44 protein-coding genes (1 of these 44 running past the window's edge) are annotated in these 57671 nt (G+C 64.2%); 22 read left to right on the forward strand and 22 right to left on the reverse strand.

The genetic code is table 11. The annotated features are described in order from the left end of the window. Position 1: 1 nt before the first annotated feature. The gene (mltA, locus tag AC2CGW_RS16990) at positions 2 to 1153 is read right to left on the reverse strand and encodes a murein transglycosylase A (RefSeq protein WP_186708283.1); all 1152 of its coding nucleotides are present in this window, start codon (positions 1151 to 1153) and stop codon (positions 2 to 4) included. A gap of 119 nt (positions 1154 to 1272) precedes the next feature. Between mltA and AC2CGW_RS16995 the strand changes: the two genes are divergently transcribed. After that, on the forward strand, positions 1273 to 1719 hold the full coding sequence (locus AC2CGW_RS16995; RefSeq protein WP_186666110.1) for a c-type cytochrome: 447 nt from the start codon (positions 1273 to 1275) through the stop codon (positions 1717 to 1719). Between the two features lie 46 nt (positions 1720 to 1765). On the opposite strand, the gene AC2CGW_RS17000 is transcribed toward AC2CGW_RS16995, so the two are convergent. From AC2CGW_RS17000 to AC2CGW_RS17015, 4 genes are all read right to left on the reverse strand, one after another. Continuing rightward, positions 1766 to 2161, reverse strand: a complete 396-nt coding sequence (locus tag AC2CGW_RS17000; RefSeq protein ID WP_186708281.1) for a DUF1090 domain-containing protein — start codon at positions 2159 to 2161, stop codon at positions 1766 to 1768. Positions 2162 to 2217: 56 nt separating this feature from the next. After that, a complete protein-coding gene (gene ligB / locus AC2CGW_RS17005) occupies positions 2218 to 3891 on the reverse strand; it encodes an NAD-dependent DNA ligase LigB (RefSeq protein ID WP_288374069.1) in 1674 nt (557 codons plus the stop codon). 145 nt (positions 3892 to 4036) lie between these two features. Then, a complete protein-coding gene (gene metK / locus AC2CGW_RS17010) occupies positions 4037 to 5227 on the reverse strand; it encodes a methionine adenosyltransferase (RefSeq protein ID WP_186665837.1) in 1191 nt (396 codons plus the stop codon). A gap of 12 nt (positions 5228 to 5239) precedes the next feature. Further along, positions 5240 to 6238 (reverse strand): ArsR/SmtB family transcription factor, encoded by a 999-nt coding sequence (locus tag AC2CGW_RS17015; protein ID WP_186721316.1) that lies wholly within the window; start codon positions 6236 to 6238, stop codon positions 5240 to 5242. Between the two features lie 279 nt (positions 6239 to 6517). Here AC2CGW_RS17015 and tkt point away from each other — a divergent pair, with 279 nt between their 5' ends. The 8 genes from tkt to AC2CGW_RS17055 all read left to right on the forward strand — a co-directional run bounded on the left by tkt (position 6518) and on the right by AC2CGW_RS17055 (position 17906). Next, positions 6518 to 8515: a transketolase gene (tkt, locus tag AC2CGW_RS17020; protein ID WP_186665839.1), complete on the forward strand. Its 1998-nt coding sequence runs from the start codon at positions 6518 to 6520 to the stop codon at positions 8513 to 8515. 134 nt (positions 8516 to 8649) lie between these two features. Then, the gene (gene epd, locus AC2CGW_RS17025; protein ID WP_186708275.1) at positions 8650 to 9708 is read left to right on the forward strand and encodes an erythrose-4-phosphate dehydrogenase; all 1059 of its coding nucleotides are present in this window, start codon (positions 8650 to 8652) and stop codon (positions 9706 to 9708) included. Between the two features lie 12 nt (positions 9709 to 9720). Next, on the forward strand, positions 9721 to 10884 hold the full coding sequence (locus AC2CGW_RS17030) for a phosphoglycerate kinase (RefSeq protein WP_063546513.1): 1164 nt from the start codon (positions 9721 to 9723) through the stop codon (positions 10882 to 10884). A gap of 32 nt (positions 10885 to 10916) precedes the next feature. After that, entirely contained in the window at positions 10917 to 11135 is a 219-nt protein-coding gene (locus AC2CGW_RS17035; RefSeq protein ID WP_186665841.1) for a hypothetical protein, read from the forward strand. A gap of 81 nt (positions 11136 to 11216) precedes the next feature. After that, positions 11217 to 11546: an MliC family protein gene (locus tag AC2CGW_RS17040; protein WP_186665843.1), complete on the forward strand. Its 330-nt coding sequence runs from the start codon at positions 11217 to 11219 to the stop codon at positions 11544 to 11546. A gap of 100 nt (positions 11547 to 11646) precedes the next feature. Further along, positions 11647 to 12711, forward strand: coding sequence for a class II fructose-bisphosphate aldolase (gene fba / locus AC2CGW_RS17045; protein ID WP_009399343.1), 1065 nt, complete (start codon positions 11647 to 11649; stop codon positions 12709 to 12711). A 204-nt stretch (positions 12712 to 12915) separates the two neighbouring features. Further along, positions 12916 to 15057, forward strand: coding sequence for a putative bifunctional diguanylate cyclase/phosphodiesterase (locus tag AC2CGW_RS17050; protein WP_484574335.1), 2142 nt, complete (start codon positions 12916 to 12918; stop codon positions 15055 to 15057). 77 nt (positions 15058 to 15134) lie between these two features. Next, on the forward strand, positions 15135 to 17906 hold the full coding sequence (locus tag AC2CGW_RS17055; protein WP_484574336.1) for an RHS repeat-associated core domain-containing protein: 2772 nt from the start codon (positions 15135 to 15137) through the stop codon (positions 17904 to 17906). A 54-nt stretch (positions 17907 to 17960) separates the two neighbouring features. On the opposite strand, the gene AC2CGW_RS17060 is transcribed toward AC2CGW_RS17055, so the two are convergent. From AC2CGW_RS17060 to AC2CGW_RS17095, 8 genes are all read right to left on the reverse strand, one after another. Then, on the reverse strand, positions 17961 to 18893 hold the full coding sequence (locus AC2CGW_RS17060; protein WP_484574337.1) for a carbohydrate kinase family protein: 933 nt from the start codon (positions 18891 to 18893) through the stop codon (positions 17961 to 17963). Positions 18894 to 18934: 41 nt separating this feature from the next. Further along, a complete protein-coding gene (gene xylB, locus AC2CGW_RS17065) occupies positions 18935 to 20425 on the reverse strand; it encodes a xylulokinase (protein WP_484574400.1) in 1491 nt (496 codons plus the stop codon). 17 nt (positions 20426 to 20442) lie between these two features. Then, the gene (locus AC2CGW_RS17070) at positions 20443 to 21918 is read right to left on the reverse strand and encodes a mannitol dehydrogenase family protein (protein ID WP_484574338.1); all 1476 of its coding nucleotides are present in this window, start codon (positions 21916 to 21918) and stop codon (positions 20443 to 20445) included. Positions 21919 to 21939: 21 nt separating this feature from the next. After that, positions 21940 to 23052, reverse strand: a complete 1113-nt coding sequence (locus tag AC2CGW_RS17075; protein WP_484574339.1) for an ABC transporter ATP-binding protein — start codon at positions 23050 to 23052, stop codon at positions 21940 to 21942. Positions 23053 to 23208: 156 nt separating this feature from the next. Next, positions 23209 to 24042, reverse strand: a complete 834-nt coding sequence (locus AC2CGW_RS17080) for a carbohydrate ABC transporter permease (RefSeq protein WP_063546497.1) — start codon at positions 24040 to 24042, stop codon at positions 23209 to 23211. Positions 24043 to 24052: 10 nt separating this feature from the next. Beyond that, positions 24053 to 24976 (reverse strand): carbohydrate ABC transporter permease, encoded by a 924-nt coding sequence (locus AC2CGW_RS17085; protein ID WP_186665851.1) that lies wholly within the window; start codon positions 24974 to 24976, stop codon positions 24053 to 24055. Positions 24977 to 25057: 81 nt separating this feature from the next. Next, positions 25058 to 26368 carry an ABC transporter substrate-binding protein gene (locus tag AC2CGW_RS17090; RefSeq protein ID WP_484574340.1) on the reverse strand — a complete coding sequence of 437 codons (1311 nt, stop codon included), beginning with the start codon at positions 26366 to 26368 and terminating at the stop codon, positions 25058 to 25060. A gap of 176 nt (positions 26369 to 26544) precedes the next feature. After that, positions 26545 to 27447 carry an AraC family transcriptional regulator gene (locus AC2CGW_RS17095; RefSeq protein ID WP_186666114.1) on the reverse strand — a complete coding sequence of 301 codons (903 nt, stop codon included), beginning with the start codon at positions 27445 to 27447 and terminating at the stop codon, positions 26545 to 26547. A 131-nt stretch (positions 27448 to 27578) separates the two neighbouring features. On the opposite strand from AC2CGW_RS17095, the gene AC2CGW_RS17100 reads away from it, so the two are divergent. From AC2CGW_RS17100 to AC2CGW_RS17125, 6 genes are all read left to right on the forward strand, one after another. Continuing rightward, the gene (locus tag AC2CGW_RS17100) at positions 27579 to 28079 is read left to right on the forward strand and encodes a M48 metallopeptidase family protein (protein WP_054895460.1); all 501 of its coding nucleotides are present in this window, start codon (positions 27579 to 27581) and stop codon (positions 28077 to 28079) included. 13 nt (positions 28080 to 28092) lie between these two features. Beyond that, entirely contained in the window at positions 28093 to 28389 is a 297-nt protein-coding gene (locus AC2CGW_RS17105) for a winged helix-turn-helix domain-containing protein (RefSeq protein WP_186665854.1), read from the forward strand. After that, entirely contained in the window at positions 28386 to 29027 is a 642-nt protein-coding gene (locus AC2CGW_RS17110) for a helix-turn-helix transcriptional regulator (protein ID WP_484574341.1), read from the forward strand. Before AC2CGW_RS17105 ends, AC2CGW_RS17110 begins: the two co-directional genes overlap by 4 nt. Before the next feature lie 108 nt (positions 29028 to 29135). Then, a complete protein-coding gene (locus AC2CGW_RS17115) occupies positions 29136 to 30101 on the forward strand; it encodes a threonine/serine dehydratase (protein ID WP_484574342.1) in 966 nt (321 codons plus the stop codon). Then, a complete protein-coding gene (locus AC2CGW_RS17120; RefSeq protein WP_288374094.1) occupies positions 30098 to 31078 on the forward strand; it encodes an ornithine cyclodeaminase family protein in 981 nt (326 codons plus the stop codon). The genes AC2CGW_RS17115 and AC2CGW_RS17120 overlap by 4 nt, the downstream gene beginning before the upstream one ends. A 101-nt stretch (positions 31079 to 31179) precedes the next feature. After that, positions 31180 to 31917, forward strand: a complete 738-nt coding sequence (locus AC2CGW_RS17125; protein WP_186708261.1) for a substrate-binding periplasmic protein — start codon at positions 31180 to 31182, stop codon at positions 31915 to 31917. Positions 31918 to 31938: 21 nt separating this feature from the next. Here the strand turns inward: AC2CGW_RS17125 and yccS are convergent, their stop codons facing one another. From yccS to AC2CGW_RS17160, 7 genes are all read right to left on the reverse strand, one after another. Then, on the reverse strand, positions 31939 to 34122 hold the full coding sequence (gene yccS / locus AC2CGW_RS17130) for a YccS family putative transporter (protein WP_484574343.1): 2184 nt from the start codon (positions 34120 to 34122) through the stop codon (positions 31939 to 31941). 193 nt (positions 34123 to 34315) lie between these two features. Next, positions 34316 to 35497: a BaiN/RdsA family NAD(P)/FAD-dependent oxidoreductase gene (locus AC2CGW_RS17135; protein WP_186665858.1), complete on the reverse strand. Its 1182-nt coding sequence runs from the start codon at positions 35495 to 35497 to the stop codon at positions 34316 to 34318. A gap of 137 nt (positions 35498 to 35634) precedes the next feature. Then, positions 35635 to 36972 carry an ATP-dependent RNA helicase DbpA gene (gene dbpA, locus AC2CGW_RS17140; protein WP_288374157.1) on the reverse strand — a complete coding sequence of 446 codons (1338 nt, stop codon included), beginning with the start codon at positions 36970 to 36972 and terminating at the stop codon, positions 35635 to 35637. 112 nt (positions 36973 to 37084) lie between these two features. Then, positions 37085 to 38512, reverse strand: a complete 1428-nt coding sequence (gene mdtD / locus AC2CGW_RS17145; protein ID WP_186665860.1) for a multidrug transporter subunit MdtD — start codon at positions 38510 to 38512, stop codon at positions 37085 to 37087. A 70-nt stretch (positions 38513 to 38582) separates the two neighbouring features. Further along, positions 38583 to 39914 carry a TldD/PmbA family protein gene (locus AC2CGW_RS17150; RefSeq protein ID WP_484574344.1) on the reverse strand — a complete coding sequence of 444 codons (1332 nt, stop codon included), beginning with the start codon at positions 39912 to 39914 and terminating at the stop codon, positions 38583 to 38585. Next, on the reverse strand, positions 39914 to 41356 hold the full coding sequence (locus AC2CGW_RS17155; protein WP_186665863.1) for a TldD/PmbA family protein: 1443 nt from the start codon (positions 41354 to 41356) through the stop codon (positions 39914 to 39916). The genes AC2CGW_RS17150 and AC2CGW_RS17155 overlap by 1 nt, the downstream gene beginning before the upstream one ends. Positions 41357 to 41386: 30 nt before the next feature. Further along, the gene (locus tag AC2CGW_RS17160) at positions 41387 to 43189 is read right to left on the reverse strand and encodes an acyl-CoA dehydrogenase (RefSeq protein WP_484574345.1); all 1803 of its coding nucleotides are present in this window, start codon (positions 43187 to 43189) and stop codon (positions 41387 to 41389) included. Positions 43190 to 43462: 273 nt separating this feature from the next. Between AC2CGW_RS17160 and AC2CGW_RS17165 the strand changes: the two genes are divergently transcribed. Continuing rightward, positions 43463 to 46369, forward strand: coding sequence for an RHS repeat domain-containing protein (locus tag AC2CGW_RS17165; RefSeq protein ID WP_484574346.1), 2907 nt, complete (start codon positions 43463 to 43465; stop codon positions 46367 to 46369). A 73-nt stretch (positions 46370 to 46442) separates the two neighbouring features. Here the strand turns inward: AC2CGW_RS17165 and putA are convergent, their stop codons facing one another. Beyond that, positions 46443 to 50393: a trifunctional transcriptional regulator/proline dehydrogenase/L-glutamate gamma-semialdehyde dehydrogenase gene (gene putA, locus AC2CGW_RS17170; protein ID WP_484574347.1), complete on the reverse strand. Its 3951-nt coding sequence runs from the start codon at positions 50391 to 50393 to the stop codon at positions 46443 to 46445. 94 nt (positions 50394 to 50487) lie between these two features. Then, positions 50488 to 50676, reverse strand: a complete 189-nt coding sequence (locus AC2CGW_RS17175; protein ID WP_186721289.1) for a hypothetical protein — start codon at positions 50674 to 50676, stop codon at positions 50488 to 50490. A 74-nt stretch (positions 50677 to 50750) separates the two neighbouring features. Here AC2CGW_RS17175 and putP point away from each other — a divergent pair, with 74 nt between their 5' ends. From putP to AC2CGW_RS17205, 6 genes are all read left to right on the forward strand, one after another. After that, positions 50751 to 52229 carry a sodium/proline symporter PutP gene (gene putP, locus AC2CGW_RS17180; RefSeq protein WP_186665868.1) on the forward strand — a complete coding sequence of 493 codons (1479 nt, stop codon included), beginning with the start codon at positions 50751 to 50753 and terminating at the stop codon, positions 52227 to 52229. Between the two features lie 148 nt (positions 52230 to 52377). Next, on the forward strand, positions 52378 to 53214 hold the full coding sequence (locus tag AC2CGW_RS17185) for a 23S rRNA (adenine(2030)-N(6))-methyltransferase RlmJ (RefSeq protein WP_186665870.1): 837 nt from the start codon (positions 52378 to 52380) through the stop codon (positions 53212 to 53214). Positions 53215 to 53329: 115 nt separating this feature from the next. Continuing rightward, positions 53330 to 55087: a carbamoyltransferase family protein gene (locus AC2CGW_RS17190; RefSeq protein WP_186665871.1), complete on the forward strand. Its 1758-nt coding sequence runs from the start codon at positions 53330 to 53332 to the stop codon at positions 55085 to 55087. Further along, positions 55071 to 56201, forward strand: a complete 1131-nt coding sequence (locus AC2CGW_RS17195; RefSeq protein WP_484574348.1) for a glycosyltransferase — start codon at positions 55071 to 55073, stop codon at positions 56199 to 56201. Before AC2CGW_RS17190 ends, AC2CGW_RS17195 begins: the two co-directional genes overlap by 17 nt. Next, positions 56201 to 57097, forward strand: coding sequence for an antimicrobial resistance protein Mig-14 (locus AC2CGW_RS17200; RefSeq protein WP_484574349.1), 897 nt, complete (start codon positions 56201 to 56203; stop codon positions 57095 to 57097). The genes AC2CGW_RS17195 and AC2CGW_RS17200 overlap by 1 nt, the downstream gene beginning before the upstream one ends. Continuing rightward, positions 57094 to 57671 carry the start of a PIG-L deacetylase family protein gene (locus AC2CGW_RS17205; protein ID WP_186665877.1) on the forward strand. The gene runs 826 nt beyond the window's last position, so the window shows 578 of its 1404 coding nt (coding positions 1-578); its start codon is at positions 57094 to 57096; its stop codon lies off the right edge, out of view. Before AC2CGW_RS17200 ends, AC2CGW_RS17205 begins: the two co-directional genes overlap by 4 nt.

A 57671-nucleotide genomic window follows, 5' to 3' on the forward strand; every position in this document is an offset into this window, starting at 1 on the left:
ATCACGGCACCTTCGGCACTTCAGGCAGGGCAGCCCCCTTGGGCCACAGCATCCAGATCTGTCCTTGCTGCTTCATGTTGCCTGCCAGCTCGCCGGCCTCGGGGCCGGTGCCCCAGAACAAGTCGGCGCGCACTTCGCCGGTGATCGCGCCGCCGGTGTCCTGCGCACCCACAGGGCGCACCACCGGCGAGCCATCCGGCCGGGTGGTGGACAGCCACAGCAGGCTGCCCAGCGGAATCACCTTGCGGTCGATGGCCACGCTGTAGCCTGCGGTCAATGGCACGTTGAGCGAGCCGCGCGGGCCTTCGTTGCTGTCGGGGCCTGCGGCGAAGAACACATAGCTCGGGTTGCTCGCCAGCAGCTCCGGCACCCGCTGGGGGTTGGCCTGGGCCCAGGCGTGGATGCTGCCCATGGTCACGTCTTCTTTTTTCAATTGGCCCTGGTCCACCAGCCAGCGGCCAATCGGTCGGTAAGGGTGGCCGTTCTGGTCGGCATAGCCCAGGCGCAGTTGGCGACCGCTCTCCAGTTGCACGCGACCGGAACCCTGGATCTGCAGGAACTGCAGGTCCATCGGGTCGGTCAGCCAGGCCAGCACCGGCGCCTTCACACCCTGGCGGTTGATCACTTCGGCGGTGTCGTAGGGCTTGAGCACGCGACCTTCGAGACGACCGCGCAGGCGTTTGCCCTTGAGTTCGGGGTATACGCTGGCCAGGTCGACCACGATCATGTCGTCGGGCGGACCATAGACCGGGACACTGGCCTTTGCCGTACGTGTCAGGCTGCCGGGATAGACCGGTTCGTAGTAGCCGGTGATCAGGCCATTGGCGTTGTTTTCTGCAGAGCGCAGACCATAGACCTGCAGATTCTGTTGCAGGAAGGCGCGCACCTGGGCGGCGTCTGCCGGTACTCCGGCAGCGGCATTGCAGGTAGCGGCCCACACCGGATCACGCTTGAGTTTCTCGCAGCCGTTGCGCCAGGCCTGGAAGCCTGCGACCAGGTCGGTGTCAGTGACACTCGGCAAATCTTGCCAGGTGGCATCGGCATAGGTGGCGATGGCATGGGGCTCAGGTTTTGTACCCTCACCGCCGTTGCAGCCGGCCAGCAGGGCCAGGGCCGGGAGTGCCCAGGCGAGAGGGCGCAAAGCAGATTTCATAAGCAGGGTCCTGTTGCGGGCAGAGATGAAAAATCGCCCTTGTCTTCTGTGTGGCTATTGGTCTTTACCCGGCGGGCAGCGATACTGGCGACCCGTTCATGCAGGCCGAAGAGACCGTGATGTTCAAGCGATTGACCGTAGTGCTGCTCGCCACCCTGGCCCTGACCGCTTGCGAGCGTGTCGATCCGAACTCGCCATTGGGCCAGCGCAAGGCGATCTTCAAGGACATGCTCAAGACCAGCGAAGACCTGGGCGGCATGTTGCGCGGCCGCTTGCCGTTCGACGGGATGAGGTTCGCCGAGGGGGCGGTGAAGCTCGATACCCTGGCCCACGAACCCTGGCAGCACTTCCCGCAGGCGCGTGACGGGGGGGACAGCAGCGCCCGGCCTGAGGTCTGGGAGCGCCAGGCGCGGTTTCATGACCTGGCCCGCCAGCTCGAGGGGGTTACCGGCGAACTGGTCGGTGTGACCCGCAGCCAGCCACTGGATGCGGCTGGGCTGAAGGCGCCGATGGACCGCGTCGAGGCGGCGTGCAAGGCCTGTCATACCGAGTTTCGCAATCATTGATGATCTGCAGTGCCCTGTGTGGGAGCGGCCGCGCTTGCCGCTGGCCTCAGCGTTCGAGCTCGTCGACCGCTTCCTGCAGTTCTTTCTTCGCCTCGGCGAGCTTCTCCTTGCGCTTGTTGATCTTTTCCGCGTCACCTTTTTTCATGGCCTTGTCCAGGTCCTTGGTGCGCTGGTTCACCTCGTGGCGGGCATCGAGCACCTTCTGCTCGCGTTCCTTGCGCAGGCCCGCATCGGTGCAGTGTTCGGTGACTTCGCTCAGTGCCTTTTCCAGGCCCGCCTGCTGATCGGCGTTGCCGTGGGCGCGGGCTTGCTCGATCTGGGTGCTGATGGCCTGGCGCTTGGCGGCGCAGCCGGTCAGCTCCGGCTGCACCTCTGCGGCCAGGGCGCTGTTGGCGACCAGGCCCAGTGCGGAAGACAGAATGAAGGTCGAGAGCAGTTTCATGAAGGGCTCCAGTCGGGAGGCGGCAGAAACGGAAATGCTGCCCTGATCTGCGAAAATTAGAAACCCTCTATTGCATGCCGACGCAGTTCTCCGGCCACGGCCAGCACTTCCTCATGGGCGAAAAAGGCCCGCAACTGCCCGGCCCTGCCACGGCCAACCCCCGGTTCGGCAAGCCATTGCTCAATGTTTCGGCTGGCCAGTGTCTGCCAGTCCGGGCCCAGGCGCAGGTTACTTGGGGCCGGAACACCCAGGGCGCGCAGCCAGCGTTCGAACGGCTGTGTGCGGGCCGTCATGAAGGCCTGATGCAGTTTTTCGGCGCGTACGCTGCCAATCCCCGGGACCTGCAGCAGGTCATCCTGGCCAAGCTCCAGCCAGCGGGTCAGGGTGTCGCCCAGGCCTTGCTCGGTGAGTAACTGCCAGGTGCCGGGGCCCAGGCCTGGCATGTTCAACCCTTGCTTGCCCGAGAGCCACGTGAGGCGAGCAAGGTACTGTTGGCTGCAGTCGTCGCGAGGTGTCCAGCAACTGAGCGGGTGGTAGCGGCCTGGGTCGGGTACTGCGACGGGGACGCGCTGCAGACTGCGCAGCACCACACTTTCGAACCGCGGGATGGTGAGCCCGGCCAGGCTCACCGCCACCTGGTCTCCGGGGCGGATATCCAGTTGCTGCCAGCGCTGCAGCGAGCCGAGGCTGACCTGGCGAACGAGGCGGTCGTCCAGCTTTACAGGCTGAACCTCCAGCAGCGGGGTGATGCGGCCGCTGCGGCCGATGCGGAAGCTGACCTGGCGCACTTCGGTCAGCACCTGGCGGTAGGGGTATTTCCAGGCAGCGATCCAGTAAGGCGCCTGGGCCCGCCAGCGCGTGGCGGGCGGACGGCTGTCCTGGCGCAGAATCACGCCATCGGTGGCGAACGGCAGGGGTGAGCGGTACCAGTGTTGGCGCCAGTGGGCCGCTTGTTCGAGGTTGTCGATCGGCACGCTCAGGCGGCGGCTGTCAGCAAAGCCCAGTGCTTCCAGCTGGGCCAGGCGCTGCGCCTGGTTTTCGGGACCCTCGGGCCAGTCCCAGACGAACAGCCCGATCCCTGCGGCCTGGTCCGCAGGCAGTTGCTTGCGTGCCAGCAGGCCGGCGACGATGCCACGAGCGTTGACCGAACCTGCCTGTGCCTGCACATGGTCTTCGAGCTGCCAGTACAGCTCACCTTGGAGCACAAGGTCGTGCGGCCCGGATAGTTGCCGTATGTCGGCACGCAGGTGCGGGATATGCCGGCTCCAGTCGTGGCCGTGCACACCATCGCCGCGGCTGAGCAGCGTGCTCAGGCGTCCCTGTCGGTAGATCAGCGACACCGCGACGCCGTCGACCTTGGGCTGTATCCAGACAGCCTGCCGGCCCTGCAACCATTGGCCTACAGCGGCTTCGTCGGCCAGCTTGGCAACGCCGGTATGTGCCACCGGGTGGGCATGTGGACCTGCGGCCGTGGCCAGTGGCGAGTCGCGATGAGGTTGTCCGAAACAGCCTTGCAGGTGCTCCAGCCGATGCCGGCTCTGGTCGTAGAGCTCATCGGCCACTGTGGCAATGCCCTGGCGATGGTAGCGGTCGTCCCATTCGGCGAGGGTCTGGCGCAATTGTGCTATTTCATCGGTGGCGCGCCGTGGCGGCCAATCGGGACAGGGGGTGGCCAACGCTGCTGAGCTGAAGGCGATGAGTAGCAGTAGGGTGAGCAAGCGAATCGACATGGCCAGCATCCTTGCATGGCAGGAGGAAGGGCTCAGCCTAGGCGCCGATGTTCAGGTGTGCCGGGACAGGACTGTCAGGTGATGTGTCACAAAAAAGCCCCTGCTGATTGCTCGGCAGGGGCTTTCCGTTACTGCTGTAGGAGGCTTACAGGCCGGCGGCGTCGCGCAGGGCGGCGGCGCGGTCGGTGCGCTCCCAGGTGAAGGTGGTGAAGGTGTCGTCACCCACGGTCTTCTGCTGCGGCTCACGGCCGAAGTGACCGTAGGCGGCCGTCTCCTGGTACATCGGGTGCAGCAGGTCGAGCATGGTGGTGATCGCGTAGGGGCGCAGGTCGAAGCACTCGCGCACCAGCTGGATGATCTTGTCGTCGGACACCTTGCCGGTACCGAAGGTGTTGATCGAGATGGAGGTCGGCTGGGCTACGCCGATGGCGTAGGAAACCTGGATCTCGCAACGCTCGGCCAGGCCTGCGGCAACGATGTTCTTGGCCACGTAGCGACCGGCGTAGGCTGCGGAACGGTCGACCTTGGACGGGTCCTTGCCGGAGAACGCGCCACCACCGTGACGGGCCATGCCGCCGTAGGAGTCGACGATGATCTTGCGACCGGTCAGGCCGCAGTCGCCCACCGGGCCGCCGATGATGAAGTTGCCGGTCGGGTTGATGTGGTACTGGGTGTCCTTGTGCAGCAGTTCGGCCGGCAGGGTGTGCTTGACGATCAGTTCCATCACCGCTTCCTGCAGGTCTTTCTGCGACACTTCAGGGTTGTGCTGGGTCGACAGGACCACCGCGTCGATGCCGACCACCTTGCCGTTCTCGTAGCGGCAGGTGACCTGGGACTTGGCGTCCGGGCGCAGCCATGGCAGCAGCTTGGACTTGCGCGCTTCGGCCTGGCGCTCGACCAGGCGGTGCGAGAAGCAGATCGGCGCAGGCATCAGCACTTCGGTTTCGTTGCTGGCGTAGCCGAACATCAGGCCCTGGTCGCCTGCGCCCTGGTCTTCCGGCTTGGAGCGATCGACGCCCTGGGCGATGTCCACCGACTGCTTGCCGATGATGTTCATCACGGCGCAGGTGGCGCCGTCGAAGCCGACGTCGGAGCTGTTGTAGCCGATGTCGATGATGACCTTGCGCACCAGGTCTTCCAGATCGACCCAGGCCGAGGTGGTGACTTCGCCGGCGATGATGGCGACACCGGTCTTGACCAAGGTTTCACAGGCTACGCGGGCGTATTTGTCCTGGGCGATGATTGCGTCCAGGACCGCGTCGGAAATCTGGTCGGCGATCTTGTCCGGATGCCCTTCGGACACGGACTCGGAAGTGAAAAGGGAGTATTCGCTCATCTCGAGGGGTTCCTAAAATTTACCGATGTGTGTGTCGCCAGCGGCCCGCTGGAAATGACGGACCTGAATCTGGAAACCGTTACGCAAGCCAACATAGAGGCTGTCCCCGGGAGTCAGCCCCGCAGCATTGGCCCAGCGGGCCAGGTCGTCCTGCTCGAAGCCCAGCCAGAGGTCGCCGCAGGCGTCCCGCGCCCACCCCTGGTTATGGCTGCACAGCTCGGTGACCAGCAGGCTGCCGCCCGCTTTCACCCGTTTGGCCAGCAGGCGCAAGGCCAGGGCCGGGTCGCTGAAATGGTGCAGGACCATGTTCAGCACAACGCAGTCGGCTTCCACATCCGTTGCACCCAGTGCATCGGCCAACTGCAGGATTACATTATCCAGGCCTTCACGTTCGCAGACCTGGCGAGCCAGTTCGAGCATGGTCGGGCTGTTGTCCATCGCCGTGACCTGAGCGAAGCGCTGCGCCAGATCAGGCAGGAAGCCGCCATCGCCGGGGCCAACCTCCAGGGCGCTGGCGTCGCTGCCAAAGCTCAGCTTGTCGAGTAGGGCCAGCAGGCTTTCGCGGTATTGCGGTACACCGGCGATCAGGTCCTGCTGGGCACGGAATTTTTCTTCGACGCGCTGGAAAAAGTCCTGGCTGGTGGCCGCGCGGCGTTGTTGCACCTGAGCAATACGCGCCTGCACGTCGTCCGGCAGGGCCAGTTCGTCGATTTCCTCGAGCAGGGCCGCATGCAGGCGTCCGCCTTGGCGCAGGCTGTCGGGCAGGGCGCGGCGATAGAAGATCGCGTTGCCTTCGCGGCGCGTGGCCACCAGTTCCGCCTGGGCCAGCACCTTGAGGTGGTGGCTCATGCCGGACTGGCCGATGTCGAAGATCTGCGCCAGCTCCAGCACGCCGAACGAATCGCTGGCCAGGGCGCGCAGGACATTCAGGCGCAGCGCATCGCCACTGGCCTTGCACAGGGCGGCCAGTGTATCGCTTTGTTGGGGGATCGCTTGCGCACGCAGGTTCATGGTGCGGCAGTCTAGACACGCGTCGTTGTCCTGGCAAGCCAATATCAAAAAGTTTTGATATTGGCTGATGGGTGGCCGATGCCAGGCTTTGGAATCCGTGGGAGCGGGTTCACCCGCGAAAAGCACGAAGCCGATCTCGAGTTTTTTACCCGAAGTGCCCTCCAATCACAGGAAAAATCCCCGACTGCGACCATCCGTCATTGCCCCGGAGGCCCCCAGTGGGCGAAAATGGCCGCCTTTTTTCGTTTCACTACTTATTCAAGCCTCAGGAGATAAGCGATGCCCAGCCGTCGTGATCGTGCCAACGCCATTCGTGCCCTCAGCATGGATGCCGTGCAAAAGGCCAACAGCGGCCACCCAGGTGCCCCCATGGGCATGGCGGATATCGCCGAAGTGCTTTGGCGCGACTACCTCAAGCACAACCCGAGCAACCCGAATTTCGCCGACCGCGACCGCTTCGTGCTGTCCAACGGCCATGGTTCGATGCTCATCTATTCGCTGTTGCACCTGACCGGCTACGACCTGTCCATCGATGACCTGAAGGCGTTCCGCCAACTGCACAGCCGCACCCCGGGCCACCCGGAATACGGCTACACCCCGGGCGTCGAGACCACCACCGGCCCGCTCGGCCAGGGTATCGCCAACGCTGTCGGTTTCGCCCTCGCAGAGAAAGTGCTGGCGGCCCAGTTCAACCGTGAAGGCCACGACATCGTCGATCACAACACCTACGTGTTCCTGGGCGATGGCTGCATGATGGAAGGTATTTCCCACGAAGTCGCCTCGCTGGCCGGCACCCTGGGCCTGAACAAGCTGATCGCCTTCTACGACGACAACGGCATCTCCATCGACGGCGAAGTGCACGGCTGGTTCACCGACAACACCCCGGCGCGTTTCGAAGCCTACAACTGGCAGGTGATCCGCAACGTCAACGGCCACGACGCCGAAGAAATCAAGATGGCGATCGAGACCGCGCGCAAGAGCGACCGTCCGACCCTCATCTGCTGCAAGACCATCATCGGTTTCGGCTCGCCGAACAAGCAGGGCAAGGAAGACTGCCACGGCGCGCCGCTGGGCAACGACGAAATCGCCCTGGCCCGCAAGGAGCTGAACTGGAACCACGGCCCGTTCGAAATCCCGGCCGACATCTACGCCGAGTGGGACGCCAAGGAAGCCGGTGCCAAGGCCGAAGCCGAGTGGAACCAGCGCTTCGACGCCTACGCCAAGGCCTTCCCTGAACTCGCCGCCGAGTTCAAGCGCCGCGCTGCTGGCGACCTGCCGGCCGATTTTGCCGAGAAGGCCCAGGCCTACATCAATGAAGTCGCCGCCAAGGGCGAAACCATCGCCAGCCGCAAGGCCAGCCAGAACACCCTCAACGCCTTCGGCCCGCTGCTGCCCGAGTTCCTCGGTGGTTCGGCGGACCTGGCCGGTTCCAACCTGACCCTGTGGAAAGGTTGCAAGGGCGTCGAGGCCAATGACGCCAGCGGCAACTACGTGTTCTACGGCGTGCGCGAGTTCGGCATGACCGCCATAATGAACGGCGTGGCCCTGCACGGCGGTCTGGTGCCTTACGGCGCCACCTTCCTGATGTTCATGGAATATGCCCGCAACGCGGTGCGCATGTCGGCCCTGATGAAGCAGCGTGTCATCCACGTCTATACCCACGACTCCATCGGTCTGGGCGAAGACGGACCGACCCACCAGCCGATCGAGCAACTGACCAGCCTGCGCAGCACGCCGAACCTGGACACCTGGCGTCCGGGTGACGCGGTCGAGTCGGCCGTGGCCTGGAAAGCCGCCCTGGAGCGCAAGGACGGCCCTTCGGCGCTGATCTTCTCGCGCCAGAACCTGCAGCACCAGGAACGCAGCGCCCAGCAGATCGCCGACATCGCCCGTGGCGGCTATGTGCTCAAGGACTGCGCCGGCGAGCCTGAGCTGATCCTGATCGCCACCGGCTCCGAAGTGGGCCTGGCCGTTCAGGCGTTCGACAAGCTCAGCGAGCAGGGCCGCAAGGTCCGCGTCGTGTCGATGCCAAGCACCAGCGTGTTCGACGCCCAGGACGCTGCCTACAAGCAGTCGGTACTGCCGTTGGAAGTCGGTGCGCGTATCGCCATCGAAGCTGCCCATGCCGACTTCTGGTACAAGTACGTCGGCCTCGAAGGCCGCGTCATCGGCATGACCACCTACGGCGAATCGGCCCCGGCCGCCGCGCTGTTCGAGGAGTTCGGCTTCACCCTGGAGAACATCCTGGGTACCGCTGAAGAGCTGCTGGAAGACTGATGCATCAAGCCTGGGGGCAGTGATGCCTCCATCGATCGCGGGACAAGCCCGCTCCTACAGCGCATGTGTAGTGCTCTGTAGGAGCGGGCTTGTCCCGCGATGGCCGTTCAACGCACTAGCCACGTGAGTCCCGAATGCCCCAGCGTCCCTACAAAGTTGCACTCAACGGTTACGGCCGCATTGGCCGCTGTGTCCTGCGCGCACTGTTCGAGCGAGGGGCGAAGGCAGGTTTCGAGATCGTTGCGTTGAACGACCTGGCCGACCAGGCCAGCCTGGAGTACCTGACGCGCTTCGACTCCACCCACGGGCGTTTCCCCGGCGAGGTGAAGGTCGACGGCGACTGTCTGCATATCAATGGCGACTGCGTGAAAGTCATGCGCAGCGCCACCCCTGAAGGCATCGACTGGGCCGCCCTGGGCATCGACCTGGTGCTGGAGTGCTCCGGTGCCTACAACACCCGCGCCGATGGCCAGCGTTTTCTCGACGCCGGCGCGCCGCGCGTGCTGTTCTCGCAGCCGATGGCCAGCGAGGCGGACATCGATGCCACGGTGGTCTACGGTATCAACCAGGACCGCCTGACCGGTGACGAGCTGCTGGTCTCGAACGCGTCCTGCACCACCAACTGCGGCGTGCCGCTGTTGCGCGTGCTGGACCAGGCGTTCGGTATCGAGTACGTGCAGATCACCACCATCCACTCGGCGATGAACGACCAGCCGGTGATCGACGCCTACCACCACGAAGACCTGCGCCGTACCCGTTCGGCGTTCCAGTCGGTGATCCCGGTGTCCACTGGTCTGGCGCGCGGCATCGAGCGCCTGTTGCCGGAACTTGCCGGGCGAATCCAGGCCAAAGCGGTACGTGTGCCGACCGTCAACGTCTCGTGCCTGGACATCACCCTGCAGACTGCCCGTGACACTACGGCTGCCGAGGTCAACCGGGTGCTGCGCGAGGCGGCGCTGGACGGCCCGCTCAAAGGCCTGCTGGCCTACACCGAACTGCCCCATGCCAGCTGTGATTTCAACCATGACCCGCACTCGGCCATCGTCGATGCCAGCCAGACCCGCGTCTCAGGCCCCCGCCTGGTGAACCTGCTGGCCTGGTTCGACAACGAATGGGGGTTCGCCAACCGTATGCTCGACGTTGCCGAACATTATCTGCACGTCGTCCACCAAACCCGCAGCAAACAGCCCTGAAGGACTGCATTCATGACCGTGTTGAAGATGACCGACCTCGACCTGCAAGGTAAGCGCGTACTGATCCGCGAAGACCTCAACGTGCCTGTGAAGGACGGTGTGGTAACGAGCGATGCGCGTATCCTGGCAGCGCTGCCGACCATCAAGCTGGCCCTGGAAAAGGGTGCCGCGCTGATGGTCTGCTCGCACCTGGGCCGTCCGACCGAGGGCGAGTTCTCCCAGGAAAACAGCCTCAAGCCGGTCGCCGACTACCTGAGCAAGGCCCTGGGCCGCGCAGTACCGTTGGTCGCCGACTATCTCGACGGCGTCGAGGTCAAGGCCGGTGAGGTGGTGCTGTTCGAAAACGTACGTTTCAACAAGGGCGAGAAGAAGAACGCCGACGAGCTGGCGCAGAAGTACGCCGCCCTGTGCGACGTGTTCGTCATGGACGCCTTCGGCACCGCCCACCGCGCCGAGGGTTCCACCCACGGTGTGGCCAAGTTCGCCAAGGTCGCTGCCGCTGGCCCGCTGCTGGCGGCCGAGCTGGACGCCCTGGGCAAGGCCCTGAAGGCGCCGGCCAAACCCATGGCAGCCATCGTTGCCGGCTCCAAGGTCTCGACCAAGCTCGACGTGCTCAACAGCCTGTCGACCGTCTGCGACCAGCTGATCGTCGGTGGTGGTATCGCCAACACTTTCCTCGCCGCTGCCGGGCACCCGGTCGGCAAGTCGCTGTACGAGCCAGACCTGGTCGAGACCGCCAAGGCCATCGCCGCCAAGGTCAGCGTACCGCTGCCGGTCGATGTGGTCGTTGCCAAGGAATTCGCCGAGAGCGCCGAAGCCACCGTCAAGGCCATTGCTGACGTGGCCGCCGACGACATGATCCTGGATATCGGCCCGCAGACCGCCGCCAACTTCGCCGAGCTGCTGAAGTCGTCGAAGACCATCCTGTGGAACGGCCCGGTCGGTGTATTCGAGTTCGACCAGTTCGGCAACGGCACTAAAGTGCTGGCCAAGGCCATCGCCGAAAGCGCTGCGTTCTCCATCGCCGGTGGCGGCGACACCCTGGCGGCCATCGACAAGTATGGCGTCGGCGCTGATATCTCCTACATTTCTACCGGTGGCGGTGCGTTCCTCGAGTTCGTCGAGGGCAAGGTCCTGCCTGCCGTGGCAATCCTGGAAGAACGGGCCAAGGCCTGATAGTGACGGCGCCTGGCAAAGGGAGCGACCTGATGGTCAAGCAATTGCCTGTGATGATCGTGGCCTTGTTTTTGGGTGCCTGCTCCAGCGGCGGCGCCCCCGACAGCGAACCGGCACGTGAGCCCAAGGGCGGCTGTTACCAGTCGCAGTGGCAGGCGGAGACGGTGCCGGTGATCAACAAGCGCCTGGGGCCGGACGGGCTGGAGAAGTACGACGAAGAACACCAGCGCAAGGCGCCCGGCTGCCCTTGATCGGACAGCGGGCAACCGATGGGCTGTTTTGTGGTCTTGGACAGAAGGTCCGTGGTGCGGCCTTCGAAGCGAGGATACTCAATGAAAGCGCTGCTGGCCGTACTGGCCCTGGCGACCCTGGCAGGCTGCTCCCTGCTACAACCGTCGCGACCTGCCGCGACGGACAACTGGACCCGCTGGGTCTGCGACAGCCAGGCCGAAGTGCTGTGGCGCTTCGCCGATGCTTCGCAGCAGTCGGTCGATGTCCGCCTCGGCGGCGCTGACCAGGTCTACCGGCTCAAGGCCGAGCCCGGCGCCTCGGGCGCGCTGTACAGCGATGGCGTACTCGCCTTCCACACCAAGGGTAATGAAGGCCTGGTGTACTGGGAAGCGACCAACGATCTGATTGGGCGGGGCTGCAAGGCGCCGTGATTGGCCGGACCGCGACGGTGGTCCACAACTACTTGAACAGCAACCGCCCCTGCGGCAGGCTTGCACGAAACAACGACGCTTGTCGGGAGAGAGATACACAATGGCACTCATTAGCATGCGCCAGATGCTGGACCACGCCGCCGAGTTCGGCTACGGCGTTCCAGCTTTCAACGTCAACAACCTCGAGCAGATGCGCGCCATCATGGAAGCCGCCGACAAGACCGACTCTCCGGTCATCGTCCAGGCCTCCGCCGGTGCCCGCAAGTACGCCGGTGCTCCCTTCCTGCGTCACCTGATCCTGGCGGCGATCGAAGAATTCCCGCACATCCCGGTGTGCATGCACCAGGACCACGGCACCAGCCCTGACGTGTGCCAGCGCTCGATCCAGCTGGGCTTCAGCTCGGTCATGATGGACGGCTCGCTGCGTGAAGACGGCAAGACCCCGTCCGACTACGAATACAACGTGCGCGTCACCCAGCAGACCGTGGCATTCGCCCACGCCTGCGGTGTGTCGGTGGAAGGCGAGCTGGGCTGCCTGGGCAGCCTGGAAACCGGCCAGGCCGGTGAAGAAGACGGCGTCGGCGCCGAAGGCATCCTGGACCACAGCCAGATGCTGACCGACCCGGAAGAGGCTGCCGACTTCGTCAAGAAGACCCAGGTCGATGCCCTGGCCATCGCCATCGGCACCAGCCACGGCGCCTACAAGTTCACCAAGCCGCCTACCGGCGACATCCTGGCGATCGACCGCATCAAGGCGATCCACCAGCGTATCCCCAACACTCACCTGGTGATGCACGGTTCCTCGTCGGTTCCGCAGGACTGGCTGGCGATCATCAATGAGTTCGGCGGCGACATCAAAGAAACCTACGGCGTGCCGGTCGAAGAGATCGTCGAAGGCATCAAGCACGGCGTGCGCAAGGTCAACATCGACACCGACCTGCGTCTGGCCTCCACTGGCGCGATCCGTCGCTTCCTGGAGCAGAACAAGTCCGAGTTCGACCCGCGCAAGTACTTCGCCAAGACTGTCGAAGCCATGCGTGACATCTGCATCGCGCGTTATGAAGCCTTCGGTACCGCTGGCAACGCGTCGAAGATCAAGCCGGTTTCGCTGGATGAGATGTACCTGCGTTACGCCAAGGGCGAGCTGGCCGCAAAGGTCAACTGATCCGCTGATGGCACTGAAGAAACCCGCAGAAATGCGGGTTTTTTTTCGCCTGTGAAATGATCGCAAAGCGCAGTGACCATTAGTCGGCTATTTTCATTTTATCCATTGATAGCGAACTGATTGCATTGCGTCCTGCAAAGTCGCGTCTAGAGTAGAGAATCGGATCCAATTACAAGACGAAGTCGGTCGGACAAGAGAAGCGGCATGGATGGAGCTCAACCCGCGGCACCGGAAGGCAGCTCAGTGCTGCTGGTGGTCGATGACTACCCGGAAAACCTGATCAGCATGCGGGCTTTGCTAGCCCGGCAGGATTGGCAAGTACTCACCGCAGGCTCAGGGATGGAAGCACTGAGCACCTTGCTGGAACACGAAGTGGACCTGGTCCTGCTCGATGTACAGATGCCCGAGATGGATGGCTTTGAGGTCGCCCGCTTGATGCGCGGCAGCCAACGCACGCGCCTTACCCCAATCATCTTCCTTACCGCCAACGAGCAGTCCGAAGCTGCCGTGCTCAAGGGCTATGCCAGTGGCGCGGTGGACTACCTGTTCAAGCCCTTCGATCCGCAGATCCTCAAGCCCAAGGTGCAGGCCCTGCTCGAACAGCAGCGCAACCGCCGCATGCTGCAGCGGTTGAGTCGTGAGCTGGAGTCGGCCCGCGCATTCAATGCCTCGATTCTTGAGAACGCCGCCGAGGGTATCCTGGTGGTCGACGAGGCGGGTGATATCAGCTTTGCCAACCCTGCTATCTCGCGTCTGCTGCAGGTGTCGGTGGACAAACTGCAGGGCGCCCATCTCCTGGACCTGATCCAACTGCCCAGCGCCGCGTTGTGGCGCGACTCGGACTTCTACCAGGCCTATCTGGGGCGGCAGATCTTCCGCGTGCACGATGCCCAGTTGCGTCCGCCGGAGGGGCCGCTGGTTCCGGTAGCGCTGTCGTGTGCGCCGCTGCCCGCTGAACAGAAGGCCATGGTGGTGACCGTACTGGACATGTCGGTGGTGCGCAGCCTGCACCAGCAACTGGAACACCAGGCGGTGACCGACCCGCTGACTGGCTTGCTCAACCGCCGCGGTTTCTACCAGACGGCAGAAGGTGCGTTGCTGCGCAACGAACGGCCCGGCAAGGTCCAGGCCTTGATGTACATGGATCTGGATGGTTTCAAGCGAATCAACGATTCCTTGGGTCACGAAGCGGGCGACCGGGTCCTGCGCTGGGTCGCCGAGCAACTCAAGGACTGCCTGGGCAGCCAGGCGATGCTTGGGCGTATGGGCGGTGATGAGTTCACCGCGTTGTTCGACGGCTTGCCCTATGCGGAGCAGACCGGCCGGTACGCCGAGGCCTTGATCGAGCGCATGTCCAGTTGCCCGCAGGTTGACGGCCAGGATGTCAGTCTTGGGGTCAGTATCGGCATCGCCACCTACCCTGATTGCGGTGCCTCCGTCGAAGGTCTGCTGCGCGCTGGCGATGCGGCGATGTATGCCGCCAAGCGCGCCGGGCGCCAGCAGTATCGCTTCTATGACCAGGAGCTCAACGGCCGCGCGCGTTCGCGGCTGATGCTCGAGGATAGTGTGCGCACTGCCATCGAGCAAAAGGACTTCACCTTGGTCTACCAGCCGCAGGTGGGATTTGCCGACGGACGTCTGCGTGGCTTCGAGGCGCTGCTGCGCTGGCGGCACCCCAGTGTTGGCGATGTGCCGCCGGGGCTGTTCATTCCGCTGCTGGAAGAAGCGCGCCTCATCCATCGGCTGGCGAGCTGGATCTACAGCAAGGGCGCGGCCCAGCGTCAAGAATGGCGCCAGGTATTCGCCGACGATGTGGTGCTGGGCATCAGCCTGAGCCGCGCGCAGTTCACCCAGCCGAACCTGGTCGATGAACTGCGGCGGGCGATCCAGGAGCATGGCCTGGAGCCTGCGCAACTGGAAGTGGAGGTGGCGGAAACCTCATTGATGTATGACATCGACGCGGCTGCCAAGCAGGTCAAGCGTTTGCGCGAGCTGGGCGTACGCGTGGCGCTGGACGACTTCGGCGCCGGAGATTGCTCGCTGCGCATGCTGCGCGACCTGCCGATCGACACCCTGAAGCTCGACCGCCACTTGGTGGCACGCCTGCCCGATTCGAAGGTCGATGCGGCGCTGGTGCGCAGCGTCATCGCACTGTGCGCCGCCTATGGCATCACGGTGATCGCCGAGGGCGTGGAAACCGACGTTCAGGCGCAGTGGCTGCGCGACAGCGGCTGCGCCTACGTGCAGGGTTTCCTGGTTGCACGGCCGATGACGGCAAGGGATGCGCGTGGTTTTCCGACGGTGTATCCGTGGATGCCGACCCGATCAACCACTCCCCAGACCTGATAAAACTGCCAGTTGCCCGTTCGGCTCATGATGAGCGACTGTCGTCTCTCCAGTCATGACCCGCAGGTGTACAGGTTGTGAGCAGCGCACTGTTCCAGCAGACGCCCTCGATCAAGGTCCTCGACAACCGCGGCCAAACGGTGCGCGAGATCGAGTATCAGCGTGCTTCGCTGCTGGATGCCGCCGATACGCGTATCACGCGGCAGGTGTTCAGCCCGGCAGGCCGACTGGCGCAGATCACCGACCCACGGTTGCATGGCGCAGGCCTTGCCAACTTCAGCCATTGGCATGATCTGACAGCTCAGGTGATACGCACGCAAAGCGTCGATGCGGGCGTGAGCCTCGATCTGAAAGACGCAGCCAGACGTGACCTGTTCTCGGTGAGCCGTATTGGCAGGACGTTGGATGGCCGGGACGATTTCGCTGAAGCCGTGACCCGGACCCTGCGCTACGAACCGGTCAATATGCCCGGGCGTCTGTTGGCGGTTGGCGAGCAAGTTGTTGGCGATATCCCTCGTATCAGTGAACGTGTGTTGTACGGCGGCAATGAGGCGCAAGAGAAAGCCCGCAACCTAGCCGGCACTCGGATTGCCCATTACGATCCAGCCGGGTGCGTTTCTACCCTCGCCAACGCCCTCGGCGGCGCAGCCCTCTGTGTGCAGCGCAAGCTGCTGAAGGGTGGCGACGACGATGCGGTGCAAGTTGACTGGCAAGGTGAGGCTGCTGAGGCCTGGGACGCACTGTTGGATGATCAGCGCTACACGACCCGTAGCCACGTAGACGCCACCGGCAAGGGGCTCACGGCGCTGGATTGCGCAGGCCATCAGCAGCGAAGCGCCTACGATGTGGCAGGCGTCCTGGCGGCCAGCTGGTTAACGCTCGAAGGTACGCCAGAGCGTGAGATCGTCAGGTCGGCGAGTTACTCGGCGGGAGGGCGCAAGCAGCACGAGGTGCATGGCAACGGCATCGTCACGGTGTACACCTACGAACCGACGACCCTGCGCCTGGCGACCGTGCGGACCACTCGCCAGACCAGCGAAGGCCAGCGATTGCAGGACCTGCACTATCGCTATGACCCTGTCGGTAACGTCGTTGGGCTGGCCAACGACGCCGAGCCGACGCGCTTCTGGCGCAACCAGAAGATCAGCGCGCAAAGCGAGTACCGCTACGACAGCCTGTACCAACTGGTCTTCGCCAGCGGTCGTGAGATGGCCAATGCCGGGCAGCAGGGCAATCACCTGCCAGGCGTGCTGGTGCCGCTGCCGGTGGATGATTCGGCCTATACCCTCTACACCCGGAGTTATACCTACGACAGCGCGGGCAATCTCACGCATGTCCGTCATAGTGCGCCGGCCACGAACAACAACTACGTCACTGCAATCACCGTCAGCCAGCGCAGTAATCGCGGCGTGTCGAATACGTTGGCCAGCGACCCGGCCAAGGTCGAGGTGCTGTTCAGCGCAGGTGGCGAGCAGCGTGTGCTGCTGCCGGGGCAGCCGCTTGAGTGGACTACACGCGGCGAGTTGCGCAGGGTGGCTGGCGCTACCCAGGAAAGCTATCGCTACGACGCTGGCAGGCAGCGTGTGCTCAAGGTGAGTCATCAGCAGCAAAGTGGATCACTGAAGGTGCAGCGCACGCTGTATCTGCCGGGGCTTGAGCTGCGTATCACGACGGTCGACGGCGCCGTGCGCGAAAGTCTGCACACGGTGGTAATGGGCGAGGCGGGCCGTGCCCAGGTGCGGGCGTTGCGCTGGGAGGCCGGTAAACCGGAGGGGATCGATAACGACCAGGTACGTTTTGGCTATGATAACCTGATCGGCAGTGTCGGACTGGAGCTCGATGGCGAGGGCAGTGTCATCAGCCTCGAAGAATATTACCCCTATGGGGGAACGGCGATTCTGGCGGGGCGTCATCGCATAGAGGTGGAATACAAGACGGTGCGTTATTCGGGGCGGGAGCGAGATGCGACAGGGCTTTATTACTACGGGTATCGCTATCATCAACCCAGGGTTGGACGCTGGCTGACGCCCGACCCCGCAGGCATCGTCGACGGTATCAACACCTTCCGCATGACCCAGAACAATCCGGTCTCGCTTGAGGACTCTGCGGGGCTTGCTACCTTCAGCGACAATCTCCAGCCAGCACGGGGTGACCTAGTGTATGGGCTGGGCGAGTGGCGCGAGAGCTATTTTAATCATGTAGGAATCGATTACACCAAGTCAGCGCTGACGATCGATCACTACAATCAGGCAATCGCTAGAGTCATCAGGGAGAACGCGCTTGCACGCTCAGGTTTGACCGAAACAGCGCCTCGTACCGAAGTGATCAAGTTCGTCAGGGCGAATGCATCCCTGTTTGCCAAGGTCAAGGAAACCTTTCCTGGCTACCCGTTATGGAACCGGTATGTATCAGCCGGTCTCTTCAACACTAAGTTCGATATCGACGAAATTTATTCCGAGGTCAAAGGGCGGCCCGGAAAAACCCAGTTCCATGAGTGGCTGGAGGGGGACCTAGGCCCGCAGTTGTTATGGAAGCGCGGGAGCAAGATTGGGCTGTCGATAACCGCGAGAAGGGCGGATCATCATGTTCATTTCATCCTCGATGGTATCGACGAGGCCGCAGTGATCAACAAATCAATGACCCACGGGCAGTCATACACCTCCAGCGAGCTTCGCTATGCATTTAGGCAGTGGGCACAGCTTGAAGCACGACTCCACTTCTACAAAAACGGTCATGAGGTGTCTGCGCCGTGGGTCAGCAATCCAACGGGTTGGAGCAGTTACACGTCCAAGGCTGAGCAACCGCGAAAAATGAAAACCCTCCAGGTAACAAGGCGTGCGCAGCACTGACTCACTCACCACGTTTACCTGGTGGACTGATCTGGTCCCGCTCACCGTGTAACGCTAAAGCTCCCGGGCAAACGGCAAATCCGGCCCAACCCGCGAACAGGTGATGGCCGCCGCTCGAATGGCGAATTCGAGGATGCCGTCGATCGCTTCGCGCGTCAGCGCCGCTAGTGCCTGGGGACTGTCCGCGTGCAGCTTGGCCAGACAGCTCAGCACCGCCGCCTGGAAGGTATCGCCAGCACCGACTGTGTCTTGCACCGTCAGCGAGGCATCCGCAGGTTGTGTCCACGAGCCGTGCGCGCAATGCACGCTGGCGCCGTCTGCACCGTGGGTGACGAACACCAGTCGGCAGCGGTCGTTCAGCCAGCCACGGGCCACTTCGGCCGGCGCACGGTCCGGATAGAGCAGCGCGAGGTCTTCCTCGCTGGCCTTGATCAGGTGGGCATGGGCCGCGAAGGCTTGCACCTGGCGTCGCCACAACGCCACGTCGGGCTGCGGGTTGAGGCGTACGTTGGGGTCGAGGCTGATCAGCCGGTGTGCGCTTTCGCGCTGCACCAGTGCCAGCAAGGTGTCTGCCACGGGTGTGACCACCAGGGTGTAGGAGCCCACGTGCAGCCCACGGACCTGGTCACCGAGCAGCGGCAGGTGTTCGAGGCGCACCTGCCGGTCGGCGCAACCTTCGCCACGGAACTGGTACTGCGCCGAGCCGCTCGCATCCAGCCCGACCATGGCCAGGGTGGTCGGTGCATCGCTGGTCACCAGGTAACTGCAATCGACCTTTTCCTCTTCCAGCACCCGACGCAGGCGTGCGCCGAGGTAGTCGCTGGACAGCCCGCCGAACAGCGCCGAATCCACGCCCAGCCGGCGCAGGCCGACCGCGACGTTGAACGGCGAGCCGCCGGCAATCGCCTTGAAGCCCAACTCGCTGCTGCGTGGGCTGTCATCCAGGCTGAACACATCGAACAGGGCTTCGCCACAGACCAGGTACATGAAATTCTCCGAAACGAAGTAAGCGGGCAGGATACCTGCGATCAGTGCGCAGGCAGATGCGAAAGGTAACGTTGGTAGGCGGTTTCGTAGGCCGCCTGTTGTGCGGGCCGGGGTGTGGTGCGCGTGCTTTCGTCGAGTTCGACGCAGCGCTGGCACAGAGCCTCCAGGCTGTCACCTTCGCCGAGCTTGCGGCCCAGGCTCCAGGCAGCCTGGATCGCAGCACCCAGGGCGGCGGCTTCGGTCTGGCGCGGGCACACCACCGGCAGGCCGAGCAGGTCGGCGAGTGTCTGGCGCCACAGCGGGCTTTTCGCCGCGCCGCCGACCAGGCGGATCTCCTGGCCCTGCAGGCCGCTGGCGCGCAGCAGGTCGAGCCCGTAGCGCAGGCTGAAACAGGTGCCTTCGAGCACCGCCCGGCAGAGGTTGGCACGGGTCAGGTTGCTGCTGGTCATACCGTGCAGGCTGGCACTGGTCTCGGGCAGTGCGGGCACGCGCTCGCCATTGAAGAACGGCAGCAGCAACAAACCGTCGGCACCGACAGGGGCGAGTGCGGCGAGGTCGCTGAACGCAGCCAGGTCCAGTCGCAGCAGGTCTTGCACCAGGGCGCAGGCGCTGGTCAGGTTCATGGTGCAGATCAGCGGCAGCCAGCCGCCGGATGAGCCGCAGAAAGTCGCGACTTCACCGTGGGGGCTGACACGTGGCTGGTCGAGGTGTGCGGCCAGGGTGCCGGAGGTGCCCAGGCTGAGGGTGATCATGCCGGGATGGATGTTGCCGGTGCCGATGGCGCCGAGCATGTTATCGCCCCCACCGCTGGCCACCCAGGCGCCAGTGTCCAGGCCCAGCGCCCGGGCTGCCGAGGGCTGCAGGGTGGCGATGCAGTCGCCGGACTCGACCAGCTCGGGCAGTGCCGCCAGCAGGCGCTTGCCGGGCTCGATCAGCGCCAGCACATCGGCGGCCCAGGTGCGTTTGCGCACATCGTAGTAGCCGGTGCCCGAGGCGTCGCCCGGTTCGCTGCAGGCACGGCCGGTGAGCCAGTGGTTGAGGTAATCGTGGGGCAGCAGCAGGTGTGCGGCGCGGGCGAACAGGTCTGGATGATGGCGCTGGCTCCACAGCAGCTTGGACAGCGTATAGCCCGGCGCGACCACCAGCCCCAGGCGCTCCAGCGAGCCTGCGGCGCCGCCGAGGGCGGCCAGCAGTTCGTCATTTTCCGTAGTGGTTTCGGTGTCGCACCAGAGCTTGGCCGGGCGCAGCACCTGGCCTTGGTCATCGAGCATCACCAGGCCGTGCTGCTGGCCAGAGACGGCCAGTGCGCGGATGGCATGGCCCCCGACCCCGGCGTCAGCGAGGGCATTGGCCACCGCCGTGCGCAGGGCCTGCAGCCAGTCTGCCGGATCCTGTTCACGGCGGCCGTGGTCGCCCTGCGGCGCCGCATGTGCCGCGCTGCCCAGCCCCAGCACGCGACCGCTGTCTGCGTCGAGCACCAGGGCCTTGGTGCCCTGGGTGCCGCAGTCGATGCCGAGGAACAGTCCTTCCATCATTGCTGCGCTCCGTCTCAGTCGCCCAGTACCCGGCGCAGGGTTTCACTCACGCCGACTTCACGCAAGCTGTCGTACAGGCGCTCGAAGGCGTCGACGAAGGCCCGTGAGTTGGGGATCGCCGTGCCGAAGATCGCTTCGTCGCCGAGCACCCGGGCCGCCAGGCCTTCGCGCTGGACGACACGGGCCTGGCACTGTGCTGCGCGCGGATCGGGAATGCTGTAGACATTGCCCTTTTCATCCTTGCCGCCCAGGTACAGCGCCCAGGCTGCGACTACCAGCGCCACGCGCTCCAGCGGCTTGCCGTCGGCAATCAGGCGGTTGGCGGTGGGTACGATGAACTTGGGGAATTTCGAAGAGCCGTCCGAGCACACCCGCTCCAACTGGTCGGCGATGGCGCGGTTGGAGAAGCGCTCGGTGAGGCTGTCCTTGTAGTGCGTAAGGTCGATGCCTGGCACCTGCGCCAGTTGCGGCGTGACGTCCTGGTCCATGAAGGTGCGCATGTAGCGGCGCAGCAGGTCGTCGGCGAGGGTCTCGTGGACGAAGCGGTAGCCCTGCAGGAAGCCCAGGTAGGTCAGCGCCAGGTGGCTGCCGTTGAGCAGTTTGATCTTCATCTCTTCATAGGGCGTGACGTCGTCGGTGAACTGCACGCCGACCTTCTCCCAGGCCGGGCGACCGCTGACGAACTTGTCTTCCAGCACCCACTGCAGGAACGGCTCGCAGACCACCGGCCAGGCGTCCTCTACACCATGGCGCTCGGCCAACTGGCGGCGATGTTCGTCGCTGGTCATCGGTGTGATGCGATCGACCATGGCATTGGGGAAGCTGACGTGCCGGGCGATCCACTGGGCCAGGTCATGGTTGAGCAGGTGGGCGAAGGCCAGCAGTGCCTTGCGCGCCACGTCGCCGTTGTGTGGAAGGTTGTCGCAGGACATGACCGTGAACGCCGGGGTGCCGGCCTCGCGGCGACGGCGCAGGGCCTCGCAGAGAAAACCGAATACGCTGTGCGGCTGGTCAGGTCTGGCCAGGTCGTGCTGGATCAGCGGCAGGTTCTCGAGGAACTCGCCCGTGCTGTCGTCGATGCAGTAGCCGCCTTCGGTGATGGTCAGCGAGACGATACGGACTGCAGGGTCGGCAAGTTTGTCGAGCAGCGCCTGGCTGTCGCTTTCGGCCAGCAGCATGCCGCTGATGGCACCGATCACGCGCACCTCGGTGTTGGGTTTTTCGCCCAGTTCGAACAGGGTGTAGAGGTGATCCTGGCTTGCCAGGGCGTCGCGCATGGCGAGGTCTTCGCTGCGCAGGCCGGCGCCGCAGATCGCCCAGTCGAGGGCTTCGCCGCGGTTCATCAGGGCGTCGGTATAGGCGGCCTGGTGGGCGCGGTGAAAGCCGCCGACGCCGATGTGCACGATGCCCTGGCGCAGCTGCGCTGGGTCATAGGTGGGGCGGGCGACCGGGACGGGCAGCTTGTCGAGATTGCGCTGGTTGAGTTTCATCGAGAAATCCTTGAAGACGGCTCAGGCCGCCTGTTGCAGTCGTTTGTCCAGGGCCTTGCCGGTGCTGTCGAACAGATGGCAGTGCGCCGGATCGAAGCTCAGTTCCAGTTGCTCGCCGTACTCGGGCGCGAAATCGCCGCGCACCCGCACGGTGAGCATCTCGCCGGAGGCGCTGCGCACGTGGCAGTAGCTGTCGCTGCCCAGGCGCTCGCTGACATCGGCGGTGACCTGCAGCGAACCCTGTTCACCGTGACCGCTGCGGCTGATGCTCAGGTGCTCCGGGCGGATGCCCAGGGTGATCTGGCTGCCGGTGGTCAGTTCACCTGCGCACAGCGGCAGGGCGATGCGGGCGCCGCACTCGAGGGCGACCTCGCACTGGTTGCCCTGGTTGCGGCTCAGGTGTCCGCGCAAAAAGCCCATCTTCGGTGTGCCGAGGAAGCCTGCGACGAACAGGTTGGCCGGATGGTGGTACAGCTCCAGCGGCGAGCCGACCTGCTCGATACGACCGGCGCTGAGCACCACCACCTTGTCGGCCAGGGTCATCGCCTCGACCTGGTCGTGGGTCACGTAGATCATGGTCGCGGCCAGTTCCTTGTGCAGGCGCGACAGCTCCAGGCGCATCTGCACGCGCAGGGCTGCGTCGAGGTTGGACAGCGGCTCGTCGAACAGGAAGATCTTCGGGTTGCGCACGATCGCCCGGCCGATTGCCACCCGCTGGCGCTGGCCGCCGGAGAGCTGGCGCGGCTTGCGCTCGAGCATCGGTTGCAGCTCGAGGATGCGCGCGGCGTTGTCGACCTTGCTGGCGACCTCGGCCTTGGCCACGCCCGCCAGGTCCAGGGCGAACGACAGGTTCTTGCGCACGGTCATGTGCGGATACAGGGCGTAGGTCTGGAACACCATGGCCAGGTTGCGCTTGGCCGGAGCGGTGTCGGTGATGTCGACGCCATCGAGGGTGATGCTGCCGCTGCTCACCTCTTCGAGGCCGGCGATCAGGCGCAGCAAGGTCGATTTGCCACAGCCGGACGGCCCGACGAACACCACGAATTCACGGTCGTGTACGTCCAGGTCGATGCCCTTGATGATGGCGTGGCCATCAAAGCCTTTTTGCAGATTGCGGATCTTCAGGTCAGCCATGTCGAGTTACCTCCGCAGTGGCAAAGATTTTATGGATGTCACAAATTCCTGTAGGAGCGGGCTTGCCCGCGAACACCGGCATAGCCGGTGCCATGCACCGCAGTGTTTGCTTCGCGGGCAAGCCCGCTCCTACAGGGATGGCGTAGTTGGGGGTATTCATTTCACCGCTCCGAACGACAGCCCGCGCACCAGTTGCTTCTGGCTGATCCAGCCGAAGATCAGGATCGGTGCGCAGGCCAGTGTCGAGACGGCCGAAAGCTTGGCCCAGAACAGGCCTTCGGGGCTTGAGTAGGAGGCCACCAGCGCGGTCAGCGGTGCGGCGGCCGAAGAGGTCAGGTTGAGCGACCAGAACGCCTCGTTCCAGCACAGGATCAGCGACAGCAGCACGGTCGAGGCCAGGCCGCCACGGGCGATCGGCAGCAGCACGCGGAGGATTTCCTGCCAGGTGCCGGCGCCGTCCAGGCGCGCCGCTTCGAGGATGTCGACGGGGATGTCCTTGAAGTAGGTGTACACCATCCACACCACGATCGGCAGGTTGATCAGGGTGTACACGATGATCAGCGACAGCCGTGAATCGAGCAGCCCGAACTGCTTGGCCAGCAGGTAGATCGGCATCAGCACGCCCACTGGCGGCAGCATCTTGGTCGACAGCATCCACAACAGCGTGCGCTTGGTGTGGCGGGTCTCGAAGAAGGCCATGGAGTAGGCTGCCGGCACGGCGATCAGCATGCACAGCAGGGTCGCGGAGAACGAGATCAGCACCGAGTTCCAGGCGTAGGCGAAGTAGTCGCTGCGCTCGTTGATGTGCAGGTAGTTCTCCAGCGTCGGGTGGAAGATGAACTGCGGCGGCGTGGCGAAGGCGTCGAGTTCGGTCTTGAAGCTGGTCAGCAGCATCCAGAAGATCGGGAAGAAGATCGCCAGGGCAATGCCCCAGCACAGCAGGCCGATCAGCGCATCGCGCAGGCGGCGGGTTTGCTTGAGTGTCAGCATGGCGGGCTCCTCAGCTGCGCTCGGTGAGGTTCTTGCCGATCATGCGCACCAGCACGATGGCGGCGATGTTGGCGATCAGCACGGCGATCAGGCCACCGGCCGACGCCATGCCGACGTCGAACTGCAGCAGCGCCTGGTTGTAGATCAGGTAGGCGAGGTTGGTGGATTCATAGCCCGGCCCGCCGCTGGTGGTGGTGAAGATCTCGGCGAACACCGACAGCAGGAAGATGGTTTCGATCATGACCACCACGGCAATCGGCCGCGCCAGGTGCGGCAGGGTGAGGTGCCAGAAGATCGCCAGCGGGCCTGCACCGTCCAGGCGTGCGGCCTCCTTCTGCTCCTGGTCCAGCGACTGCATGGCGGTCATCAGGATCAGGATGGCGAACGGCAGCCACTGCCACGACACGATCAGGATGATCGACAGCAACGGATAGTGCGCCAGCCAGTCCACCGGCTGGGCGCCGAACAGGCGCCAGACCGCCGCGAGGATCCCGGACACCGGGTGGAAGATCAGGTTCTTCCACAGCAGCGCGCTGACCGTGGGCATGATGAAGAACGGCGAGATCAGCAGCACGCGCACCACGCCGCGGCCCCAGAACTCACCCGCCTCCAGCAGCGCGGCGATGAGCACGCCGAACACCACGCTGATCGCCAGCACGCTGCCGACCAGGGTCAGGGTATTCAGAGCGCCGGGCAGGAAGCCGGCATCGGTGACGAAGAAGCTGAAGTTCTCCAGGCCGACGAAGTCGTTCTCGCCGGGATACAGCAGGTTGTAACGGATCAGCGAGAAATACAGGGTCATGCCCAGGGGCACGATCATCCATAACAGCAGCAGCGCCACCGAAGGGCTGACCAGGAACCAGCCGGGGCCGACGCGGCGTTTGCCGGGGCGCGCGGTGGCGTGGGTCGGGGTGTCGAGGGCCGAGGTGTTCATGACGACTCCGTGTTCGGCAGAAAGAGGCGAGCAGCCGGCCGCCGGCACACCGAGGGCGGCGTGCTGGCGGCCAGGGGCGGTCTACTTGGGGTAGCCGGCGCGTTTCATCTCGCGCTCGGTGGACGACTGGGCGGCGGCCAGCGCCTGTTCAGGCTTCATCTGGCCGGTCAGGGCGGCGGAGAACAGCTTGCCGACCTGGGTGCCGATGGCCTGGAACTCAGGAATGGTCACCAGCTGGATACCCACGTAGGGCACGGGCTTGAGGGTCGGGTGGTTGGGATCGACCTTTTTCAGCGACTCCAGCGTGACCTTGGCGAACGGTGCGGCCTGCAGGTAGGCCTCGCTGTAGGTGGAGGCGCGGGTGCCTGGCGGCACGTTGGCCACGCCTTCCTTGTCGGCGACCAGTTGGCCATAGGCCTGGGAGGTGGCCCAGGTGCTGAAGGTCCTGGCGGCGTCCTTGGACTTGGAGCTGGTGGGGATCGCCAGCGCCCACGAGTACAGCCAGGTCGCGCCCTTGTCGGTGACCTCCTTCGGCGCGAAGGTGAAGCCCACGTCGTCCACGACCTTGCTCTGGCTCTTGTCGGTGACGAACGAGCCGGCGACGCTGGCATCGACCCACATTGCGCACTTGCCGCTGTTGAACAGCGCCAGGTTCTCGTTGAAGCCGTTGCTGGAGGCGCCGGGCGGGCCGTACTGCTTCATGGTGTCGACGTAGAAGTTCAGGGCCTTGGTCCACTCGCTGCCGGTGAACTCCGGCTGCCACTGCTCGTTGAACCAACGGGCGCCGAAGGAGTTGGCCAGGGTGCCGATCAGCGCCATGTTCTCACCCCAGCCGGCCTTGCCGCGCAGGCAGATGCCGTACTGGCCGGCCTCGGGCTTGTTGAGCTTGGCGGCGAATTCGCCCAGTTGGGTCCAGGTCGGTTGCTCGGGCATCTGCAGCCCGGCCTGCTGGAACAGGTCCTTGCGGTAGTAGGTGATCGAGGCTTCGGCGTAGAAGGGCAGGGCGTAGAGCGTGCCCTTGACCGACAGGCCGTCGCGCACCGAAGGGAAGATATCGTCGAGCTGGTAGTCGGCAGGCAGGTCTTTCATGGGTTCCAGCCAACCCTTGGCGCCCCACAGCGCGGCTTCGTACATGCCGATGGTGAGCACGTCGAACTGTCCGCCTTGTGTCGCGATATCGGTGGTCAGGCGTTGGCGCAGGACGTTCTCTTCGAGCACCACCCACTTGAGCTTGATGTCCGGGTGCTGCTCCTCGAACACCTTGGACAGCCGCTGCATGCGGATCATGTCGTTGTTGTTGACGGTGGCAATGGTCAGGGTTTCGGCAGCCTGGGCAAACACCGGCAGGCTCAGACAGGCAATGGCCACGCAGGCCTTGATCGAGTCGTTCATCGTTGAACTCCTCTTCCGGACCGCAGGGCGGCGCGGAAGTCACTATTGTTTTTTTTGTGTCGCTGGTTGCCGATTACACTCCTGCATCGCCAGCGCAACAAAGCCTCGACTGCACGCAGGCCGATACTTTTTTGCACTGGGGTATTGGCAGTGCGATGCACTGCTCAAGCGTTTCACTAAAGGTTTTGCTCGGTCAGGCGCTGGGTGACCAGGCTGCGGTAGCCCGACGGTGTCATGCCCTTGAGCTGCTGGAACCGCCGGTTGAAGTTGGACAGGTTGCTGAAGCCGGACTCGAAGCACACCTCGGTCACCGGCAGGTCGCTGCGCGCCAGCAGTTCACAGGACTTGCTGATCCGCAGGCGATTGACGAACTCGACGAAGCCGCGCCCGGCGGCCTGCTTGAAAAAGCGCGAGAAGTAGGTGGGGGTCATGCCCAGGTGCTCGGCGACCTCGTTCTGGGTGAGGTCCTGGGCGTAGTGCTGGAAGATGTAGTCCACCGCGCGGTTGATGCGGTCGACGTTGTGTTCGTCGGCCAGCTGCGAGGAGGTGACGGTGGACAGCAACTGGTAGTCCTCGCAGGCAGCCAACTGTTCCATGAGGATAAAAAAGTATCCCAGGCGCGTCATGCCGGCACTTTGCGAGATACGTTGCATCAGTTGCTGGCTCTCGGCGATCAGGCGCGGATCGCGGAATTCGATGCCATAACTGGCGCGGGCCAGCAGTGGCGTCAGCTGGTTGAGCTCGGAGAACACCTGGCTGCCTTGCTCGAGCACTTCGTCAGTGAAATTGACCAGCATGTCGCGGGTGTCGACGACCTCGTCGGCGGCCACCTGGCTGATCCAGTTGTGTGGCAGGTTCGGCCCGGTGAGAAACAGTGTGCCCGGGGCGAAGTTGCCGATGTAGTCGCCGATGAACACCTTGCCGGAGCTGGCGACGATCAAGTGCAGCTCGTATTCCTTGTGAAAGTGCCAGCGCACCAGCGGGCTCGGGAAGCCGTGCTGGCGATAGATCAGCGAATGGCCTTCGTGGTCGTCCATCAGTTCGTAGGACGGGTCGGTGATCTTGCTGGCTTTGGGCATGGTGAGTGCTTCGAGCAGGGGGTGAATACTGCATCCTAGCCAAATTTTGCGTCCTGTAGGAGCGGGCTTGCCCGCGAAAGGGCCAGCCCTGCCAACCACAGGCCCCCGCCAATTCGGTAAACTCCCACCCCATGACCACCCTACGCTACTTGCAAGCCTATCCCCCGCACCTGCAGGAACAGGTCCGTCAGATGATCGCCAGCGATCGCCTGGGCGGCTACCTGCAGCAGCGCTACCCCGCCCGCCACGAGGTGCAGAGCGACAAGGCGCTGTACCTCTATGCCCAGGACCTGCGCCAGCAATACCTGCGCAGCGCGCCGCCGCTGGACAAGGTGCTCTACGACAACCGTCTCGACCTCACCCACCGGGCCCTGGGCCTGAACACGGCGGTGTCACGGGTGCAGGGTGGCAACCTCAAGGCCAAGAAGGAAATCCGCATCGCCTCGCTGTTCAAGGACGCGGCGCCGCAGTTTCTGCGCATGATCGTGGTACACGAGCTGGCGCACCTGCGTGAGCGCGACCACAACAAGGCGTTCTACCAGCTGTGCCAGCACATGGAGCCGGACTACCATCAACTGGAGTTCGACTTGCGTGTCTACCTGACCTGGCGCGAATTGCCAGGCAATGCATGAGGATCCCACCAGCATGGACGTGAGCAAGACCAAGAGCAGCTTCTATCGCCGCCTCTACGTGGCCTGGCTGATCGACAGCCAGACCGCCACCAGCGTGCCCGCGCTGATGGAAGCCACCGGCATGCCGCGACGCACGGCCCAGGACACCATCGCCGCCCTGGCGGACCTGGACATCGTCTGCGAGTTCGAGCAGCAGAGCGGTGCGCGCAACCACGCCGGGCATTACCGCATCCACGACTGGGGTGCGATCGACAAGCAGTGGATCATCCAGCACCTGCGCACTATTCGCGAAGTGCTCGGCTATCCATGACCACCCTCCAGGACCCGTTCATGTCGTCCAGCCGCTTCAGCAACTACGCCGCCATGGCCGAGGGCATCGCAGCCCTGTTGTTCCCGCATGCCGAAGTGGTGGTGCACGACCTGGCCAGCCAGACGGTGGTGCATATCGCCAACAACATTTCCAAGCGCCAGCTCGGCGATGATTCCGGGCTCGACGACCTGCCCTGCCAGCTCGATGACAGCACCCGCCTGGGGCCGTATGAAAAGCTCAACTGGAACGGGCAGAAGATCCGTTCGATCAGCAGCGTGATGCGCGACGCCAGTGGCCAGCCCGAGGCGCTGATCTGCATCAATCTCAACGTTTCGATTCTCGAGCAGGCGCGCGATGCGCTGGAGGCGTTCTTCCAGGCCAGCCGCCTGTTGCCGCAACCGCAGGCGTTGTTCCGCGACGACTGGCAGGAGCGCATCAACACCTTCCTGCATGCCTGGTTGCAGGTGCGTGGATTGAGCCTGGGCGGGCTGGACCGCGAGCAGAAGCGGCAGTTGGTCGAGGCGCTGCACGGGGAGGGCGCGTTCCGTGGCAAGAGCGCCCATGACTACGTGGCCAACGTGCTGGGGATGGGGCGGGCGACGGTATACAAGTATGTGAAGGCGTTGCGCCAAGGCTGAGGCCATCGCTGGCAAACGACAGGCTTTCAATGCGTGGAAAAATAGTCTACGGTAGAATTTAATTCTATATCGTGGCGTTTGCCCCTGCGCATCGCCCAAGGAGCCACCATGACCATCCTGGACACCCTGCCACACGCCATCCGCGAAGCCCATGAAGCCCTTCGCCCCCAGGTGGCGGTCACGCCGCTCAGCCACAGCCCGGGGCTTTCCCGTCAGAGCGGCTGCAATGTCCATCTCAAGTGCGAGCACCTGCAGCACACCGGCTCCTTCAAATTCCGAGGGGCCAGCAACAAGCTGCGGCTGCTCGACCCTGCGCAGCGTCAGGCTGGCGTGATCACCGCCTCTTCCGGCAATCACGGGCAGGGCCTGGCACTGGCCGGGCAATTGCTGGGTGTGCCGGTCACCGTGTACGTCAGCAGCAGCGCCTCGCCGCTGAAGATCCGGGCCATGCGCGGCCTGGGGGCCGAGGTAATCGAACTCGACGCTGACCCGCTGTCGGTCGAGCTTGAAGCGGCTCGCCAGGCCAATCTGCAGGGCAAGCCTTTCGTCTCCCCCTACAATGACGCGCAGATCATCGCTGGCCAGGGCACCATCGGCATGGAGCTGTTCGAGCAGGCGCCGGATCTGGACGCGGTTTTCGTCGCTGTCGGTGGTGGCGGCTTGATCTCGGGCATTGGCGCTGCATTGCGCGCGCTTGCACCCTCGGTGCAGGTCATCGGCTGCTGGCCGGCCAACGCGCCCACCCAGCAGCGCTCGCTGGAGGAGGGACGGATCATCGAGATGCAAGAGCTCGATACCCTGTCCGACGGCACGGCCGGCGGCGTCGAGCCCGGCGCCATCACCTTCCCCCTGTGCCAGCAGTTGCTGCATCGCACCGTGCTGGTCAGCGAGGCTGAGATCAGCGCAGCCATGCGCGACGTCGCAGGCCACGACCGCTGGATCATCGAAGGGGCGGCAGGGGTTGCCGTCGCAGGCATGCAGAAACTGGCCGGTGAGTTCCAGGGCAAGAAGGTCGCGGTGGTGCTGTGCGGGCGCAACATCGTGCTGGAGAAGTTCCTGGAGGCGATCCAATGAGGATCATCGACAAGGCGCAACTGGTCGAAATCCTCGACCGGGATTTGGCGGTACGCCTGATCGAAGAGGGTTTTATCGCCTTTTCCGCGGGCAAGGTCCATGTGCCACCGGTGCAGAATTTCGCCTTCCCTGAACAAAACGGCGACTGCTGCGTGAAGTCCGCCTGGCTGCAGGGCAGCGATAGCTTCACGGTGAAAGTCTCCACCGGTTTCTACGACAACCCTTCCAAGGGGCTGGAAAGCAACGATGGCTTGATGCTGGTGTTTTCGGCCAGTACCGGCCAACCGCTGGCGCTACTCCAGGACCAAGGCTGGCTGACCTGCCTGCGCACCGCGCTGGCCGGGCAAATCGCCGCCCGCCTGTTGGCGCCGCGCAAGGTACGGGCAATCGGTGTACTGGGCAGCGGGGTGCAGGCGCGGATGCAGCTCGAACAACTGCTACCGGTCACCGACTGCCGTCGTCTGATTGCCTGGGGCCGTGATGCCGGGCGGCTTGCGGACTACCGACGGTTCGCCGAAGGGCTGGGCTTCGAGGTGCGCACCACCCATGATGCCCGCGAGCTGGCCGAGTCCGCCAACCTGATCGTCTGCACCACGCCTTCGCGCGAGCCGCTGCTGCAGCGTGAATGGATACAGCCCGGCACCCATATCACCGCCGTGGGAGCCGATGGCCCTGGCAAGCAGGAGCTCGATCCAGCGCTGGTAGCCGCCGCCGATTGCATCGTGGTGGACGCTATCGGCCAATGCAGCCGCTACGGCGAGGTGTCCCACGCGCTGGAGGCCGGGCTGATTGCAGCTACCGACCTGATCGAGATCGGCGCGTTGCTGGCTGGGCAGGCGAGTGGTCGCACGCAGGATGCCGCGATCACGTTGGCTGACCTGACCGGCGTGGCGGTGCAGGACGCGCAGATCGCGCGGTGTGCATTGATGTCCCTTGGGGCAAGCCGCCAAGGAGACCTGCTCGCACAGCTCGGCTAAAATAGAGGCTAAATGACATCATTGTCCGCTGCCGTCGACTGTCGCCTTTGTGTACTCTCGCGTAATCAGTGTGGGGCCCTCAACTGCGAAAGGAACTGAGCATGCGGCCACTGCTTTGCGTTCTGGGATTGACCGCAATGATGTTCACGGCGCTCGCGGCGGCGCAGCCACCGCTGCGCCTGGTGGCTGACAAATGGCCGCCGTTCTCCGACAGCGCCATGCCGGGCGGAGGCCTGGCCACCAGCATCGTCACCACGGCACTCACCCGCGCCGGTTACGCCAGCGAGTTCGAGGAAGTGCCCTGGGCGAGGGCGCTGCTGGGGATTGGCGAAGGGCGCTACGACGTGCTCATCAATGCGTGGTACAACGAATCGCGTACTCGCCTGGGCCAGTTCTCCGGGGCCTATCTGACCAACCGTATCCGCCTGCTCAAGCGTCAGCGCGAGGCACTTGGCTTCAAGCGATTGGCCGATCTGTATCCCTACAGCATCGCCGTGGTGCGTGACTACGCCTACTCACCGGCGTTCGATGGCGACAGCCGGCTGAACAAGGTGGCGGTGCGCAGCTTCCCGTCGGCGATCCGCATGCTGGCGGCAGGGCGCGTGGACCTGGCGGTGGAGGACGAGTACGTGGCGCGCTACAACCTGCAGCGTGAGCCGCAAGAGGTGCGCGAGGCAGTGGATTTTGTCGAGCGGCCGCTGGGGGAGAACAGCCTGCATATCCTCGTCAGCCTTCAGCACCCTGAGCATCGGCAGATCGTCGAGCGTTTCGAGCGAGCGATTGCAGCGATGAAGGCCGATGGCAGCTATGCGCGGTTGTTGAAGCAGTATGGCTTGTGACCTGGGGTGTCGGCGCCGGCCTCAAGCCGGCTCCCCTTCCTTGATCAGATGCGCTGCCAATGTACGCAACGGCCCCAGTTGCCGGCAGATCAACGCCAACTGGGTCTGTACCAGTCGCTGATGCTCATCCAGCTCCTCGGGCATCTGCTCCAGCTGGTTGGCCAGCGCTTCTTCTTCATCGCTGTGAATGGCCACCGGCAGCCGCGCCGCCAGGCCATTGGCGATCTCGTCGAGACTGCGTGCCAGGCTGCTGCCGACCCCATCGATCAACTGTTCGTGCACCTCGGCAGGCAGTGCCGTATCCCGGTGTGCGCCGAGCCCTGACAGATAGCTGAGCAGGGTGTGCGACAACACCAGGAAGCGGAAGCCCACATCGGCCTCCTTGCGGAAGTGCCCCGGCTCCATGAGCATGTTCGACAGCGTGGTCGATAACGCCGCGTCGGCATTGTGGGCGTTGCGCCGGGCCAGGCGGTAGGCGAGGTCGTCGCGCTTGCCGTTGGCGTACTGCTGCATGATCTGGCGCAGGTACAGGCTGGCGCAGCTCAGGGTGTTGGCCAGCACCTTGTTCAGGCGCCGCCCCTGCCAGTCGGGCAGGAACAGGAACACCGCGAGGATCGCGATCAGGGCGCCCACCAGGGTGTCGAACAGGCGCGGCAGGAACAGCCCGTAGCCATCGCCGATCTGGTTGAAGCAGAACAGCACCATCAGCGTGATCGCCGCCGTGGCCAGGGTGTAGCGGGTGGTGCGGTTGACGAAGAACACCACGCCAGCGACCACCGCGAACAGCGACTGGACGATCGGGTTGGGGAACAGATCGAACAGCGCCCAGCCAACCGTCAGGCCGATGGCGGTGCCGAAGATCCGCTGCACCAGCTTGCGTCGCGTCGCGCCATAGTTGGGCTGGCAGACGAACAGGGTGGTGAGGATGATCCAGTAGCCTTGCGTGGGGTGGATCAGGTGCACCATGCCATAGCCGATCGACAGCGCCAGCGGTAGGCGCAGGGCGTGGCGGAACAGCAGCGAGGTGGGCGTGAGCTGGGTGCGCAGGCGTTTCCACACCTCCTTGAAGGTGCGCGGCGAGCGGTCGAGCAGGCTGCTGTCGCTGGCGTCGGCAAGGCTGTCGGGGTTGCTGGCCGCGCCAAGCAAGCGGTCCAGCGTGGCCAGGTTGACTGCCAACGCCCGCAGCGAGCGCAGCAGGCTGCGCCAGGCCGGGTTGTTCTGAGTGCGTAGATGCTCCAGCGAGGCGTTCAGGTCTTCCAGCGCCTCGGGGTAGCCGCTGGCGAGCACGAATGGCTGGCGCAGGCGGATCGAACGGGCCAGCTCCTGGCAGGACGAGCCCTGTTTGCGCAGCAGGCGCTGGCAGCGGAACATCACATCGCTGTGGAAGAACGCCTCGCTCAGGGCGTTGTAGGGGTAGTGCGAGGCGCTGACGCGCTCGTGGATGTCCTGGGCCAGGAAGTACAGCTTCAGGTAACGACTGACCTTGGAGTTGGGCTGGCTGTTGCCGACCCGGTGCAGGATGATTTCCTTGGCGGCATTGAGCGCGGCCACCACCTTGCCGTTCTGCTTGGCCAGCTCCAGGCGCGTGGCCTCGACATCGAGGGTGCGCACCGGCTCGAACAGGCTGGCCTTGAGCTTGAGGTAGCTGCCCAGCTCGTAGAACAGCTTGGCCAGGCTCTGCTGCACCGGCTGGTTGGAGAACAGCGCCTGCCAGAGCACCGAGAGCGCCCCGTACCACGCGGCTCCAGCCACCAGCAGCAGCGGCTCGTGCCAGAAATCAGTGACCACGCCGCCGCGCTGGTCAACGCCGATCATGGTGTAGACCGACAGGATCAGCGTCGCCGAGGCGATGGCGCCATAGCGTTCGCCCAGTGCTCCGAGCATGGTCAGGCCGAAAGCTGCCAGGGCCAGGGAGCCGGCGAAGAGCCAGGGGTAGGGGAACAGTAGCTCGACCGACAGCGCGGCGATGGCGAAACATACGAGGGTGACGGCCAGCGCACTGAGACGGCCCTGCCAGCCGTCGTCGGTCTCGGCCAGGGCGCTGGCGATGATGCCGAGGAACAACGGGATGAGCAGGCTCATCTCGTTCTGGTACCAGCACCAGGCCATGGTGCCGGTCAGGGCGATGGTCACCCGGATGGCGTAGCTGAACTTGTCTTGGCCCCACAAGCGACGCAATGAATGGCGGAACGAGCTCGATGACATAGTGGCCTGCTGGACAGAGTTCGAATGAGGACCTTGGGACCGACGCGGCTGCGCTGCCTTTCGCGGGCAAGCCCGCTCCTACAGGGCCAGCGCAATCCTGTGGGAGCGGGCTTGCCCGCGAAGGGCAGCGCACTCGGTCAAACCTTCCCGGCACAGACCAGCAAGAAGCGTTCCGTGCTGAAAGGATTCTACTCTAAACGAACTGCGCCGCTGCGTTGGCAGAAGCCCACGCCCACTGGAAATTGAACCCGCCCAGGTGCCCGCTGACGTCCAGCACCTCGCCGATGAAGAACAATCCCGGGCTCTTGAGCGACTCCATGGTCTTGGACGACACCTCGCGGGTGTCGACGCCGCCCAGGGTCACTTCCGCGGTGCGGTAGCCCTCGGTGCCTGCCGGTACCAGTTGCCAGGCCGCGAGCTGCCCGGCGATCTGGGTCAATTCTGCCGGGGTGTACTGCTTCAAGGGTTTCGAAACGAACCACTGCTCGGCCAGCAGGGTCGCCAGCTTGCGGGTGAACACCTCGCCCAGCACGGTCTTCAGCTCGCTGTTGGGGCGTTCGGCCTGCACGCCTTGCAGCCACTCCAGCGCGTCGCGGTCGGGCAACAGATTGATCTCCAGGGTGTCGCCCGCTTCCCAGTACGAGGAAATCTGCAGGATCGCCGGGCCGCTCAGGCCGCGATGGGTGAACAGCAGGTTTTCGCGGAAGCTGGTGCCGTTGCAGCTGGCGATGCAGTCCAGCGAGGTGCCGGAGAGCTCGGTGCACAATGCCTTGAGCTGGGGCTCGGTGATGGTGAACGGCACCAGCGCAGCGCGGGTCGGCAGCAGGGCGTGGCCGAACTGGCGGGCGACCTGGTAGCCGAAGCCGGTTGCGCCCAGGGTTGGGATCGACAGACCGCCGGTGGCGATCACCAGCGACTGGCAGGCAAATACACCGGCACTGGTCTGCAGGCGATAACCGCTGTCGGTCTTCTCGATCTGCTCGATGCTGGTGTTCATCCGCAGCTCGGCGCCGGCGTCGTCGCATTCGGCCAGGAGCATGTCGAGGATGTCGCTGGACTTGTTGTCGCAGAACAGCTGGCCGAGCTTCTTCTCGTGGTACGGCACGCCGTGTTTGGCCACCAGCTCGATGAAGTCCCACTGGGTGTAGCGGGCCAGCGCCGACTTGCAGAAGTGCGGGTTCTGCGAGAGGAAATTGGCGGGCTCGGTGTACATGTTGGTGAAGTTGCAGCGCCCGCCGCCGGACATGAGGATTTTCTTGCCCGGTTTGTTGGCATGGTCGAGCAGCAGCACACGGCGGCCACGGCGCGCGCTGAGTTGGGCACACATCAGGCCGGCGGCGCCGGCGCCGAGGATGATCACGTCGGTGGAGTGCACGGTGTTACCTCATGAATTTCCGGGGCCGCTTCGCAGCACCTCAGCGCTCACAGAGAATGCACTCGGCCTTAGGCCTGTGGAGATCCTGTGGGAGCTGGCTTGCCTGCGATGGGCTGCAAAAGCAGCCCCAGAATAGGTCAGACGATACGGACTTTCAGGGCCCGGCCCTTGATCTTGCCGCTGTTCAAGCGCTGCATCGCCTGCTTGGCCACGGCCCGCTCCACCGCCACGAAAGCGACGAAATCGAAGATGGCGATCTTGCCCACCTGCTTGCCCGGCAGCCCGGCATCGCCGGTCAGGGCGCCAAGGATATCGCCCGGACGCAGCTTGTCCTTGCGCCCGGCGGCGATGCACAGGGTGGTCATGGTCGGCAGCAGTGGCTCACCGCCCTTGTTCTTCAGGCTGTCCAACTGCTCCCAGCGCAGCGGGCGCTTCTGCAGGTCTTCGATGGCTTGCGCGCGGTGGCCTTCGGCCGGGGCCACCAGGCTGATCGCCACGCCTTTCTCGCCGGCACGGCCGGTACGCCCGACGCGGTGCACATGGATCTCGGCATCACGCGCCAGCTCCACGTTGATCACCAGGTCCAGGCCGTCGATGTCCAGGCCTCGGGCGGCGACATCGGTGGCCACCAGTACCGAGCTGCTGCGGTTGGCGAACATCGTCAGCACCTGGTCGCGGTCACGCTGTTCCAGATCACCGTGCAGGGCCTGGGCGACGATGCCCTTGGCGGTCAGGTGGGCGACCAGGTCCTCGCACTGCTGCTTGGTGAAGCAGAACGCCACGCAAGACTGCGGGCGGTAGTGGCCCAGTACGCGGGTAACCGCCTCCAGGCGCTGCTGTGGATCGATCTCGATGAAACGCTGCTCGATCTGGCTGTCGCTGTGCTGGCTCTCGACCGTGACCTGCTGCGGCTTGCGCATGAAGTCGGCGGCCAGTTGCTCGATGCCGGCCGGGTAGGTGGCCGAGAACAGCAGGGTCTGGCGGCGCGACGGGGTCTTGCCGATGATGGCGGCGATGGCGTCGAAGAAGCCCATGTCGAGCATGCGGTCGGCTTCGTCGAGTACCAGGGTGTTGAGCCCTTTCAGGTCCAGGGTGCCCTTGTCCAGGTGCTGCTGGATACGGCCCGGGGTGCCGACGATGATATGCGCACCGTGCTCCAGCGAGGCGATCTGCGGGCCCAGCGAGACGCCACCGCAGAGGGTGAGGATCTTGATGTTGTCTTCGGCGCGGGCCAGGCGGCGCAGCTCCTTGGCGACCTGGTCGGCCAGTTCGCGCGTCGGGCACAGCACCAGCGCCTGGCAGCCGAAGAAGCGCGGGTTGATCGGATTGAGCAGGCCGATGCCGAAGGCGGCGGTCTTGCCGCTGCCGGTCTTGGCCTGGGCGATCAGGTCCTGGCCCTTGAGGATGACCGGCAGGCTCTGGGCCTGGATCGGGGTCATCGAGGCATAGCCCAGGGCGTCCAGGTTGGCCAGCATGGCGGCGGACAGCGGCAGGGAGGCGAAAGCGGTGGATTCGGTGGTCACGAGGCGGGCCTGCGGTGCGAAGCGAAAAATGCCGCACAGTCTACCAGCCTCATGGCCATTCGCCCTACGTTTCCACATGCTCTTCCGGACGACGGGCACGCCTTCCGTCCGTCGGCGACAGTTGCAGGAAGATCGCCGCGGCCAGCATCGCCATCAGGCCGATGGTCAGGAAGGTCAACTGGAACGCGCCCAGCGTGGTTTCCACACCCTCGGCGCTGCCGGAGGCGGTAAAGCCGCCGAGCAGCGCACCGGCGCAGGCTACGCCCAGGCTCAGCGACAGTTGCGCGACCACCGACAGCAGGCTGTTGCCGCTGCTGGCGCTGGCGTCGTCGAGGTCGATCAGCGTCACTGTGTTCATTGCAGTGAACTGCAGCGAGTTCACTGCCCCCAGCAAGCCCAGTTGCACCAGCAGCAGCCAATAGGGTGTCTGTTCGTCGACCAGCCCCAGGCTGGCCAGCAGTACACCCAGCAACAGCGTGTTGCCGGTGAGGATGATGCGGTAGCCGAGGCGCTCGATCAGCGGCCGTGCCACCGACTTGGCGATCATCGCCGCGGCGGCCAGCGGGATCATGCTCATGCCGGCCTGGGCCGGCGAGTAGCCTAGCGCCACCTGCAGCAGCAGCGGCACCAGGAAGGGCAGGGCGCCGCTGCCCAGGCGGGCGAACAGGTTGCCGAGGATGCCGATGGCAAAGGTGCGCACGCGGAACAGGCTGGGCGAGAACAGCGGCTCCGGGTCACGCCCGGCGCGCAGCCAGTAGGCGGCAAGGCAGGCCATGCCAGCAAACAGCAGCAACATCACCCGCAGGTGCGGCAGGTGCAACTCGCCCAGGCCCTCCATGGCGATGGTGATCAGCACCATCGCGGCACCGAACAGGATGAACCCGGGCCCGTCGAAGGTGGTGCGTTCGCTGCCGCGCAGGTCGGGGATGAACTTCCATACTGCGTAGCAGCCCAGTGCGCCGACCGGCAGGTTGAGCAGGAAGATCCAGTGCCAACTGAGGATTTCCACCAGCCAGCCGCCGACGGTCGGACCCAGCAGCGGACCGAGCAGGCCGGGGATGGTGATGAAGCTCATGATCCGCACCAGCTCCGAGCGCGGATAGGCGCGTAGCACTACCAATCGCCCGACCGGCAGCATCAGGGCACCGCCCAGGCCCTGGATGACGCGGGCGATGATCAGGAAGCCCAGGCTATTGGCCGCCGCGCACAGCAGCGAACCCAGGCTGAACAACAGGATGGCGCCGAAGAAAATGTGCTTGGTGCCGAAGCGGTCGGCGATCCAGCCCGAGGCCGGGATCAGCAGCGCCACGGTGAGCATGTAGGCGATGATCACACCCTGCATGCGCAGCGGGTCTTCTGCTAGCGAGCGGGCCATGGCTGGCAGTGCGGTGTTGAGGATGGTGCCGTCGAGCGACTGCATGAAGAAGGCGATGGCCACCACCCAGGGGATCCAGCGGGCGGTGGTGGGGTCGAGCGGGGCGCGTTCGGGCATGGCCTCAATCCTGAAAAGTGCGCAGTTCCCTGCGGGCGCGGCGAACCGCCGCTCCCACAGGGGCGTGACGTTACAGTGTCAGCGTCAATCCTCTGACCAACGCCCCGGGCAGATGACTCGATCCGGTTTGCCGCTGCCCATAGGTACTGGTCGACAGGATCAGCTCGCGGTCACGGGTCAGCTCTTCCAACTGCTTACCCAGCAGGTTATAGAGGCTGTCGTCGAAGCGCATGGTGCTGACCGGGCCCTGGATCTGGCCGTTTTCCACCCAGAAGGTGGCGAAGCGCGTCAGGCCGGTCATCCGCGCTGCCGGCAGGTCTGAATAGTTCAGATACCAGAGGTTGCTGATGTACAGCCCGGTATCCAGGCGCGCCAGGATATCCGCCGACGCCAGCTCGCCCGGTGCCAGGCTCAGGGCGCACGGTGCCTCGTAGCTGTCGGCGCCGTTGCCCGGCAGGTCGAACTCTACTGCGCTGCGGGGGCTGACCAGGCGTGCGTGGCCCCGGCCTTCGACGATCAGCGCTACGTCCTTGCGGGGCGAGCCCTCGCTGGAGAACGCCGGGCTCAGCGAACCGCTGACCTGCTCCGAGAAGCTGACCCGCGGATCGAGCTTGTCATCACCGGTGTACAGACGCTGCAGTGGGCTGTTGCCGGTGGCCAGGGCCTGGGCCGAGAAACCGCCCCAGGCCAGCATGCCGGCGATCTCGTCCATGGCCGCGGGTGCCAGGTAGGCGCGGTAGCTGCCAGGCTTGAGGGTGATCGTCGGGCGCCCCAGGTACTCAAGCTGTTCGCGGGCCAGTTGCAGGCGTGCACTGAAGGCCTCGCCGCTCCAGACCTGGCCTGCATAGTTGGCCTTCACGGCCTGGCCATTGGTGTGGAACAGGCTCCAGTCGAAATTGAAGCTGTTGGCCTGGTGCCAGCCGAAGGCGCGGAACGAGCTGGCAAAGCCCCGGCAGATCGGGCCGGCGGCGTAGATGCCGACCAGGTCGAGGTCGCCTGCCTGCTGCTCGACCAGCGTCAGCACTTCGCTGAAGTCGGGCAGTGTTGGATCTTGCACGCTGTGGCTGTGCCAGGCGCTTTCGTCGAGTTTCAGGTAGGGGTCGAGCGGCAGCAGCGGCAAGGTCTGGCGCAATTGCTTCAGGGCATCCTGCAGGCGCTGGCGATCCAGTTGCGCATCGTCACCGAGGGTGAACTGCTGTTCGGCCTGGCGTCCTTCACGTATCAGGCGCAACTGCGCGCTAGCTTGGGCCACCTCGCCCGCCTGGCGCACCTTGGCATGGTTGAAACGCACGAAGCGCGACTGTTCGGCGTTGTAGCCGAGGGTGAATTGCTCGCCGGGGTGCAGCGCCTCGCGCAGGGCACTGACCAATGCCTCGAAGCGTTCTTGATAGGGAGTACTCATCAGGCGTCTCCTCCGAATACGTCGATCTGGCGGAACACGCAGGCCGGCGAGGCATGGCCGACCCGGATGACCTGGTTGGGTTCGCCCTTGCCGCAGTTGGGGGTGCCAAGCACCTGGAAGGTGCTGCTATCGCCCACGGCCGACAGGTTGCGCCAGAACTGCGCGGAGATGCCGCGATAGTTGGGGTTCTTGACCACGCCCTTGAGCTCGCCGTGTTCGATCAGTTGGCCCCATTCGCAGCCGAACTGGAACTTGTTGCGCGCATCGTCGATGGACCAGGAGCGGTTGGTGCGCATCAGGATGCCGTGCTCGATCCCCTTGATGAGTTGTTCGAGCGACTGGTCGCCCGGCTCGATGTTGAGGTTGGCCATGCGGTCGATCGGAGCGCGGTTCCAGCCGCAGGCGCGGCTGTTGGCCACGCCGTCGAGCCCCGAGCGGAACTGCGACAGGGCGCCGCCCAGCGGGCGCAGCAGCTTGCCCTCGCGGATCAGGAACTGCTTGCTGGCCGCGGTGCCGTCGTCGTCGAAGCTGTAGCTGGCCAGCTCCTCGTCGATGGTAGGGTCGAAGGTCACGTTCAGCAGGGGCGAGCCGTATTGCAACTGCCCGAAATCGCTGGGCTTGACGAAGCTGGTGCCCGCGTAATTGCGCTCGTCGCCGAGAATACGGTCCATCTCCAGCGGATGGCCGATGGACTCATGGATCTGCAGCATCATCTGGTCGGGCATCAGCAGCAGGTCGCGCGCACCGCTCGGGGTGTTGGGCGCCAGTAGCAGTTGCAGGGCTTCGTCGGCGATGCGCCGGGCGGCGCCGACCAGGCCGCAGCGCTGGACGACTTCGAAGCCACCCTGCTGGCCAAAGTTCTCCCGGCCCAGGCTGCGGCTCTGGCTGTCGCGGCCATCGCTGGCGGTGACGCCAAGGCCCGGAAAGATGAAGCGCTGCGCGTTGCGCAGCTCGGCGCCGGCCGAGTTCAGGTAAGTCTGCTCGACCAGGGTCATGCCCAGGCTCGCCTGCCAGTCCACCAGGCGTTCGTCCTTGGGCACGCTGGCCGATTCGGTGGCGAGCAGCTCGAGGCAATCCGCAAGGTTTGGCAGCGATTGGTCGAAGTTGGGCGAGATATGGTCGTGGCGCGTGCTCGGCACCGGTTGGTCGCGCAGGTCGAGCAGGTGGTGGCCGGTGATCTGCCGGGCCAGGGCCTCGGCGTGTTCCAGGGCGCGTTGCAGGCCGCTCTGCGACAGGTCGGCGGTGGCGGCGTAGGCCTCGACGCCGTTCAGGCGCACGGTGAGCATGGCACCTTCGTCCTGGCTGAAGAATGGCGGTTCGGCGACGTTGCGCCGCACCGACAGCGATTGATGCGATTGCTTCACGTGGCGAAGCGAGAACAGTTCGGCCTTGCTGCGCAGCGCTGCGAAGCGCTGGCGCAGCAGGGCGCTGGAATCGAACATGCGGGAACCTCCTGTTCGCGGTGGCTCCCCCTAGAACCACCCCTCTTGCATGCCCAGGCAGGTGTCGTCGCGTGCCTCGAGCAGTGCGAGCTCAGTATGGCAGCCTGGCACTTCCCAAGTCAGGAAATAACGTGCGGCCTGCAACTTGCCGTAGTAAAAATCGCGGTCGACCTCGACGCCTTTCATCAGCCCGAGCTCAGCATGGATGGCCTGCTCCAGCCAGCGCCAGCCGATTACGCAATGGCCGAACACCTTGAGGTACAGGGCCGAGTTGGCCAGGGCTCCGGCAACCTTGCCCTGGGCCAGGTCGCCGAGCAGTGCCAGGGTCACGGCTTGCAGGCGGTTGACCAGTTGCTCCAGCGGCTGGCGCAGTGCGTCCAGGTTGGGGTGATGGCTGGCGCGCTCGGCAGTGGTGGCGATCAGGCGAATCAGTTGCTTGAGCCCGGCGCCGCCGTTCTGCGCCAGCTTGCGCCCGAGCAGGTCGAGCGACTGGATGCCTTCGGTGCCTTCGTGGATCGGGTTCAGGCGGTTGTCGCGGTAGTACTGCTCTACCGGGTATTCGCGGGTGTAGCCGTGGCCACCGAGGATCTGGATCGCCAGTTCGTTGGCCTTGAGGCAGAACGTCGAAGGCCAGGACTTGACGATCGGGGTGAGCAGGTCGAGCAGTTCCTGGGCCTGGGCGCGTGCCGCCTCGTCGGGTGCGCTGTGGGTGTCGTCGAACAGCCGTGCGGCGTACAGACCCAGGTCGAAGGCGCCTTCCACGTAGGCTTTCTGCGCCAGCAGCATGCGTTTTACATCGGCGTGCTCGATGATCGGCACTGCTGGGCTGCTGGGGTCCTTGTTGTCCACCTGGCGGCCTTGCGGGCGCTGGCGTGCATAGTCCAGCGAGTACAGGTAGCCGGCGTAGCCGAGCATCACCGCACCCATGCCGACGCCGATGCGCGCTTCGTTCATCATCTGGAACATGCACGCCAGGCCCTGGTGTGGCTTGCCGACCAGGTAGCCGACGCACTGGCCGTTGTCGCCGAAGTTCAATGCCGTGGAGGTGGTGCCACGCCAGCCCATCTTGTGGAACAGACCGGCCAGCAGCACGTCGTTGCGGGCACCGAGGCTGCCGTCGTCGTTGACCCGGTACTTGGGCACGATGAACAGCGAAATGCCCTTCACCCCAGGCGGTGCATCCGGCAGCTTGGCCAGGACCATGTGCACGATGTTCTGCGACAGCTCGTGGTCGCCGCCGGAGATGAATATCTTGTTGCCCTTGAGCCGATAGCTGCCATCGCCAGCGGGCTCTGCACGGGTGCGGATATCGGCCAGCGACGAGCCGGCGTGGGGCTCGGTCAGGGCCATGGTGCCGAAGTAGCGGCCTTCGATCATCGGCTGCAGGAACAGGCGCTTCTGCTCCTCGCTGCCAAAGCTCTCGATCAGGTTGGCTGCGCCCATGGTCAGGAAGGGATAGGCCGTGGTGCCAGCGTTGGCGGCCTGGAAATGGGCGAAGCACGCTTGCGAGACCAGGCTCGGCAACTGCATGCCGCCGACGTCGAAGTCGCGGTTGGCGTTGAGGAAGCCCGCCTCGAGGAAGGCCTCTACCGCAGGCTTGACCTCGGGAATCAACTCGGCGCGGCCGTCGACATAACGCGGCTCGTGCTCGTCGCCCTTGCGGTTGTGCGGGGCGAAGTACTTCTCGGCAATCGCGCGAGCAGTACCGAGCGCGGCGTCGAAGGTCTCGCGGTTGTGCTCGGCGAAACGCGGGCGCTGGGTGAGGGCTTCGGCGTCGAGGACTTCGTAGAGTTCGAAGGCGAGATTGCGGGGGTTGAGGAGGTGCTCGGACATGGCGGGATTCCTGGGTTCGAGATGCTGCGAGTCTAGAGCCAGTGGGAGGGGCTGCACAGGCTCATGGGTGCGCGTGATGACACTCCAGAAGGCTGAGCATAGGTGTGCGATTGGTGGCGCTCGCTGCTTCTCGAGATCCTTTGCGCTGCTCTACTGGTATTTCTGTCAGGTGTGGCCTGTACATCACTGGCGTAGCCTAGGCCTTTGCCGGATCCCCGTTGAGCCCTGATTGGGGGCTGCATGCCATCTAGACCTGAGCCGGAGCATCGCCCAATGACCAGCAACGCGCCATTAGTCCATCGCCAAACCCCATCGGTATCGGCGTTTGCTCGCAAGCTGAAGGTACGGGAAATCGCCTGCCATCGTGATGCGCTTGCGCTTGGACAGACCACACTGCTCATCACGCGGCACAGGTACGATCCTCGTGGTTTCCTGGATCGGAGCGTCGACCCGCGTATGGCTGGGCGCGGTCTGGTGAACTTCGCGTTGGGCAACGATTTCACTGGCAAAGTGCTGCGTGTTCAGAGTGTCGACGCGGGCATAGAAGTTGCCTTGGCTGATATCGATGGTCGGCCTTTGGTGCATGTCAGTGCAATCGCGGCAGGCGCAGAAGGGCGTGACGACTACAGCCAGGCGGTGGTACGTCGATCGATGTACGAGGCTCACGGTCTGGCGGGTCGTTTGTCGAGCATCAGCGATACAGTTGGCGGTGGTGTTCCCCGCATGACCCAGCGCTTTGTCTATGGGGGGAGCAGTGCACTGGAGCGGGGGCGAAACCTGGCTGGTCGCTGTACACGTCTTTACGACACTGCTGGCCTTGCGTTGCACGACGCCATCGCCATGACCGGTACCACGCTGTCTGTCACCCGTCGTCTTCTGGGGCAGGGAGATGAAGTACAGACAGTGGTCGATTGGCAAGGTGAGAGTATCGATGAATGGGACCGCGCACTTGAAACGACTGCGCAGGCACACACTACGTGTTCGGTCGTGGACGCAACCGGAACCGTATCGAGCATCGTCGATGCAGCCGGGAACCGGCGGCGTGTCACCTATGATATTGCGGGTCGGCTCCAAGCAAGTTGGCTGAGACGCAAAGACTCTCAAGAGTGCGAGATCGTCCGGTCGACGAGTTACCTGGCAGGTGGACATAAGACCCGTGAACTGCAGGGTAACGGTGTGTCGAGCACCTATTTCTTTGAGCCACGAACGCAACGCCAGGTTCAGCTACGGATCGAGCGGCCTGCGAGTCATGCCCTGGGGGCGAGGCTCCTGCAGGATTTGCAGTATTCGTTCGACCCGGTGGGCAATGTGGTGAGCGAACGGGACGAGGCCGACAACAGAAGATTCTGGCGGAACCAGGTGGCGGAGCCGCAGACCACGTACTGTTACGACAGCCTTTATCAATTGGTCGGCGCCTGCGGAAGAGAGCAGGTCAATGCGTCATCGCGGGCGGGAGAGTACAACACACCGTCTCCCTCTCCCTACGATGAGACACTCGTTACCCGTTATACCCGCAACTATATCTATGACACTGCTGGCAACCTGACGCGCATCGTGCACCGGGTGCCGGCCAGCAATCACTGTCGTGTCGTCGAGATCACAGTCAGTGGCCGCAGCAATCGGGCGGTGCTGGGCATAATGGCGAAGACACCCGCCGAGGTGGAGGCGTTGTTCACGGCAAAGGGTCAGCAGATCTCGCTGTTGCCCGGCAATCCCCTGTGCTGGACGCCTCAAGGGGAGTTGCATCAGGTCATCTCCCAGCAACGCGAGGAGGGGCGGCATGACCATGAGCACTACCGTTATGACAGTGCCAGCATGCGAGTCCTGAAAGTCAACACGCAGTGGGCCGCTGCAAGCCGGCACACGCTTCGAGTCACTTATTTACCCGGGCTTGAATTGCGCTGCACTACCCGCGATGCCTCCCTTGAGGAGGAGTTGCAGGTTATTTCGGTCGGTGAGCCCGGTCATGCACAGGTGCGAATGTTGCACTGGTGCAGCGAGGTGCCAGACGGGTTGGAGAACGATCAACTGCGCTACAGCTACGACACGCCGCTGGGCAGCGGCATCCTGGAGGTTGACGGCGCGGGCAGGCTGATCAGCCATGAAGCGTATTACCCTTTTGGGGGAACTGCGTTGTGGGTGGCCCGTAGCGAGCTTGAAGGGAGTTACAAGACCTTGCGTTATTCAGGCAAGGAACGAGATGCGACTGGGCTGTACTACTACGGTTATCGCTACTACCAGCCGTGGGTCGGGCGGTGGCTGAGCGCAGACCCGGCGGGTGCGGTGGAGGGCCTCAACTTGTATTGCATGGTGCGCAACAACCCGGTGACGCGCAGGGATGCCAATGGATTACACAGTTTTGAGACGGAGTTCGGGTCTGACTTCGCTGCGTTGGACAAGTTGATCGAGTTTCCGGAGATTTTTAAAAATCTGAAGCCTGGTGTTGTACTAAAGGGCAATGTCAGTCAGGACACGCAACGTCGAAAGAAATTAACGGTGTATTGGATGCGTGAGAGTGAAGCGTATCAACCCACTGAACTGGAAAGGGTCATAGGTCCGTCGGGCAACAGCGAGCAAGAAGCTCTTGGCCCGGCTTCGCAGCTCGCGCAGGATCTAGGGGTGACTGAACAGTTTGCCAAGGACTTTACGCGTGACACGTACACCCTGATAGAAAACGGCGAGGAAACTCCCTTGTTTGTACACAACGTTGAGAAGTATTTCAGCTCGCAGCAGCTAGAGATTATTTCGATGCTTGCACATCAAGCACTGGCTGCCGAGATAACAAGCTTACTCTACTCCATCGAGCCAGCCGGCGGTGCGTTCAACGAGCAAGGCCAGGTGCGCGGCATATGGTCAGCGGCCCCGGGCGCGGCCTCTGAATACCAGATTCACAGGGGCGCAAGAGGCGAGCCGGACGAGGTCTCGATCAGCTCGAGACAGGTCTTCAGCCTGAAGGACGTGGCGACAGGTGAGTTTATAGCTAAGGTTGATGCGATTACCCAGCACACTGTATTTCTGGCCACATCTATCGAGAACGGAGAGGTAAATTATAACCTCCAGAAGCATGTGCCCAGCCTGCAAAAGATAACGCTTTTGCATGTTTTGCCGGAGCAACCGGTGCCCAAAAAGTCGCCCGTTCTATCCAGATTCAAATTCTGGAAATCGAATAAAAAACAATAGGTGGGTTGCCCGCTGCCACCGTTTCGCTGCTGAACCGGTGGGAGCGGGCTTGCCCGCGATGGCGTCAGTACGGTCAGCCGATGGTCATCAGGCTGGCGTTACCCCCTGCAGCCGCGGTGTTCACGCTCACCGCACGCTCGATCACCAACCGCTCCAGCGCGATCTGCTGATCGCCGCTGGACAGCCCATGCACACCAACGATGGCACCGGCGCGTTTGGCGACCTGCTGGCACACCGCGCGCAGCTGGTCGGAGTCGCCGTGGTGGATGACCGCGTCGAACGCCACGTCATCCTTGCTCCAGTCGGCCACCAGCTTGATATTGCCTTGCAGGTCTTTCGGCAGGCGACCGCGCAGGCCCTTGGCCGGCTCGCCGTCGGCCCACACCGCCGAGCTGCCAACCGCCAGCACCGCGGCGAACTGCGCGAGCAGGTCGGCCTCGTTGTCAGCCAGGCACAGCACATGCTCGCGAGGCAGCACGGTGTAGGTGTTGCGCTCGCCGGTCGGGCCAGGCAGTACGCGGGTGATGCCACTTTGCGACTGTTCGGCGAACTGCTCGCACAGTGCCACCAGCTCGGGCTGGTTGCTCGAAGCCCAGGCCTTGAGCACCTGCAGCGGCTTGATCAGCTGGTCGCGCAGGGTGGTGTCGGCCTTGGTCTCACCGTCGGCACGCTGGAAGTGGCGGGCGATGGCGTCAGCCGGGCGGGTCGACAGCAGGCGGTACAGGTACAGCGGGCCACCGGCTTTCGGGCCGGTGCCCGACAGCCCTTCACCACCGAATGGCTGCACGCCGACCACGGCACCGACGATGTTGCGGTTGACGTACATGTTGCCGGCGTTGACGTTGTCCACCACCTTGGCGATGGTTTCGTCGATGCGGGTGTGCACGCCCAGGGTCAAGCCGTAGCCGGAGGCGTTGATCTGCGCGATCAACTGGTCGAGGTGCTTGCGGTTGTAGCGCACCACGTGCAGCACCGGGCCGAAGATCTCGCGCTTGAGCTCGTCGAAGCTCTCCAGCTCGATCAGGGTCGGCATGACGAAGGTGCCGCGCTTGCACTCCTCGGATTCGGCAATGGCCACCTGGTAGACGCTGCGACCTTTCTCGCGCATGGCCTGGATGTGCTTCTCGATGCCGGCCTTGGCTTCGGCGTCGATCACCGGGCCGATGTCCATCGACAGGCGCTCGGGGTTGCCCATGCGGTTCTGCGCCATGGCGCCCTTGAGCATCTCGATCACGCGGTCTGCGGAATCCTCTTGCAGGCACAGTACGCGCAGCGCCGAGCAACGTTGACCGGCGCTGTCGAAGGCCGACGACACCACATCGATCACCACCTGCTCGGTCAGCGCCGAGGAGTCGACGATCATCGCGTTCTGCCCGCCGGTTTCGGCGATCAGCGGGATCGGACGACCCTGGGCATCCAGGCGGCCGGCGACGTTGCGTTGCAGCAGGCGCGCCACTTCGGTGGAGCCGGTGAACATCACGCCCTTGACCCGTTCGTCACCGACCAGGCCGGCACCGACGGTTTCGCCGCGCCCCGGCAGCAGTTGCAGCACACCTTCGGGGATGCCGGCTTCGAGCAGCAGACGCACGGCCTGGGCCGCGACCAACGGGGTCTGTTCGGCCGGCTTGGCCAGCACCGGGTTACCGGCGGCCAGTGCGGCGGCCACCTGGCCGGTGAAGATCGCCAGCGGGAAGTTCCATGGGCTGATGCACACCACCGGGCCGAGCGGGCGGCAGGCGTCGTTGCTGAAATCGTTGCGTGCCTGCACGGCGTAGTAGCGCAGGAAGTCGACGGCTTCGCGCACTTCGGCGATGGCGTTGGCGAAGGTCTTGCCGGCCTCGCGGATGAGCAGGCCCATCAGCGGCTGGATCTCGGCTTCCATCAGGTCGGCGGTGCGCTCCAGGATCGCGGCGCGCTCGGCTGGTGGGGTGGCTTGCCAGATCGGCGCGGCATTGAGGGCGCACTGGATGGCGTTGTCGACGTCGGTGACGCTCGCCTCTTGCACATGGCCCACCACGTCGCGGTGGTCGGCAGGGTTGAGTACCGGTGCGGCGGCTTCCTGGCTGGTGGCGCAGGCCAGCAGCGGGGCAGCCTTCCAGTCGTTGTGGGCGGTTGCCAGCATGGCGCAGGACAGCGACGCCAGGCGGTGTTCGTTGGCCATGTCGATGCCGGCCGAGTTGGCCCGTTCGCTGCCATAGAGGTCGCGCGGCAGCGGAATGCGCGGATGCGGCAGCCCGATGCTGCCTTCCTGGGTGGCCATGCGCTCGATACTCGCGACCGGGTCGGCGACCAGTTCCTGGATGGAGATCGAGTGGTCGGCGATACGGTTGACGAACGAGGTGTTGGCGCCGTTTTCCAGCAGGCGGCGTACCAGGTAGGCCAGCAGGGTTTCGTGGGTGCCGACGGGTGCATAGACGCGGCATGGACGGTTCAGCTTGCCATCGGCGATCTTGCCGACGACCTGCTCGTACAGGGGCTCGCCCATGCCGTGCAGGCACTGGAACTCGTACTGGCCTGGGTAATAGTTCTGGCCGGCAATATGGTAGATGGCCGACAGGGTGTGGGCGTTGTGCGTGGCGAACTGCGGGTAGATGGCTTCCGGCACCGACAACAGCTTGCGGGCGCAGGCGATGTAGGACACGTCGGTATAGACCTTGCGGGTGTAGACCGGGTAGCCCTCCAGGCCTTCGACCTGGGCGCGCTTGATCTCGCTGTCCCAGTAGGCGCCCTTGACCAGGCGGATCATCAGGCGGTGACGGCTGCGCTTGGCCAGGTCGATGACCGAGTCGATCACGTACGGGCAGCGCTTCTGGTAGGCCTGGATGACGAAACCGATACCGTTCCAGCCCGTCAGCGATGGCTCGAAGCACAGGCGTTCGAGCAGGTCCAGCGACAGCTCCAGGCGGTCGGCTTCCTCGGCGTCGATGTTCAGGCCGATGTCGTACTGCTTGGCCAGTTGGGTCAGCGACAGCAGGCGCGGGTACAGTTCTTCCATCACACGCTCGTATTGCGCGCGGCTGTAGCGCGGGTGCAGCGCCGAGAGCTTGATCGAGATGCCCGGGCCTTCATAGATGCCGCGCCCGTGCGAGGCCTTGCCGATCGAGTGGATCGCCTGCTCGTAGGAGGCCAGGTATTTCTGGGCGTCGTGCTCGGTCAGCGCGGCCTCGCCGAGCATGTCGTAGCTGTAGCGGAAGCCCTTGGATTCGAAGCGGCTGGCGTTGGCCAGGGCTTCGGCGATGGTCTCGCCGGTGACGAACTGCTCGCCCATCAGGCGCATGGCCATGTCGACACCCTTGCGGATCATCGGCTCGCCACTCTTGCCGATGATGCGGGTGAGCGAGGAGGTCAGGCCGGATTCGTTGTGGGTGGAGACCAGCTTGCCGGTCAGCAGCAGGCCCCAGGTTGCGGCATTGACGAACAGCGACGGGCTGTTGCCCAGGTGTGGCTGCCAGTTGCCCGTGCTGATCTTGTCGCGGATCAGGGCGTCGCGCGTACCTTTGTCGGGGATGCGCAGCAGGGCTTCGGCCAGGCACATCAGCGCCACGCCTTCCTGGGACGACAGCGAGAACTCCTGCAGCAGGCCCTGGACGATGCCGGCGCGGCCGCTGGCGCTCTTCTGGTTGCGCAGCTTGTCGGCAAGGCCTGCGGCCATCTTGTTGGTCGCTTCGGCCAGCGGGGCCGGCAGGCGGGCCTGCTCCAGCAGCATCGGCACCATTTCCTGCTCGGGGCGACGGTAGGCTGCGGTGATCGCTGCGCGCAGCACGGACTGGGGCAGAATGCTCTCGGCGAATTCGAGGAAGCACTGGTGGGTGTGGTCGGCCGGGAGTTCGCCAGCGTCGTCACCGAACTGCGCAGCGTGGCCGTTGATTTCGTTCAGGGTTGCACCACCCTCGAGCTTCTCCAGGTAATTGAAGATCGCTTGCTTGATCAACCAGTGCGGGGTGCGGTCGATGGACTGCGCAGCCGCTTTGAGTCGCTCACGGGTCGGGTCGTCGAGTTTGACCCCAAGGGTGGTCGTCGCCATTTCTTATCCTCGTTATTGCCACGGGCGTGGCTAAGCTGGCGGCAAGATTAGCGCCAGGCACCTCTCGGGTGCAACCGGGTGCAACCCGAATTTTTCATGAAAAAGGTGCAACTCGTCTGGCGTAAAACGCTAAACAGCGGAAAGGGTCGTTTTTGCTGCTCTTGCTTATTAAAAGCGACGTTTTTGCTTCAAAAAGGAGCAAAAAAGGGGTTTTGACTGAAAAGACATTTCCAGGTGCAACTTGCAAATGAAAAATGGTTGCACCCGCTTCATGTTGTTGCATAGGATTCGCCGCCTGGGTGCAACCGTCTCACGAAGGTCGGCTGCAAGAGATAACAACAACGCCAGGGCACAACCATGGGCAATCCAATCACGATCACCTTTGTGGTCTACATCGCGGTAATGGTGCTGATCGGCTTCGCGGCCTATCGCTCCACCAAGAATCTCTCCGACTACATCCTCGGCGGTCGCAGCCTCGGCAGCGTGGTCACCGCGCTTTCTGCTGGCGCTTCCGACATGAGCGGCTGGCTGCTGATGGGCCTGCCGGGCGCCATCTACATGTCGGGCCTGTCGGAGGCCTGGATCGCCATCGGCCTGACTGTCGGTGCCTACCTGAACTGGCTGTTCGTCGCCGGCCGTCTGCGGGTGCAGACCGAGCACAACGGCGATGCGCTGACGCTGCCCGACTACTTCGCCAGCCGTTTCGAAGACCACAGCGGCCTGCTGCGGGTGATCTCGGCCATCGTCATCCTGGTGTTCTTCACCATCTATTGCGCCTCGGGCATCGTGGCGGGTGCGCGCCTGTTCGAAAGCACCTTTGGCATGTCCTACGAGACAGCCCTGTGGGCCGGTGCTGCGGCGACCATCGCCTACACCTTCATCGGTGGTTTCCTGGCGGTAAGCTGGACCGACACCGTGCAGGCCTCGCTGATGATCTTCGCGCTGATCCTCACGCCGATCATCGTGCTGATCTCCACTGGCGGCTTCGACACCACGATGTTGGCGATCGAGGCGCAGAACCCGGCGAACTTCGACATGTTCCGCGGCGCCACCTTCATCGGCATCATCTCGCTGATGGGCTGGGGCCTGGGCTACTTCGGCCAGCCGCACATCCTGGCGCGCTTCATGGCCGCCGACTCGGTGAAGTCGATCGCCAATGCCCGTCGTATCTCAATGACCTGGATGATTCTGTGCCTGGCCGGCACTTGCGCCGTGGGCTTCTTCGGGATTGCGTATTTCTCGGCCAACCCTGATCTGGCTGGCCCGGTCACCGAGAACCACGAGCGTGTGTTCATCGAGCTGGCGAAGATCCTGTTCAACCCGTGGGTTGCCGGTGTGCTGCTGTCGGCCATCCTGGCGGCAGTCATGAGCACCCTGAGCTGCCAGTTGCTGGTGTGCTCGAGTGCGCTGACCGAGGACTTCTACAAGGCTTTCCTGCGCAAGGGTGCTTCGCAGACCGAACTGGTCTGGGTCGGTCGCCTGATGGTGCTGGCCGTGGCATTGATCGCCATCGCCCTGGCGGCGAACCCTGACAACCGTGTGCTGGGCCTCGTGGCTTATGCCTGGGCGGGCTTCGGTGCTGCGTTCGGGCCGGTGGTGCTGCTGTCGGTATTGTGGAAGGGCATGACCCGCAACGGTGCCCTGGCGGGGATCGTGGTGGGTGCGCTGACCGTGATCCTGTGGAAGAACTACGTCGGGCTTGGCCTGTACGAAATCATCCCGGGCTTCCTGTTCGCCACCATCGCCATCATCGTGGTGAGCAAGCTGGGGCGTCCGAGCGGCAGCATGGTTTCGCGGTTTGAAACGGCTGATGCTGCATATCACGCAGACAAGTAACATCTGCTGATTCGGCGACGGCTGCTTCGCGGGCGGGCCCGCTCCTGTGGGGGCGGGCCTGCCCGCGAGTGGCCCTTGTGCCGATCGACGGCCAGGCCTGACTCCGCCCGCAAGGCAAGGTAAACTTGCCGCCCCCGCAGGAGTTGCCATGAACTATCGTCACGCCTTCCACGCCGGCAATCATGCCGACGTCCTCAAGCACATCGTGCTGACCCGCCTCATCGCCCTGATGTCGCGCAAGGAACAGCCGTTCGCCTATATCGACACCCACGCCGGCCTGGGGCTGTACGACCTGCAAGGCGACCAGGCGACGCGTACCGGTGAGTATCTCGAAGGTGTTGCCCGCCTGTGGAATCGCGAAGACCTGCCGGCTGCGACCGCCGACTACCTGCGCATCATCAAGCGCCTGAACGCGGATGGCGAGTTGCGCTACTACCCCGGCTCGCCGGAGTTGGCACGGCGCCTGATGCGCCAGCAGGATCGCGCACTGCTCAACGAGAAGCACCCTGAAGACGGGCCTTTGCTCAAGGAAAACATGAAGAAGGATCCGCGGGTCACCGTGCACCTGGGCGAGGGCTGGCATGTGCCGCGCGCCCTGCTGCCGGTGCAGGAAAAGCGCGCGATCATGCTGATCGACCCGCCCTTCGAGCAGGCCGACGAACTCAAGCGCTGTACCGTGGCGATGAAGGAGGCGATCGGCCGCATGCGCCAGACCGTCGCGGCCATCTGGTACCCGATCAAGGACCAGCGTTCGCTGACCCGCTTCTATCAGGACCTGACCAGCACGGGCGCGCCCAAGCTGCTGCGCGTCGAACTCTATGTGCATCACCAGGACAGCCCGCAGGGGCTGAACGGCTCGGGCCTCGCCATCGCCAACCCGCCATGGGGGCTGGAGGATGAGCTCAAGGAGTTGCTGCCCTGGCTGGCCAGGGAGCTGGCGCAGACTTCGGGCAGCTTCCGCATGGACTGGCTGATCGCCGAATAGCCCCGCGCGACAAGGGGCGGTGTGCCCCTGATCTTTGCGTTATAATCCCGCCCTTTAGCCGCCAGCCGCCCACGAGGCCGCTGGCGCATCTCTACCGAATGAAGAGGCTAGTCCCTTGGCATTGACGATTCTTGGCCTGTCCGGCGCCCTTAGCCATGACCCTTCCGCGGCCTTGTACATCGACGGCAAGCTGGTTGCCGCCGCAGAAGAAGAGCGCTTCGTGCGTGACAAGCATGCGAAGAACCGCATGCCCTACGAATCGGCGAAGTTCTGCCTTGAGCAGGCCGGTATCAAGCCGTCCGACGTCGATGTGGTGGCCATTCCGTTCGCCCCCATCAGCCTGTTCGGCAAGGCCCGCTGGCACTACGCCAAGCGCTACTGGTACGCCCCGGATCGCGCCCTCGACGCGATCCTGATGGGCAACCGTCGCTACAAGCGCTACCGCAAGAAGATCGTCTGGTGCCTGGAGCAACTGGGCTTCGACCCGAAAAAGGTCAAGATCGAGCCGGTCGAGCACCACCTGGCCCACGCCTCCAGCGCCTACCACTGCTCGGGCTTCAAGGAAAAGACCGCGATCCTGGGCATCGACGGCAAGGGCGAGTACGCCACTACCTTCTTCGGCTACGGCGAAAACGGCAAGATCCACAAGATCAAGGAGTTCTTCGACCCGGATTCGCTGGGAGGCCTGTATGGCGCGATCACCGAGTTCCTGGGCTTCGAGATGCTCGATGGCGAATTCAAGGTCATGGGCATGGCCCCGTATGGCGACGCCAGCAAGTATGATTTCTCCCGCCTGGCCAGCTTCGAGAACGGCGAACTGGTGATCAACACCGAGTACGCCAACGTCATCGGCCTGCGTCGCTATAAAGAGAAGGGCAAGGGCTTCTACTTCTCGCCCAAGCTGATCGAATGGCTGGGCCCCAAGCGCGAAGGCGATATCGCCGACGAGCCGTACATCCATTACGCGGCCAGCATGCAGGCGCTGTTCGAGAAGCTCGCCTTGCAGATGATCGATCATTACCTGGGCGACATCCTCAAAGAGACCGGCAAGCTGGCCTTCGCTGGTGGCTGTGCGCTGAACGTCAAGCTGAACCAGAAGATCATCGCCCGCCCTGACCTCAAGGAACTGTTCGTCCAGCCGGCCTCCGGCGACGCCGGTACTGCGGTCGGCGCAGCGGCCTATGTATCCCACGCCCGTGGTGTGCCGGTCGAGAAGATGGAGCACGTCTACCTCGGCCCTGCGTACTCCAACGAGGACGTGATCGCCGCCTGTGCCCGCCATCCGAATGCACCGAAATGGCGCAAGCTCAGCGACATGCCGCAGCGCATCGCCAAGATCATGGTCGACGGCAACCCGGTGGCCTGGTTCCAGGGGCGCATGGAGTTCGGCCCGCGCGCATTGGGTGGTCGTTCGATCATCGGTTGCCCGAGCGTGCCGAACGTCGCCGACCGTATCAACGAGCAGATCAAGTTCCGCGAGCGCTGGAGACCATTCTGCCCGTCGATGCTCGACACCGTTGCGCCGCAGATGATCAAGATCGACCATCCTGCTCCGTTCATGACCTTCACCTTCGAAGTGGCCGAGGAGTGGAAAACCCGCGTGCCGGAAGTGGTGCACGAGGACGGCACCTCGCGTGCCCAGGTGCTCAAGCGCGAGTACAACCCGCGCTACTACGACATGATGAAGGCGCTCGAGGAGCTGACCGGCAACGGCGTGTCGCTGAACACGTCGCTCAACCGCCGTGGCGAACCGATGATCTGCTCGCCTACCGACGCGCTGAACATGTTCTACGGTTCGGACCTGCAATACCTGATCATGGAAGACATCCTGGTGGTCAAGGACGGCGCGGCCCCGTATGACCAGCCGCTCTGACCTGCGCGTCCTGCAGTTCTGCCATGGCTACGACGGGCCGTTCCTCGACTGCGCCCGTCAGTACGCCAGCCTGTTCGAGGGGCGTGGCTACAAGGTCACCACAGTCTTCCTGACCGGGAAGGCCGACCCGCAGGTGGCCGCTGGCTGTGCCTCAGACGAAGTGCTGTTTCTCGAGTTCAGCTCCAAGGCCGTGCGCGGCCTGAAGCTGGGCGCGATCCGTGCGCTGCGCAAGATTGCGGCCGAGCGTCGTTTCAGCTTCTGCATCGCCCACCGCTTCAAGCCGATCTATGTCGCGCTGCTGGGCACCGGCTTGCCGGTGATCGGCGTGCATCATGCCTTCGGCGATTACCAGCGCAAGGGGCGACGCCTTTTCGCCAACCTGTTTCGCAAGCGCTTGAGTCTGCTGGGTGTGTCCGAGGCCGTGCGTGACGACATGCGCCGCTGTCTGGCGCAGTGGCCGCACGAACGCATCCAAACGCTGTACAACCGTATCGACGTCGAGGCGTTGCAGGCCAGTCTCGTGCCGCGCGACGAGGCGCGGCGTGCCCTGGGGCTCGATGCCCAGGCGTGGATCGTCGGCAACGTCGGCCGCCTGCACCCGGACAAGGACCAGGCGACCCTGCTGCGCGGTTTCGCCGAGGCGTTGCCGGGCCTGCCGGCCAATGCGCGGTTGGTGGTGCTGGGCAAGGGGCGGCTGGAAGACACGCTCAAGGCCCAGGCGAGCGAGTTGGGGATTGCCGACCGTGTCGACTTCCTTGGCCAGGTGCCGGATGCCCGCCGCTATTTCCAGGCGTTCGATGTATTCGCCCTGAGCTCTGACCACGAGCCTTTCGGCATGGTCCTGCTGGAAGCGATGGTCGCCGGTGTGCCGTTGCTGGCCACGGCCTGTGGTGGTGCGCGCGAAGTGGTTGAAGGCGTAGGCGTGCTGTTCCCGCTGGGCGATGCCGGGCAACTGGCGCAGGGGCTGAAGCACATGGCCGGGCTGAGCGACGATCAGCGTCGCGAATGCGCGCAACTGATGCTGCAGCGCCTGCGCGAGCGGTTTTCCGACGCAGCCGTGCGCCTGGCGTTCTGGCAGTTGCCGCAGGTGCGCGCACTGGAGGCTCGGGCCTGATGCTCAATCATCTGCAAGCCTGGCGCGAACGCGGCTGGGCCGTTATCGATGCGAACCAGTACGCCGACGCCTGGCAGCGGTTCGGCGGCAGTGTCGCCACCCATCCGCTGGTGGTCGAGCAACTGGCTGAACTTGCACAGATTCCGGTGCGCTACCTGGGCTGGCGCCGGGGCGGCGAGCTTGTGGCGGCAGTCCCTACCTGGGGACGGCACCTGGCGTTGTCCAAGGATGTTCTCAAGCGTCATGGCAAGAAGGGGCTGTTCGACCTGGGCAATGCCGAGCTCATCCTGCCTGCAGCCGTTGAAGCGGGTGCGCCCTTGCGCCATGCCGGGCGCTACCTGTCGGAGCTCAATCACGGGCGTTTCGAGGGTTTGAAACCCCAGGCCGAGCAATTGGCCATGGCGCGCCCGCATGAAGACCTTTCGAAGAAATTCCGCTACAACCAGCGCCGCGAACTGCGCCTGCTGGAGGAGGCCGGTGGAGTGGTGCGTCCAATCAGCGACTTCAGCGCCGCGGAGATCGCCGCGATGTACTGCGACCTGTTCCAGCGCCGCTGGAGCTTCCCCGCGACCGGCGCTGCGCGCATGGCCGAAGTCGTCGAGCGCCTGCGCGAGCTGCTGATCGGCTCGGTGCTGTTTCTCGAGGACAAGCCGATCGCCATCCAGTTGATCTATCGGGTCGAGTCGCCCGAATGGATCAGTGTCGAGTACGTCAACGGTGGTGTCGATCCTGAAACCAAGGCCTTCAGCCCCGGCAGCGTACTGAGCTTCCTCAATACCCAGGCCGCCTGGGAAGACGCCAACGCCCGTGGCAAGGCCCTGCGTTTCTCATTCGGCCGTGCCGACCGCGAATACAAGGACCGTTGGTGCAATCCGGTCCCGGTGTATCAGGCATGAGTCGCAAGCAGCAATTGCTCAAGCGCCACCGGCGCAACAAGCGCCTCGGGTTGGTGATCGCGTTGTTGCTGCTGATCGCATTGGGAGCGCTGAGCTGGTGGTGGCTGCCACTGCTGCTGCTGCCGCTCGTCTGGGCTGCCCACGAAGCCTGGTTCGCCGACCATCTGTTCTACGCGCCCGGCGAGGATTACACCTTCGATTTCGGTGAGCACAGCCGTGTCGAGGCCGTCAGCATTCAAGGCGGCGTCCTGAACAGCGATGCATCGTTCGGCGATGATGACACGCTGATCCTCGAGATTCGTGTGAAGTCCGGGTGGCTTGGTCGCTTTCTCGATCCTCGGGTCGAGCTGGTCGCGGACGCCATGCGTGACAGCCAGACCTTCGAGCGCGGTGTCGATGGCGTGCGTTTTCTCAACCTGACCGGCCTTGCTGCGGCCCTGCGCGATGGGCGACTGCGCCTGTCGGGGCGTCACTGTCGGCTGCTGGGCGAACCACGCCTGTGGATAACCCCGGCGGTGGTGTTGCGCCAGCGTCGGATCATGGTGGTCGCGCCCCATGCTGACGATGCAGAGCT

The sequence above is a fragment of the Pseudomonas sp. SYWMCR5 genome, assembly GCF_057197165.1.

Bases quoted from the DNA above. Each gene is read 5' to 3' on its own strand.
- mltA (WP_186708283.1), bottom strand. From the start codon at position 1,153: ATGAAATCTGCTTTGCGCCCTCTCGCCTGGGCACTCCCGGCCCTGGCC.
- AC2CGW_RS16995 (WP_186666110.1), top strand. From the start codon at position 1,273: ATGTTCAAGCGATTGACCGTAGTGCTGCTCGCCACCCTGGCCCTGACC.
- AC2CGW_RS17000 (WP_186708281.1), bottom strand. From the start codon at position 2,161: ATGAAACTGCTCTCGACCTTCATTCTGTCTTCCGCACTGGGCCTGGTC.
- ligB (WP_288374069.1), bottom strand. From the start codon at position 3,891: ATGTCGATTCGCTTGCTCACCCTACTGCTACTCATCGCCTTCAGCTCA.
- metK (WP_186665837.1), bottom strand. From the start codon at position 5,227: ATGAGCGAATACTCCCTTTTCACTTCCGAGTCCGTGTCCGAAGGGCAT.
- AC2CGW_RS17015 (WP_186721316.1), bottom strand. From the start codon at position 6,238: ATGAACCTGCGTGCGCAAGCGATCCCCCAACAAAGCGATACACTGGCC.
- tkt (WP_186665839.1), top strand. From the start codon at position 6,518: ATGCCCAGCCGTCGTGATCGTGCCAACGCCATTCGTGCCCTCAGCATG.
- epd (WP_186708275.1), top strand. From the start codon at position 8,650: ATGCCCCAGCGTCCCTACAAAGTTGCACTCAACGGTTACGGCCGCATT.
- AC2CGW_RS17030 (WP_063546513.1), top strand. From the start codon at position 9,721: ATGACCGTGTTGAAGATGACCGACCTCGACCTGCAAGGTAAGCGCGTA.
- AC2CGW_RS17035 (WP_186665841.1), top strand. From the start codon at position 10,917: ATGGTCAAGCAATTGCCTGTGATGATCGTGGCCTTGTTTTTGGGTGCC.
- AC2CGW_RS17040 (WP_186665843.1), top strand. From the start codon at position 11,217: ATGAAAGCGCTGCTGGCCGTACTGGCCCTGGCGACCCTGGCAGGCTGC.
- fba (WP_009399343.1), top strand. From the start codon at position 11,647: ATGGCACTCATTAGCATGCGCCAGATGCTGGACCACGCCGCCGAGTTC.
- AC2CGW_RS17050 (WP_484574335.1), top strand. From the start codon at position 12,916: ATGGATGGAGCTCAACCCGCGGCACCGGAAGGCAGCTCAGTGCTGCTG.
- AC2CGW_RS17060 (WP_484574337.1), bottom strand. From the start codon at position 18,893: ATGTACCTGGTCTGTGGCGAAGCCCTGTTCGATGTGTTCAGCCTGGAT.
- xylB (WP_484574400.1), bottom strand. From the start codon at position 20,425: ATGGAAGGACTGTTCCTCGGCATCGACTGCGGCACCCAGGGCACCAAG.
- AC2CGW_RS17070 (WP_484574338.1), bottom strand. From the start codon at position 21,918: ATGAAACTCAACCAGCGCAATCTCGACAAGCTGCCCGTCCCGGTCGCC.
- AC2CGW_RS17075 (WP_484574339.1), bottom strand. From the start codon at position 23,052: ATGGCTGACCTGAAGATCCGCAATCTGCAAAAAGGCTTTGATGGCCAC.
- AC2CGW_RS17080 (WP_063546497.1), bottom strand. From the start codon at position 24,042: ATGCTGACACTCAAGCAAACCCGCCGCCTGCGCGATGCGCTGATCGGC.
- AC2CGW_RS17085 (WP_186665851.1), bottom strand. From the start codon at position 24,976: ATGAACACCTCGGCCCTCGACACCCCGACCCACGCCACCGCGCGCCCC.
- AC2CGW_RS17090 (WP_484574340.1), bottom strand. From the start codon at position 26,368: ATGAACGACTCGATCAAGGCCTGCGTGGCCATTGCCTGTCTGAGCCTG.
- AC2CGW_RS17095 (WP_186666114.1), bottom strand. From the start codon at position 27,447: ATGCCCAAAGCCAGCAAGATCACCGACCCGTCCTACGAACTGATGGAC.
- AC2CGW_RS17100 (WP_054895460.1), top strand. From the start codon at position 27,579: ATGACCACCCTACGCTACTTGCAAGCCTATCCCCCGCACCTGCAGGAA.
- AC2CGW_RS17105 (WP_186665854.1), top strand. From the start codon at position 28,093: ATGGACGTGAGCAAGACCAAGAGCAGCTTCTATCGCCGCCTCTACGTG.
- AC2CGW_RS17110 (WP_484574341.1), top strand. From the start codon at position 28,386: ATGACCACCCTCCAGGACCCGTTCATGTCGTCCAGCCGCTTCAGCAAC.
- AC2CGW_RS17115 (WP_484574342.1), top strand. From the start codon at position 29,136: ATGACCATCCTGGACACCCTGCCACACGCCATCCGCGAAGCCCATGAA.
- AC2CGW_RS17120 (WP_288374094.1), top strand. From the start codon at position 30,098: ATGAGGATCATCGACAAGGCGCAACTGGTCGAAATCCTCGACCGGGAT.
- AC2CGW_RS17125 (WP_186708261.1), top strand. From the start codon at position 31,180: ATGCGGCCACTGCTTTGCGTTCTGGGATTGACCGCAATGATGTTCACG.
- yccS (WP_484574343.1), bottom strand. From the start codon at position 34,122: ATGTCATCGAGCTCGTTCCGCCATTCATTGCGTCGCTTGTGGGGCCAA.
- dbpA (WP_288374157.1), bottom strand. From the start codon at position 36,972: ATGCTGGCCAACCTGGACGCCCTGGGCTATGCCTCGATGACCCCGATC.
- mdtD (WP_186665860.1), bottom strand. From the start codon at position 38,512: ATGCCCGAACGCGCCCCGCTCGACCCCACCACCGCCCGCTGGATCCCC.
- AC2CGW_RS17150 (WP_484574344.1), bottom strand. From the start codon at position 39,914: ATGAGTACTCCCTATCAAGAACGCTTCGAGGCATTGGTCAGTGCCCTG.
- AC2CGW_RS17155 (WP_186665863.1), bottom strand. From the start codon at position 41,356: ATGTTCGATTCCAGCGCCCTGCTGCGCCAGCGCTTCGCAGCGCTGCGC.
- AC2CGW_RS17160 (WP_484574345.1), bottom strand. From the start codon at position 43,189: ATGTCCGAGCACCTCCTCAACCCCCGCAATCTCGCCTTCGAACTCTAC.
- AC2CGW_RS17165 (WP_484574346.1), top strand. From the start codon at position 43,463: ATGACCAGCAACGCGCCATTAGTCCATCGCCAAACCCCATCGGTATCG.
- putA (WP_484574347.1), bottom strand. From the start codon at position 50,393: ATGGCGACGACCACCCTTGGGGTCAAACTCGACGACCCGACCCGTGAG.
- AC2CGW_RS17175 (WP_186721289.1), bottom strand. From the start codon at position 50,676: ATGCAACAACATGAAGCGGGTGCAACCATTTTTCATTTGCAAGTTGCA.
- putP (WP_186665868.1), top strand. From the start codon at position 50,751: ATGGGCAATCCAATCACGATCACCTTTGTGGTCTACATCGCGGTAATG.
- AC2CGW_RS17185 (WP_186665870.1), top strand. From the start codon at position 52,378: ATGAACTATCGTCACGCCTTCCACGCCGGCAATCATGCCGACGTCCTC.
- AC2CGW_RS17195 (WP_484574348.1), top strand. From the start codon at position 55,071: ATGACCAGCCGCTCTGACCTGCGCGTCCTGCAGTTCTGCCATGGCTAC.
- AC2CGW_RS17200 (WP_484574349.1), top strand. From the start codon at position 56,201: ATGCTCAATCATCTGCAAGCCTGGCGCGAACGCGGCTGGGCCGTTATC.